The following is a 44,795-nucleotide window of genomic DNA, read 5'->3' as shown; positions in this document are numbered from 1 at the left end:
TTTTCATGGATAAGACCAATCAAATTGTTGAAGATTTAGTTACCCCCCTTTTTGATGCCAACCGCAGGGTCGAAACAGGCGTACCTGCAATTTACGCCCCTTCTTATCAGGGCAATCATTGGGAAAAGCGGCTCGAACTCTCGCAGATGAAATTGAAGTTTGAGACCCTTCGTCGGGATGCTGATGTATTTTTAGTGCATCATGTAAAACATCTTTGGCAACGAGATGCTGTAGCCGCGTTCGACCCTTACCAAGCAAAAGGTAATGATCAAGTCTTTCACGCTCTCGCCCAAATTCGCGCAAACCACCCAAATCTGAAGGTTCGCGTTTTGATGTGTGAGTATGGCCCTGATGTGGATGCCTCCAAAAAGCTAGCTCAGGAATTGGGAGTCCAAGATATGATTGCTTGGATCCCACTCTCTCCGCGGAAAGAAATAATGGTGGCAATTTCCTATGCTGATGCTGTGATTGGTGAGATCGAGCGAAGTTGGCTTACCTATGGCACCGTGATTGAGGCGATGGTGCTTGGCAAACCCGTCATCCACAATAGAGACGACAGTTTTTTCGCGCCTCGGCCACTTTATCCAATGTATCATGCCAAGAAAGCCGAAGATATTGCGGATGCGATTTTGCGCATCGTAGCAAAACCTGATGAAGCGGCGGAGATCGGGGCCGTAGCAAAAAAATGGTATGATGAAGAGACCATCGCCAAACTCGTGAAGCAAATTCTTGACCTTACCCCGAGTAACAAATGATATACGGCACGGTTATAATCGGCAGCAGCCCAGCGATGCTGCTTGAAGCTATACTAAGGGCTCAACAAGGTCATGGCCCAACCATCGTGATTGAAGCCAAAGATCAACTGGGAGGAAATTGGTCTCCGCAGACACGGTTTGGACATCAAATCGACAACGGCCCACATCTATTGTATAATTTCAATTCTGACATGTCGGAGCTTTTCGCTACGCTCACAGAAATTACAGGATGCTCATTCGAAGAGATGGCTCCGCCTCCTCGCAGCGAAAGCCGCCTCAATCCTGCTATGTTGGAATTCTCGTTCGGATTTCATGGTTCCAAGACACGCAAACGGCTACGTGCGATTCGCGCTGTTTTGGCGCGCCATTGGTTGCCTGTGCTTAAACCGCAGAAATACTGGAGACCTCAAGGTGGTTTGAGCAATATTGTCCGCCAATTTCATCTTAAGCTCGAAGCTCTGGGTGTGGAAATTAGAACCTCTGTCGCTGTACAGTCTTTGCGAGAATTGCCAAACGGTACGGTAGAGGTATCTCTCGACAATGGTGAACACATAATCGGAGAAAGCGTGAAGGCAACTGCAGCAAGCTTGCCATTGTTGGCCGGGGTGTCGTCGAGCTTTACACTACCGGAGCTAAAATCCCGTCGCTACGGTCAGGCATACATCTACCTTCGCAATGCTCGAAAAAATGTGTTCTCATTTTTTAGGTGCTTCCATGATCCGCAAATGTTTTTGGCCGCCGAGCTAGGCAGTTCCGCCCAACCGCCACTACCGGAAGGCTGCACAGTATTGTCAGTAAATTTAACCTCTGGCTCACTTGCCGATGAAATCAACAACTCTGAGATCCTTGATTTTCTTCGTAGAAAGAAACTCGTGGAAGGAATAAACGGTTCGCCCGAAATCCACTGCGTCGAATGGGAGGTAATTGACCTCCCGATTGTTACAAATGAAATTACCAATCAATTAAACACAGAGCTTGACTCAATAGAGTTTATTCATTGCCACAATCTTGTGCGCACTCTTTATTCTCGGCTGGAGCTCGCGGGCGCTTTAAATTGACGCATTCGGCCAAACGCTGCCACTATGCAAGCGACCAAACTTTCCCGATGTGGGAAAGCGATCAGGTCTCAAGCTGGTTCTAGAGCGCAATTGAGGTATTGTTGATATGCTCGTGTTTGCTGAAAGCGCACAACACATATTGGTAAGCTTGTTTATTTTCTTGGTGGGTCTATCCATTGCCTTAAAGCAAAAACGGTTTTTTAAGGTTTCACAGAAGCAAGCAATCGCTCTTTATCTATGGCACAGCTTTTTCTGCATAGCTTTTTTCTGGTTTTCACTTGGCGGAAAAGCAGACGCCACAGGCTACTATCTACACTCTCTTGAATACGACTCAGGTTTTCACTTCGGCACCCGTGGTGTGTATTTTGTAGTTTCCTTCTTAAGCCAAAACCTAAGCTTATCTTATGGGAACGTGTGTTTGGTGTTTAACATCTTTGGCTACATCGGCCTGCTGGCATTCGCATCAGCGCTTCGGTCCGTGACCCTGCACAGTCGACCAGACATCAAGAAATTCAGCGCAGTTTTTCCCTATCTTCCAGGATTGAGCTTCTGGAGCTCATCCGTCGGTAAGGACGCACTGACTGGTATGGCAGCCGGACTCGTTACATGGGCTGCTTTAGACCTCCGCCATCGCTTGCCGGCCGTTTTTCTGGGCGCATTCTTGTTTTTCTTTACTCGCCCGCACATGGCTGGAATTTTGCTCTTGTCCTTCTGTCTCGCTTTACTCGTGACATCGCAACTCAGCGTTACTAGAAAATTCATGGTACTACTTATTGTCGTTCCAATCACCGTTTTTGGCGTCCAGCTAGGATTAACTTACGCCGGAATTGGCGATGCGCTGAAATCGAATGCTATCAGCCAATTCCTAGAAGCGCGACAAACGCAAAATCTCGGAGGGGGAAATTCAATTGATATTGCCAGTATGTCTCTTCCTGAACGCTTGCTAAGCTACATGTTTAGACCGTTGTTCTTTGACGCCGCTGGTGCGTTAGGGCTGCTCGTATCCCTTGAAAACATGGCTCTTCTGACTCTATTCGTAGCTGTATCCTTTAGGATGAGACGGACCAAGACTGTACTCGGCAGTTTCGAATTCTATCTCTTCGTGTTTTTCGTGCTTGGCTCTTGGTTAGTTCTGGCGAATACGACCTCAAACCTTGGTATTGCGATCCGTCAAAAGACAATGTTCTTACCTATGTTGATCACCCTACTTTTTTCAATGTGGCATGCTAACCGCAAAACACCCACTTATCTGAGAAGCTAAATTGAAACGTATTCTAATTTTTGCATCTTATGCACCCTCGCTTCAGAATTTTCGCGGGGCACTAATTGAAGAGTTAATCCGGCGAGGATACGAAGTGCACGCAGTTGCACCAAATCTTATCGGCGATAATCGCACTCAGGATTGGCTCGAAAAGCGTGGTGTTGTTTGTCACAATGTCGATTTATCGCGCACCGGTCTCAACCCTATCGCAGACATAAAGACGATCAAGCAACTCCGGTCACTGATGCGAAGTATTCGCCCCGATGTCTTTCTTGGCTACACAATTAAGCCAGTCATTTGGGGGTTATTGGTGGCTCGCATGGTGAGCATACCCCAACGAGTAGCACTGATAACAGGCTTAGGTTACGCTTTTACAGAAAACGCTAGCGGCCTTCGCGGACTGGTTCGGAACGTTGCGCGTTTTCTCTACAACCTTGCTCTAAAATACGCGACTTTAGTATTTTTTCAGAACCCGGATGACAGAGATGATTTTGACAAACTTGGTCTGCTGCCGAACGGTGTTCCAATCAAGTTGACAGCTGGGTCCGGAGTTGACACCGAACATTTTGCTCAACGACCCTTCCCGCCGCCGCCGATGCGTTTCTTACTGATTGCGCGCCTGCTTGGCGACAAAGGCATCCGTGAATTCGTAGCAGCCGCGCATCTTCTTCAACACAAATGGCCCGATGCGGAATTCCATATCGCAGGTGGAACCGATCTGAGTCCAAATGGCATTTCAAAGGAAGAAGTGCTCGAGTGGAATGAGAGACCAAACGTGACATGGCACGGACACTTATCAGATGTTCGAAATGCTATTTCACAATCACATGTATACGTGTTGCCGAGCTATCGTGAAGGGACACCTCGAACTGTTTTGGAGGCGATGTCAATTGGACGCCCAATTATCACAACCGACGCACCTGGTTGTCGTCAGACTGTTGTCACGGGAGAAAACGGATTTCTCGTACCAGTTAAAGATGTCAAGGCGCTTGCCGACGCGATGGAACGCTTTTTGAACAACCCTCAACTAGTTGAAAAGATGGGGCAAAGCTCTCGAAATATGTCTAAACGTGTATTCGACGTGCATCGCGTAAATGCGTCGATCCTGTCTGATATGGAACTGGACTAGCATCGCACTTCTCCGATCATCCCTAAAGATACTTGTCTTCAAAGTTTGCGAGACCGAAGTAATAAAGAAATTACGTTGAGAATGCTGGGTAACTCAGAAGACTATCGTTTTACAGCCATGCCTGTTACGGGTTTTCCAGTTGATGTTCTTGGACCTCAAAAATGATTTCATGCCTTTTAGAAGGTGAGGAGTAGGTTAGTTGATCAAGAGAGTAATAGATGTTCTGGGCGCAGCAATTGGATTGATAATGTTCTCTCCGGTTTTACTTATAGTTTCGTTGCTCATACTCCGAGAGATGGGCTCGCCAATAATGTTTCGCCAGAATAGGCCGGGACGGGAAGGCAAGACATTTCGAATGATCAAATTCCGCACCATGCGCGATGCAATGGACTCAAATGGTCACCCCCTCCCAGATGCGGAGCGACTCACGAAGCTTGGACGTTTCCTGCGATCAAGTTCCCTCGACGAACTGCCAGAGTTGTGGAACGTGATTAAAGGTGACATGAGCCTTGTTGGACCACGTCCGCTCTTGATAGAGTATTTGCCGCTCTACTCTCCAGAGCAGGCTCGTCGGCACGAAGTTCGCCCCGGCATAACCGGATGGGCGCAAGTGAACGGGCGCAATGCTATTTCATGGGACGAAAAATTTGCCCTCGACGTTTGGTACGTCGACAACCGCACCTTCCTGCTGGATTTGAAAATCATCTGGTTGACCATTCGAAAGGTGGTTAAGCGTGAAGACATCTCGGCAGCAGGGGAAGCCACAATGCCGAAGTTTTCGGGGAATGGGTCGTGACTACATTAATCGGTGTTTACGGTGCCGCTGGCTGTGGCCGTGGGATTATGCCGTTATTGCGCATCCAAGTTGCACAGGCTGAATTGGTGTTTATCGACGATGGGCAGGCTCTCGGCCAAATCAACGGCCACAAAATCGTAACCTGGCAAGACTTCCTTGATATTCCTGCGGAGGAAAAAGCTGTTAGCATCGCTATTGCTGCCTCAAAAACGCGCCAACTCCTAGCAGAGAAATGCGCCACGGCAGAGATTCCTCTTATTGAGGCTCGTGCTGCATCTGTTGTGCAAATGGATGACGTCACCATCAAGGATGGAGCGTGCTTATCACCATTCGTAACGCTGACATCCAACATCAGTATAGGTCGATGTTTTCATGCTAATCTCTACTCATATGTCGAACATGATTGCGTGATTGGAGATTTCGTAACATTTGCTCCCGGTGCCAAAGTGAACGGCAACGTCAGTATTGGCGATCACGCTTATATAGGCTCTGGCGCGATTGTTCGCCAGGGCATCACAATCGGTGCCGGCGCAGTTGTCGGCATGGGTGCCGTCGTAACCCGCGATGTCAAACCCGGTGTCACCGTCGTAGGCAACCCAGCCAAACCACTAACCAAGGACTGAAAAATGCGTATCTACCTCTCCCGCCCCCATATGTCTGGCAACGAGGAAAAGCGCGTGGCAGAAGCCTTCGCTTCGAATTTCGTCGCCCCACTCGGTCCGCAATTAGACGCCTTTGAGGCTTCCGTTCGTGAATACCTTAACGCAGATGTTCACTGCGTTGGCCTCTCTTCGGGTTCTGCGGCTCTACACTTATCACTGCGCGCCTCAGAGGTAGGGCCTGGTGACGAAGTGTGGGTTTCCTCTATGACCTTCGCGGGTGGTATCTTCCCTGTAAACTATCTTGGGGCGACCCCGCGATTTTTTGACCTCGACCCCAAAAGTTGGACGCTAGATACGGCTATTATCGCCGAAGAGTTGGCAAATGCTTCAGCTGAAAACCGGCTGCCCAAAGCAATCATACCGACTGATCTTTATGGTCAATCCGTCGATTTGGATTCTCTCGAGAAACTTGCTGCACACTATGGGGTTCGACTGATCGTCGATAGTGCTGAAAGCTTGGGGGCTAGCTTTCAGGAGGGACGCAAGGCTGGGACAGGTGGTGATGCGGCGATCTTATCATTCAACGGAAATAAAATCATCACTTCTTCTGGAGGCGGTATTTTAGTCACCCGCCATAAAGAATGGGCTGACAAAGCGCGCTTTCTTGCAACCCAAGCACGTGATCCAGCACCGCACTATGAACACTCTAGTCTGGGTTACAACTATCGCTTATCAAACATCTGCGCAGCTATCGGCCTCGGGCAAATGGAAGTGCTAGACTCACGCGTGGCCCGTCGTCGCGAAATATTCATACGTTACCAAAATAACCTATCTCAGTCAGGCATCACCTTCATGCCAGAACCCGAAGGCCTGAGATCAACGCGTTGGCTCACTGCGATAACCATTGACCCAACACAGACTGGGGTCACTCGCGAAGACATTCGTAACATGCTCCTCGAACACCAAATCGAGTCTCGGCCGCTGTGGAAACCGATGCACCTCCAGCCTCTTTATGCTGGCACAACTTACCATGGTTCTGGCGTCGATGAGCGACTGTTCACTGACGGTCTCTGCTTACCATCTGGAAGCGACATGACCGACGAGCAACAGGATGAGGTAATTCACCATATAAAGAAAATATTAGAGAAACCTCACTGAAGAAGATTTTGCTACGCCGGCTCAAACCAACGAGCTGGCTTTCGCCCCGCCAGATGGATCACCGCATCCGGCTGAAACTCCCGAAGAGCTGCCTTTACAGCGTCTTTGTCTCGAATATCGCCTTCAACGCGCTGGAACTGCCGGTTGGTCAGCGTCGCGACCCGATCCAGAGCTTTGGGCGAGCTGCTAGAGAAATTATCAAAAACACAAGCATCCCACCCGCGCGACAGGAGCTCTGTGAGAATATGGGAACCGATATACCCGGCTCCGCCGGTGTGGAAGATTTTCATGGGGGGTGTCTATTTCACTTTGGAATCTTGCAGGAAATTTGGGCGTTCATGAAAAGACTATCTCCGCTTTCACAATCCGTCGACAAGTCATCTTTTTCAATCACAAGCGTACACTCAACATTCCAGTTAACCCGCGCGGATGCTAGCTCGCTGCCGACACTACCCCCCTTCACTTCTCAATAATGATTTCACATTTTGCGTTCACGTTTCGCTCTCGAGCAAACTTCTGACAGTGTGCAATCGTGTCGCTATTGTCTTTCCAAATAACCCACGCGGATAACAAGTCCTCTGCATGTTTAGGCTCCCCTGCCCTCATCAAGCCCCATCCGATGTCCCATAGTTTTTGTTCCCTAACCATATTGTAAGGCGCGACCGCGATACTTGGCGGCAATATCGCCAATAGCCCCACCGTGAGTAACACCCCGAGCCCCACACCAATGCCTGTCCACTTTTTAAGCTGCTGCTTTTGCTGATCCGCGCGACGGTCTTTCTCTAGAGCCTCGGTCAACCACCTACGGGTCTCGCGCAAATCATCGACGACACCGCTATGCCGCGCGGACATGGTGCTGAGCGCCTTAGTGAGCGCCCTGTCTATACGGTCTGCGGTTTTCGTTCCGTCCTCAGCCATAGCAGGACTGTCTTTAATGACGGCCAGACTGTCGACAAGCTTGGTGGTGAGCTTGGAGAGACCGCCAATGTCATGGGAATAATCAATCGGCTCGGGGATGTCTGAGACACGCTCCACCACCAGCTCCAGTGCCCGACGCTGCAGGGCCAGCTCGGTGCGCAACTCCTGCATCATGGCCCTCGCCTGTGCTTCGCGATCTTCACTACGCTCGAATGGATCGTTCATAATCTGGTCTTCCTAAATTCACTTGAGTGTTAATTTCAAAACATGCCCACGCAGGTCGACGCATTCTCAAAAGTCCATTGATGGGCCATCCCGAGACATATCTGGCCCGTCCCGCTGCATACTGCGCACGTAGCTTAGATACTGCCTGGGCACGATGCCGAGCAGCAAATCAGACGCGGACATACGCATCATATCTTTTTCCGGTGTTCGCGAGAACGGCTTGAGAGGTTCCAGAGCCTCGGACCCTTTGACCAACCCTGCAGCAATGGCTGACTTTGCCAGTGGATCCTGAGCGATCTCTCGTGACAAATCCCAGATCGCTGTTTCAAAGGCCTTGATCTCAGCACCAGACGGGCGAGAGATCGACTGGAAGTCCTTATCAAGCGTCTTCCAACGCTCAATGAACTTCTCCCCCCTATATAGAGGATCTGCCTCTCTCTGCTGCTGCGCCGCTATCGCACCTTCTAGCAACTCAGCACGCGATCCTTTGTTTGCGGAAAGCACCTTATCCGCGAGGCCACGATCTTCATGCCTAGCTGCACGCAATAGCCGCGCGGCGTCGTCTTGAACCTTCAAAAGAGCTGCTGATGCCTTGGAGAGCTGCGCACGTTGAGCCTCGAGCACCGGTAACTCATCGGCCGCCTGACGCAGGATATGACACCAGGCCTCCGCAAAGCGCTCAAGCGCAGCGTGACGATCCTGCCTTGAAGCGCGGCTGGGTCTTTGCGGCGCCGTTAGGTCAGTACCAGCAGCATGAGTCTGTGCTGGAGATGGTGCAGAACTCTTCGCCGCCCCCACGCGCCAGAGATTGCCAGCTACGGCATAGTCCTCAAGATAATCCAGACTGGTTTCTTTAAGACCGGACCGAGACAACCGCTTACTCAACGCGTCAACGTTCTCAAACACGTCTCGATCCGCAAAAAGCGCCACAGAGTCTTTATGACGTGTCATCGCCACATAGGTCAAATGCCGATCCATTGTTTCTGACGCCAGCACCAACGCATGCTGAACTGTCGCGCCCTGCGCCTTGTGGATCGTGGTGGCATAACCATGATCAAAGGCCCTGTACCGCTCCAGAGGAATGCTGACCGTGGTCGCTGCATCATCAAGCGTAACACGCAAGTGGTTGGCTCCTGCAGCCGAAACCGTGCCAAGCATGCCGTTCTTCACGCCCAGATCGCGATCGTTTTCCAAAAACAGGAAACGGTCGCCCACAACAAACTCCCGCGGTCCTTCACGTGTCTCCACCGCGCAGACCTGTTCTGGGGCATCTGGATCCCCGATCCAACCCCGTATCTGACAGGCCTCTCTGATCACGGAATTGAGATAGGCAACGTCCTTGCGTCGATGCGCCATGACCAGAATGTTCCGAGCTTCTGCCACGTCACGCTTATGCATATAGGCGGACACCAAATCCTGACAGGCGGCGGCGCCACCTCCCTCAACAAAATGCAACGCCCCTGCCTGGTCATAGGCCTTAAGACCTGAGGAAGTGTTATGAGATGCAAAGTCGGCAGAGGCCCATCTCTGCCAATCCTTGCTTTGCCGGCGAATGTCCTCAAGTCCGATCGCACCAATACGCTCATGGATTGCTCTGAAGGCCCCACCCGGCCCAATTGCCTGTAGCTGCTCGCTGTCCCCGACCAGAACAAGCTTGGCACCAGCCTTTGTCACTTCCCCAACAAGCTGCGCCATCTGTCGGGATCCAACCATGCCGGCCTCGTCCAACACAAAGACATCTCCGTGCTCAAGCAGACTGAACCCCCGCTCCCAACTGCGCTGCCATGAGGCAAGGGTACGTGCATCAATCCCCGAGGACTCTGTCAGACCCTGCGCAGCCTTCCCGGCCAGAGCGCCGCCATAGACTTTATGACCGGAACTTTCCCAGGCCTCACGCGCAGCAGCCAGCATCGTGCTCTTGCCAGCCCCCGCATGTCCAATAACCACACTTACAGCCCCAGGCCCCGCCACATGAGAGACCGCGCGCACCTGTTCGTCACTCAAACAGGCATAAGGATCACCGCTACTCCGCTGGAGCTGAAGATTGATCAATGAGACCGCCCGATCCACATGAGCCTCAGACAGCTTGTAGCCCTTACGCGACTGCAAGCTCTGAACACGATCCATCATGGTGGTCTCAAGAGATATGATTGCCTTAGTAGAATAGCGCGGCCGCGACGCTGGATCATCCGCACGGCGACCCTGAACTTCAACCAGAGCTGAGGAAGACATCACCAGCGCACAAAGTTCTTCCAACTCCGCTTTGCTCTCAGTGCAGCGCCACAGGGCACGACGGATATCGCGTTCGGTGAAGACAGACTTCTCACCGGTAATTACAGACAGGATCTTCTCAGGTGACCGCCGTACGACGCCTGAATTCAGAGAGCGTTCTTTGGGAGACAACCGATCACGATGAATAACGCCTCCCTGCCGGGCGACACCTGTTGCATGCACCCCCACATGGCGTGACGGCAGGAGATCAATCCCTCGATCCTTATGAGATCGATGATCAACACGCACGTCGTGCCCTGCCCTTAGAAGGCCCAGGTTGACCACATCCTCCCAATCCCGGCGAATACTGCGAAGCTGGGCATGGGTGGTCTCTTTCCCATGTGCCACCAACCATTTGTTCTCACGCTCGATGTCTGACTTCTCGCCAAAGCCCCAAGGCCCGATCTTGCGGGTCGACATCAACACATGCGCATGGTGGTTCCTTTGATCGGCACGCGCGTCCGGCGCATGGATGGCCGCATCGACCGCCACACCGTAGCGATCAGCTAGCATCTGAGCAAAGCGCGCAACCAGGTCGCTCCGCTCCTCCTCTCCCAGCTCATGAGGGAGAGCCACTTCAAACTCGCGGGCAACACGCGCATCCTTGCGCACCTCTGCGATCTCTGCTGCATTCCAAAGATCTTCCCGTTCGAGCGCAAGCTCACAGCTCACCCCGGACGGCATATAGATCTCGGCACTCACCACCCCACCCTTCTTGGTGAAGTCATGTTCCATGACGACGCGTCGATCGAGCAGCTTCTCTCCAGCACGGTAAGCCGCAGCCGCCACAGCGCTACGCCCACCACTCCGGGATACAATCTTCATGCTGCAGTGATAGATCGCCAAGGCAACAAATCCACAAACCAATACTCACGAAACAGAAAACACAGAAGCAGAGTTGGCACAACTCGTAAGTGCGCATTTACAACTATGCTATCGCACATTTGTAAATGATGGGCCGCACACTGTGTGGCACTCATACCACGCAATATCCAACACCGCTTTATAAATCTATGTTCTCCAAAGATTGCTCATTGCTAAGCAGATAGAGATAGAATTCTAGTATGTAATGGAGATCAGGTTGTGAGGCTCGGCTTCGCGGCGAACTAAACGAACAAATTTTGAATTCAGCCGCGTGTGGAATCGCGTTCGACTTAACCCTTTTGGAGCAGCTATGGCAAAACCCCGTAAGTCCCTTGAAGAGCAAATTGCAGTTCTGGAAGCTCGCAAAAAGAACTTACAAGCACGCCTCAAAAAGAAAGAGCGCGCTCAGGACACCAGACGTAAGATTATACTCGGGGCGCTTATTCTCGACCGGCTGGAAAACCCGCGAGATCCGGAGTTCGCTGCAAGGCTACACAGGTGGCTCCAAGATGAGCTGCCAGGGTTTCTGACGAGGGATGTGGATAGAGAATTGTTTGAGGAGATGTTGGGGTTGGGGGAAGCCTCAGATTAGGGTGGAAACAACCATTCTCAGGACGCTTTGACGACGACGGTGGTCGGTGATTAAACCTACCCGCCCGGCGCTAGAACCTTCACATCGCGCACGGACCGATCTTCCGCCAGTGCGGCGGCCAGAACACGCGGCAAATAATGAGTGCCCACGTAGTCCGCCAAAAATTTCGTCGGGGCCAAAAGCGTCAGAACCCCCTGCCCCAGATCCACAATCACCAGCTGAGCAAACCACGCATCATAGACCGCTGAGTCCTGTTCCCGCAGACGCGCGGCCACGGCACCCCAAAGCCCTTCTTGTGGCTCGGGCGCGGACTCACGACGAAGGGGCACCACGTTGCCTTTGACTTCTGGCTCGGGCGCTCCGGTCAGGCGGGCCGCGAAATCTGGGCCGACGGCCGGCCAATAAGGCATGGTCTCGCCAAGCACAGCCTCAAACATAATCCGGTACTCAGCCACCCTGCCCCGCGCAGCGGGCACGGCGACCTCGATCCAACCGCGCGCGCGCATCTCTGCCATTTCGCGCTTCACGGTGCGATCTGTCACGCCCCACATGCGGGCGAGTTCTTTTTGGCCAACAGCAAACACGCCTTTGCGCCAGTTGAACCTAGCGGTGATGAGTAAAGAAAGCCTTAGGGCCAGCCGAGCTTCGACGGTCTCACCCTGAGACGCCATCACAAGCAAAGCCGTGAGCACGTCGTATTTCGCTGCTCCTGCGCTCGGTCCGTTGAACGCACCTATATTGGCTATGATCCCTGAATGCCCCATGGCACCGCCTGCTCCTGCGCGCGTCTTGATGATGCGTCGATTCGTGATTTGTTATGGCGGAGAATAGCAAAATGATCCTGCTGTGACCATCCGTTCAAACGCTTTCCCCGATCTTGTCGCAATTAGCGTTGGAAAGGCAGCAGCTGTCAAGGATTCGATCCTGAGACCCCAAGTCCCAAACCAAATTTCGAAAGAAAACGGTATGAATATGGTATTGGGGGACATGTACAGCGTCACCCCATCTGGCTCAAATGTCCCCTCAAGATACAGGGAAGGGTCAATCCATGTCCCCCTAAGTTTTGCGCCAATCCCAAGGCTACGCCCCGAATCGCTTTGGGAAATTTCGCCCCCCTGCCCTGCTACAAATCCCTTATTCGATAGCACTAAGACACAGTATCTCTCTTAACCACGGTTTAAGAATAACGAACTCGACAAAATGTGCAAAATGGGCGTAAATGCGAAAAACGCAGAAATTAACGTCCGAGGCCACTATGCTTACCCATACAGACCTGCGCGAACTCCAGACCAAATCGCTCAAACTACAGAGCTGGATCCGCCAGCAAACCTTCTCTCCCGAGAATGAAAAGACTCTGCGCCGCTTCTCGTCTTGGGAAGCGGCCGAGCTGATCTTTGGCATGAACCAGTCGACATTCCGTGGCAAGCTGGCAGCGGACCCGACCTTACCCGCGGGTAAGGTCGAGCCTGAGGGGCGGCAGCGGTGGTTCACTCTGGAAGAGATCAACACGCTGCGCCGTCGCCTGAAGCCGCGCGGCAAGACGCTCCAGCCCAATCGCCCGGGCGCGCGCGCCTTCCGCACCGCCATCGCGAATTTCAAAGGTGGGGCTGGCAAGTCCACGGTTGCTCTCCACATGGCTCATGCGGCGGCGCTTGATGGCTACCGCGTGCTCTGCGTAGACTTTGACCCGCAGGCCACCCTCTCCCATTCGATGGGCCTTAACGATGTTAGCGAGGAACACACGGTCTGGGGCATCATGGCCCGTGACCTGATCCGCGAAACCGAAGCCCAGAACAACGCCCCCAGAGGCGCCGCCAGCGGAACCGCCCTGCCCCAACGCCAGATCCCCTCTTCGATCACTGGCCTTGGGCTGCAAGACCTGCGGATCTCGGATTTCATCCAGCCGACCAACTGGCCGACCATCGACCTGATCCCCTCCTGCGCCAACGCGGCCTTCGTAGAGTTCGCCTCGGCCCAGTATCGCCACCTCAATCCCGAGTGGTCCTTCTTTGCCGCGATGTCGCGCTTCCTCGATCAGTTGCCTGAAGATCAGTGGGACCTGATCTTCTTCGATTGCCCCCCCGCCATCGGCTACCAATCCATGAACGCAGTCTTCGCCGCCGACATGCTCTATATCCCCTCTGGCCCTGGCTATTGGGAATATGACTCGACCACCTCCTTCATCGGCCAGCTCTCAGAAGCGCTCGAAGATCTGGCGCATGGGTTTGAGGGCACCTTATCCGCGGATAAGGCGCAGCTGCCGAAGGTGTTCCATGACATCCGTTTCCTGCTGACCCGCTATGAACCGGGCAACGATCTGCACCGTGCGATGTTTGAAGCCTTTGGTAGGGTTTTCGAAGATACCCTCTGCGAGCACCCGATTGAAATGACGCGGGCGGTTGAACAATCCGGCCGCTTCCTGAGTTCGATCTATGAAATGGACTACCGCGATATGACCCGCGAAACCTGGCGTCGTGCACGCGCAAGTTTCGACCGGGCGTACGCCGAAATGAAGACCACGCTGATGCCGCATTGGGAAAACATGGCGGCCGGGGCAGGGGGCGAAACCTTATCCGCGGATAAGGTCGCCGAAAGAGCAGGGGAAGGAGCTGAGGCATGACCCGCAAACGCAGAATGTTTGAGATCGACATGCCGGTAGAAGTAGGCGTCGAAGCGCCTGCCAAACCCGCAAAGAAATCGTCGGGCCGCAGCCCAATGGCCGCAGCGATCACCGAAAATGCCGAGGCGCTCACCGCCCGGAAATCCGCTGCCGAAGCGATCCGCGAGGAAAACGATGCGCTCGCCCATGAGTTTGTCGCGCTGCGCGAGGCGGGGCATGTGGTGCGTGAAATCCCGCTCGAGGACGTTCACACCTATATGCTCGTGCGCGACCGTATCCCCGGGGAAGATTTCGAACTTGAAAGCCTCGTGACCTCGATCCGCGATCTGGGGCTGTCTAACCCCATCCGCGTCTTTGAGCGGCCTGATGGCACCGGTTATGAGCTGGTACAGGGCTTCCGCCGCCTGAGCGCTTACAAAGCGCTCTCAGGGGCGAAGGAAGGGCAGGGGGGCTATGACAAGATCCCAGCGCTTATCCTGCCCGGAGAAGCCGACATCGCGGGGCTCTATCGTCGCATGGTCGATGAAAACGTCATCCGCACTGACCTGTCCTTCGCAGAGATGGCCCACGCCGCCCAGAACTATGCTGCCGATCCTGCGACAGAGGTCCATGACCTCAGCGCCGCCGTCGCCGCGCTGTTCCAGTCAGCGCCCTATTCCAAGCGCAGCTACATCCGCTCCTTCGCGTTTCTTTTAGAGCGACTGGAGGGCGTGCTGAGCTATCCCACCGAAATCCCCCGCGCCCTCGGCGTGACCCTTGCGCGGGAAATGAAAGAGAACCCCGAGATCGTCGGTCGCATCAAGCAAGACCTGAAAGACTGGGACAACCGCTCGATCAAAGACGAGCTCGACGTATTGCGTCGTCATGCCGGTCTGGGCGATGTAGACAACCTTGCCGACGCTGAAACACCGAGCGTGAAACCGAAAGAGAAGGGCAGGGGGGCAAAGCCCAAAACCACCTTCCACATCCGCTCGAGCGCCGGCCAGGTCAAATGCACCGCCGGGGTAGGGCGCCTTGAAATCAAAGTGGACCGAGACTTCAGCTCAATCGACCGCGCAAGACTTGAAGCCGCGATCGCGTCTCTGGTAGACGGGCTTGGATGACCTTATCCGCGGGTAAGGTTTGGGAAATACTTTAATGAAATCAACGATCTGATTTCCAATAGGGCCGGGCAAAATGAAAATTGTAATGATCGGAGCAGGGTATGTTGGGCTGGTGTCTGGCGTCTGCTTCTCGGACTTTGGGCATGAGGTCGTCTGCGTCGACAAAGACCCGGCAAAGATCGAAAGCCTGACCCGCGGGGAAGTCCCGATCTATGAGCCGGGTCTGCAGGCCTTGATGTCAAAGAACATCGAAGCGGGCCGCCTGAGCTTCACTTTGGACCTCAAAGGCGCCCTTGAAGGCGCTGAGGCGGTGTTCATTGCGGTCGGCACTCCCACCCGCCGCGGCGATGGGCACGCGGACCTCACCTATGTGATGGAGGCGGCACAAGAGGTCGCCCAGCTTGCGCCTGATGGCATTGTTGTCGTGACGAAATCAACCGTGCCAGTCGGAACCAACCGGCAGGTCAAACAGGCCATTCGCAAGGCGAATAAATCCTTGGAATTCGAAGTGGCCTCAAACCCAGAATTCCTGCGCGAAGGCGCGGCGATCAAAGACTTCATGAACCCGGACCGCGTGGTGGTCGGTGTCCAGAACACCCGCGCCGAAGAGGTCATGCGCGAGATCTATCGGCCTTTGTACCTGAGAGAGTTTCCGGTGGTCGTAACCGACCTCGAGAGCGCTGAACTGATCAAATACGCGTCCAATGCGTTCTTGGCGACCAAAGTGACCTTCATCAACGAAATGGCGGCGCTCTGCGAAAAGGTAGGGGCCGACGTCAAAGAAGTCGCACGGGGGATGGGCCTGGATGGCCGCATCGGGAACAAGTTTCTACATGCGGGGCCGGGCTATGGTGGGTCGTGTTTTCCAAAAGACACGAAAGCACTGGCGCGGATCGGTCAGGAAAATGCGGTGCCGATGCAGATCACCGAAACGGTGATCAAGGTGAATGAGGGCGTTAAGCAGCGGATGCTTGATCGGCTATTGGACCTGTGCGACGGATCGTTCAAAGACAAAACAATCGGTGTGCTCGGGGTGACGTTTAAGCCAGAGACTGACGACATGAGGGACGCACCGGCACTCACGATCATTCCCGCGCTGGTAGGGGCAGGGGCGAAAGTTAAAGTCTGCGATCCAGAGGGGCAAAGAGAAGGCGAAAACTTGCTTCCGGGGGTGACTTGGGTCGATGATCCTTATAAAGCTGCTGGGAGTGCGCAACTTCTTGTTCTGTTGACAGAATGGAATGAGTTTCGGGCGCTGAACTTGAAGAAAATTGTGCGCAAAATGTCTGACCCGGTGCTGGCTGATTTTCGTAATGTTTACAGTGCGAAAGAAGCGAAAAAGGCGAAGTTTAGCGTCTATGCTTCTGTCGGACGCGTGGATATGGTATTGTATTAAGGACTAATTTCAGAGAAATCGTTGGTGTCTTTGGAAAATTTTAATGGTGTGAGGTGCCAGAACTGTTAAAGTACACCTTGAGTTGCGAGGGTCTAGGGGTATGACGAATCGGGATGTCGACGCATTTTGCGGCTGTAAGTCGCAGTTATCATTTCACTTTAGGAAGCAGGATTTTCTAGCTTCATTTTTTCTGCTGATTTTTAGTTTTCATTTCTTAGTTTCATCGCGTGTTTTTGGCTGAGCATTCAACCGAGTTTTCGTTTTGTTTTGGCTTTCGATCTACAATGGTTTGGTTCGATGTTTAATGATCTGCTTAATTTCCTGTTTCGTTTGAATAGGGCGACCAAAAGGGTCATCCAAGTTTTGGCCGATGCTCTGATTATCGTGTTGGCTTTTTCTTTTGCGATGGCTTTGCGTTTGGATAGCTTTGCGTTTGCCGCTAATCCCGAGCCTTGGATTGTTCTGGTTTTCGTTTTGCCAGTGACAATTGGTGTTTTCACCAAGCTTGGTCATTACCGCGCCATTGTGCGTTATGTTTCAACGAAGGCTGTCTGGATCGTCGTGGCTGGAGCGGGGATTTCCGCCTTCACGATGGCTATTTCTGCATTGGTTCTCGATCTGCCGATTCCGAGATCAGTATCGTTGATCTACTTTCTTATCCTCGCGCTTCTATCCGGTGGTGCACGCATGACAATGCGCATTTTGCATGCTTCATCTCGCCAAGATCAAAGAAAGAAGGTAGCCATCTACGGGGCTGGTGAAGCTGGTCGTCAGCTTTTGAGGGCACTCTCAAGCAGTCTGGAATATAAACCGGTTCTGTTTATAGACGACAATGAGCGCCTTCAGGGTTTCGAAGTTTCTGGTTTGCCTGTTATGTCGTTTCGAATGGCGTCCCAAGCGCTTGAAGGCTTGGGTGTTAGAGCGATCTTGCTAGCGATGCCAAGCGCATCACGTTCAATTCGTAAGAACATAATAAATCAGCTTGAAAGGTTCCCTGTCGAAGTCAAAACTTTGCCAGGGATGGCTGACCTCATCGAAGGTAAGGCAAGCGTCAACGAATTGCGGAATGTGTCAATTGAGGAACTTCTTGGTCGGGATCCAGTACCGCCTCGACCTGAATTGATGGCTAAAAATATCCGGAACCAGATAGTGTTGGTATCCGGTGCAGGTGGTTCTATTGGTGGAGAACTCTGTCGCCAAATCATCCAGCAACGACCAAAAAAGCTAGTGCTACTCGATGTGTCAGAATTTGCTCTTTATAAAATCCACGAAGAGTTGACAGAATTCTGTCAAAGAGAAGGGTGCGGTGACACTATTATTCTTCCAACCATATGTTCGGTTCAAAACGAATTACGCGTGTCAGAAATTTTGAGCACTCTTAACGTGGACACAATTTACCACGCTGCTGCTTACAAACATGTACCTTTGATCGAGCAGAACATCATAGAGGGTATTCAGAACAACGTCTTTGGCACACGCACGCTTGCCAAGGCAGCTATTCGGTGCGGAGTGAAGTCCTTCACTCTGGTTTCGACTGATAAAGCCGTTCGCCCAACAAATTTTATGGGCGCATCAAAACGGCTTGCTGAGCTTGTTTGCCAATCTTTGGCGACAAACCAGAGCTCGACTGTTTTCTCGATTGTGCGCTTCGGCAATGTGCTCGGCTCATCAGGCTCCGTTATTCCTCGTTTCAGAAAGCAAATTGAGAGCGGCGGCCCGATTACTGTCACCCACAAAGAAATCAACCGTTATTTCATGACGATTCCCGAGGCGGCTCAACTGGTAATTCAAGCGAGTTCGATGGCGCAGGGCGGAGATGTTTTTGTGTTGGATATGGGTGATCCTGTACGGATTGTAGATCTGGCGGACAAGATGGTGCGGCTGCATGGTTTGACGCCTTACTTTGAAGTTGGCGGGGAAACCGGCGATATCTGCATTCAAATCACCGGTTTGCGCCCAGGCGAGAAACTTTTTGAAGAATTGTTGATCGGTGACTCGCCTATGGCAACCAGCCACCCACGTATCATGCGCGCACAAGAGCTACAGCTTTCGCTACAGGATATGACGGAGCTGCTCGAAAGGATAATTGATTTAATCGCCAGAAGTGATCTTGAACAATTGCGGACTCTGTTCTTGGAGACGTCCTTGGGATTTTCACCAACTTCCGATTTTGTTGACGTGGTATTTTCTGAACAGGATCAAATTGGTGAAATGGTGCATTCGAAACCGGATCTGAGGTTGGCAAACTAAGGTTTCGAGTTTAAATTTTCAGTATGATTTAGAAAATTTGCTGTGCTTGGGCGTCGTTTCTGAGCACAAAGGAAGCCTGTTGCTGAAGAGCCGGTCCAAATTTGGAGAGAACTTAACTGCAAGTCATGTGCGCCGCATTATGACCAAGCAAGAGGTGAGCCAAATAGCGCCGAATTTGTACTTTTTCACCATTTGAATATTTGAGGATTGGCGACTTTGTATTGCAAGGAAAAACGTGCGTAAGTATACCATTTAGCGGTACGTGGGCGGGTGTCGCGGTTGCGATTGGCACTTTTCAAAGTGAATTTAAGTTTTTGAGGTGGGGCGATGTCGCAACTTGCTGAGCAAGATGAAGAAATCGATTTGCGCGAGCTATTTACAACGATTTGGTATAATTGGAGGACTGTTGCGTTAGCTACGATATTGTCAGTGGCTTTCGCTGCTCTCTATGCGTTTGAGCTAGCCACACCTGAGTATGCTGCTTCAACCCGATTTGAATTGGTAGAGGCGGACGCAGGCGCAGCGGCGCTGGGACAGGCGGCTGATTTGGCAGGATTGGCCGGGGTTGGCGTACCAGGAGCCATATCAGAAGCGGACACGATTGCCGATCGGGTTCTTTCCAGGCCATTCATTGACTCCATATATGAAGAAGCTGGTTTTGGAACCGATCCTGAGTTTAATGAGGAACTTCAGGAGTCGGGTTTGGTTGAGACTCTCATCGCATTTGTGTTTGGGTTGCAGGACGACAAAGAGGTTTCCAGAAATGACTACTTAAACATGGCTATTGATACATTACGGAAAAAAATGGCCCTGAACATCGGCGAAAATGGGATTAATGAGCTAACGGTTTCACATCCAGATGCGAAAAGGGCTGCCGACGTTGCAAATATCATTGTGTCACAATCGCTTCAGGACATATTCGAGCGAGAGCGGAATGAAACACGTCAAAGCCTAGGGTACTTTGCAGATGAATTGTTGCAAATTCGCCTGGATCTTGACGCAGCGAATGCGGCGGTACGTGATTATGCAATTACCAATAGCTTACAGTCGGCCGGTGAATTGGCCAGAACATCATCCCAACTTGCGGAAGTGAGGCGAGATCTGGATGCCATAGATGAGAGCATTCTGGCGCTCGAGAAAATGGGGATTGGGGATTTTGATGGACTGGAATTTTCTCAAGCCTATCCCATTTCAACAAGCTCGTCTTTTCGGCGTCTGTTAAACTTTTCGGGAGACCCTAGCAATTGGGAAAAACCCTCCTCTGCAGATTTAAAGCGTGCGGTAGACCGCTTGGAGGCTCAGAAGTCTCCGTTAATTAGTAGTTTCAATGCGCTCCAAGCGCGAGCAATGAGTTCGGGAGCAGAGGCCTTGGAGCTAGCTGCTTTGGAGCGTGAGGTCGAAATTCAACAGGCTATCTATTCATCTGTGATAACGCAGTTCGAAGCGCGCTCTTTGCATTCGGGGTATGAACGCGCGAGTGGTCGTATTGTTGAGGCGGCAATCATGCCCCAAAAGCCCGCATCGCCTAAGAAGCCAATGGTTCTAGCGATAGGAGTCGTACTGGGGCTGTTTATTGGCGCGGCGTGGGCTTTGATGGCATCTAAGAAACGTGGGACGCTTTATTCTGACACAGCGATCAAAACTGCTTTCGCATCAAGCGATGTGCGCAAGCGCAAGCGTTCACAACTTGGTGGCGTCGACACAGCTGAGCTGACGCAAAAACAACTGACTGCTGTACAGGATTTACTGGTTTCATTTGCTGAAGAAGAGCAGGTGATTTCTATCATTTCTACTAGACCGAATGATCTGGTATCACGCCTCTCACTTAGTCTCTCCAAAGCATCGGCACGGCTGAGTGAAAAAACTGCAATTTTGGACCTTTCGAATGGGTCTCTTGAAGCATTGACACGCGCCACTGACGGGACTTCTGAAAATTTCACTTCCAAGTATACAATTTACCCAGATATTGATCTGCTTGTTCCTTCAAAAACGGATGTATTTTTGAAAGCTTCAGAGAGAAGCCGCTATCTTTTGAAACTGAAGGAAATTTACGGTCGAGTCCTAATAGTATTGCCCGCGCCACAGAACGGGACCGCAGTTTCTCGAGTGGTCGCGCCGTCTACCGACGCCTCAATTTTTGTTGCTGAGCGGGGGAAAACGAATCTTGGATCTGTTGAAGCTATAAAATCGATCTTTACACGGTCTAAGATGTCAGACCCACTGCTGGTGATCGTCTAAGGAGCAACTATGCGCATTGCTGTTTCTATTTTCTGCCTCATGTCGTTCCTTGCCGGATGCACTGAGGTGTTGCGGCAACCAAACTTTAATTTGGATGAAGTCGAAAATCCGGAAGCTGAAGTCATCTATCAAGTGACGGGATATGATATTACCCCGGCTGTTGTTTCGAGAGCAAACAAAAGTCCATTTATTAGATATGTGAATATAGGTGGAAACGGGGTTGGGCCGGTCCGAAACGTGCCCGAGAGCGCGCTGTTTTCTGGGGCGAAACCTCCATCGAATAAGCGACCAGACTATGTGATCGGCGTCGGCGATACAGTAGTTGTTAATCGCTCAGGATACAGTGTAAATGCTGACGGTATCCGAACGCGTCAGGCCGCTAATAACAGCTATTTGGTGAATGAAGAAGGTGCGGTTGATCTGTTAGAAGGCCGCAGCGTCGTGATTGAAGGCCTCACAATTTCTGAAGCAAAGATGGCAATACGGTCGGCGCTAAGAACGACGATTAGCAGCGAAGCAGCTACATTTTCACCCATTGAGTTCCCTGTCGCTAAGCCCCCCGAATACCGCCTAGGCAATGGTGACATCATTCGCGTTTCTCGTCTTATCGAAACGACGGACAAAGACGGAGTTTTGACTCAGAGTGTCCAGACGAGTAAAAGCGTTATCGGATCGAATGGTGTAGTAAGCGTTTTGCAATTAGGGGAAGTTGAAGCCGCTGGCTTAACTTTATCCGAGGTGCGTGATCGAGTGTTGCAGGAAGCGATTAGAAATGCTGGCGGTATTGATACTGTGGTGGAAATACAGAGCTTTGTTTCTCAAACTGCCCTTGTAACGGGAGACCTTGGGACGCGAGTAATTCAGCTCACAGATCAACCATTAACTTATGACCGCTTGATTGCGCAGTTTAACCCTTCATTTGTTGGTGACAGAGACTATCGGGTTACACTCGAGCGAGCGGGTCAGACCTACCAAATGAGTGCGAAATCCATCGTTATGGGCGGTCACTCGGGACCCTATTACGTTTTTGATGATGACCGTATCATTCTTACAGAGATGCTCCCAACTTCGGATGTCCAGTTGAATGTCACAAACTTCGGAGCTCGCAGTCTTACTTATTTGCGCGTGACGGATAATGATGCCGCTTTGGCGCAGCAGGGTAAGGCTGTGCCTTTTGATTTGCGAGGTATCGACCTAAGAGGTCTTTTGATCGCACAAGGTATAGACGTTACTCAAAATGAAGATTTGCTCATTCGTCTTAACCGAGCCAACAAGACATACAATCTTTCAGCTCAATCCACCGTTTTGAATAATCCTGGCAAGCGCTACTGGCTTGCACCAGACGATCACGTCGTTGTTGAAGACATCGCCTATGTTGGCACCAATGCGTTGTTGGTTGGGGAAATCGGGCTGCCGAGGCAGTTACCAATTAATCAGCACAGCAGAACCACTTTGTCACAAGCGTTATTTGATGGGGGTGCGTTCAGTGCTGCCGAGGCTGACTTCCGGCATGTTTACGTCCTGCGCGGCGAAGGCTTGAAATACGATGCTTATCATTTCGACATAACACAGGTCTTGAATCTCGGTTTAGCGGAAGATTTTGAATTGCGTCCTGGCGATATAATGTTTGTTCGTACTCGACCAATTTCTCGATATACTCGTGCACTCACCGCAGCGTTGACCTTTGTGAATGCAATTGATGTCGGCATCACGAATTCTAGAACCTTTGGGCGATAGATCCGTTGCTCTGTGAGTGGTGGGCTGCAGGCGCGCCGACTTTTACATCGTCTATAGTGATGCAGTTAAGTGCGCATAGAGCACGAGTTGTGAGGTGTCCGTTGCTGAAGATCACTGTCGGTTAGCCACCAAAGTTACAGTTTGTCGGCTCGGTTGCTTGGGAGCTGGTGCAGCGTTCTGGTTGGAGCCATCTTATGTGTACGGTGATCCGATAAAGAGCTCGGAAGAGTCGCTTTACGAATTTTGGTATCTGCAGCTTGCGAGGGTTCCTTCACTGTTAACTCAAACTGCACTTGGCGCGGGCCGAACGAAAACAAACAGCAGTTACCACACCGGTTTGCAACCGGCTGCAGACTGAAGAGAATCCTACCTTCGCAATTCCTTCTTCTTGAGGTTAAAAACTCTTTGAAAGTTGCATGCCGAAACTGACTCCTCGCGACGCTTCGCGCAGGTTGAAATCTTGATATGCAACCACTGCACTTAGTGTGGTGTCGTCCCAAGATTTTGTTGCTCCAACGGTGGCTAAAATCCCCTTTGTGCGCGTGGGGGTAAGGCGGTGCGTTGCGAGGCTCGCCTGATTGATGTCAAACTGACCAATTGACCAACGCAGATCGAAGCTTCTTAATTCATGCTTTCCAAATAGCGTCATCGATGTACCCTCGGTATCAATCGGAGCGCCCAAGGTCGCACCGTAGTGACTGTATCCGCTGGCGTATTGAGTGTTGGTATAGACGGTGTTAGGGCCGCAAAACCCGGCAGGGGTCTGTTTAACGCGTGTATCGACGGCTTCGAGAGTAATGATCGACGGGGAACCCGCGATATTCGTCAAATATTCCAGACCTGCTAGGTAAAAGTAACAAGATGGTAAGTATCCTGCTTCATCTTCACCGATCGCCTGAACATAGCCACGTAGGGGAGTTTCAGGCAGTGTATAGGACACGCCGAAGCCAGCAAGCTGGTTAGAGACAACGCTATTGGCATCAGAAAAGCCGGACAGTATTTTCAGAAAAGTACCGGCACTATTGTCCCGTCCGTCGCCTCCAAATTCCACCATCCGCACGAATTCTACTTCAAGGCCGGGCAAAGGGTTAATATCCAGTCGCATGCCTAGTAATTTTGTGTCTGCGGGCGCGGTATGTTCAGCCAATTGTCCAACTAAGATGTCGCCCGACCATTCTCCAAGCCAAGATAGCCAAGGGCTTTCAAATTCTGATGGCGCACGCGAGACATAAACACCTGGCACGGGACGGGTGTTGTCCGACAATACGAGTGACGTGTAGCGCGAAGGTCCCCAATGCCAGTCCTTAGCCCCAGCGCCGAGGGTCCAAAGACCAAAGTCTCGTTCGACGTAGCTGTCGTCAAACAATACTTGGCTGTCATCGCTATCTATTCCGACACTTAACCGATAACGAAGGTCACCGATGTTGTCTTCATAGGCAAGATTTGCATAGGAATTTTGTTTACCCGCCCCAAAACCATAGTGGTCCTGTTGAGTAAGGAAACCTCCGGAAAGAGCCCCGGTTGCCAGCGAAAATGATCCTTCAGCTTGTGCAAATGCGGGTGTGAGAACGGAGACTGCGAGAACGGAGGTCAATAGGCGGCGCATGGGAACTCTACTTAAAATACTCGCGCACCATAGGATGAAAGATGCGCGCTGAAAAGGTGGGGGTTTGTAGTTAGTTAACCTTTTGCTCCTTGGCCCCGCGCATAGATATCGTCGTACCTAATAATGTCGTCTTCGCCGAAATAGCTTCCTGTTTGAACTTCAATCAACGTGACCGGCAATTTCCCCGGATTTTCAAGACGGTGAACGGCACCCAATGGAACATAAACGGACTCATTTTCACTAATGAGCTTCGTGTCTTCGCCAATGGTCACTTTTGCGGTGCCTGCGACCACAATCCAGTGCTCGGCACGATGGTGATGGCTCTGTAGAGAAAGAGAGGCCCCCGGGTTTACGACAATGCGCTTTACCTGGAACCGGGCACCTGTCACGAGGCTTTCGTACCAACCCCAGGGCCGGTAGTCGCGAGGTAGCATTTCAGCTTGAGCAACACCTTTGGTTTTCAGCTGCTCGACCGCGAGTTTGACTTCTTGGGCGTTGTCTTTGTTTGCGATCAAGACGGCATCTGGCATAGCCACTGCGACGATGTCGTCTAAGCCGATGCCGATAATTTCTTGAGAGGCCGATGTCGCATGAAGCAAAGTGTTTGAGCAGTTTATTGAAGTGGCTGGTCCATTAAGAGCGGTGCCACTCGCGTCTTTTTCAGACTCTCTCCAAACCGCGTGCCAGTCTCCTAGGTCAGACCATTTACCGGCATAAGGAACAACAGACAGATTATCAGCGCGCTCCATCACCGCATAGTCGATTGATATATCATCGCACCGTTCCCAGCTTTCTGAATCAAGCCGGGTGAAAGCGAGATCATACTCAGCTTTTTCCAGAGCGTCTTGAACAGCTTTGAGCGTGTCAGGAGCATGTGCAGCGAAGGCGTCTAATATTGTCGTTGTAGAGAAAAGGAAAATCCCTGCGTTCCAAAGATGTTTTTTGCCTTCATAGAGGTTCTTAGCCTTAATCTGGTCTGGTTTTTCAACGAAGCCTTTCAAGGCTTGAGGGGTTGGGGAAAATGATGAGTCTGGCCGTTCTGTTAGCTCCAGCCAGCCATATCCGGTCTCAGGCCGATCTGGCATGATGCCAAAAGTCACCAGTTGGCCTGACAAAGCGGTATCAACAGCGGCGTGTACAGTGGAACGGAATTTCTCGTGATCCGGGATCACATGATCAGCAGGGGCAACTAGAACGAGACCCCCTTTGTCTTTTGCATCAATAGCAAGTGCGGCAGCACAAACAGCGGCGGCGGTGTTTCTAGCGAATGGCTCGATGAGAACTTGTGAAGGAGCAATCTCAAGAGTTGCGAGTTGCTCTATAACCAAAAAGCGGAAATCGGATCCAGTTACGATAGCTGGAGCAGCAAATCCTGTGCCTGATAACCGACGTGATGACGCTTGGAATAGGCTATCTTCACCGAGAATTTCTGTAAATTGTTTAGGATAAGATTTGCGCGATAGAGGCCATAGGCGTGTCCCTGAACCGCCACACAAAATAACTGGGTGAATTTTTGCCATTTAACTGCTCTTTACTTTTAAACTCTGGACTTGCTTTTGTCGTCTAGTTTGGGTCGGATCACATTCGCTTTAAACGGTATTCCTTCGGGCTTTTCGAAGATTGTTTTTTTCGAACCACGAAACGGAATGCTTTCATCCGCCGGACCCTATAGAACCTTTAGCGCAAGATGGTTTTCTGATCTATTGGAATGATAGTTTCTGAAAACTGCTGACGCTAAGCACTAAAGCCAATTCTGGAACTGCTTTTTGCATCGTTCATTGCTGTCTTTTCTTGCCTACTCACTAAATTGCGGGATGGTTGGCTGTATATATGAACGGACTCCCGGGACACTTCCTGTAAATTCCCCGCCCTGTGAGCGATACCTGAACCGCGGATCCTATTGGGCTTTAGGGTAGGGTGCTTTGCCCATCTCTTCCATCATCCTTTCGCGGAAGACTTCGGCTGGCGTCTTCCATCCGAGGCATTTGCGAGGCGTGTTGTTGAGGCGGTCACAGATCATTTTCAATTCATGATCTGTGACTGCCGTAATGTCGCGCTTCCTCGGCAGCCACCTTCGAGCGCGGCGATTTGTGTTTTCGACGGTGCCTTTCTGCCAAGGTGAAGACGGATCGCAGAACCAGGTTTGTGTTCCGATCTCAGCCTGAAGGTGCGGCCAGCTGACGAACTCCGTGCCGCGGTCGAAAGTGATAGAACGACGCGCGATGAAGGGCAGATCGCGGACAGCTTTCATGGTCTTGCCCATCACCGGCTTTGTGCGTTTGTTTGGGTTCTTGAGCAGAACTGTGAACCGGCTGACACGTTCAGCCAGCGATGTGACGTTCGATTGTCCAAAGTGTTGTTTGAACAAGACAAGATCAGCTTCCCAGTGACCAAACTGCCGGCGGTGCGCCACGTCGTTCGGGCGGAATAGGATGCTGACATCGCGGTCAAACTTTGGCTTTTGGCGCTTTCTGGCATGACGCGGTCGACGGGCCTTGCGGTGCTCGGGCAGATACCGCCAGAGCTCCTGATCCATGCCTTCCTTGGAATAGATGTAGCGATAGATCGTTTCCCTCTAGGGACATTGCCTACAGCAATACCCTGCCGGGCAGCGCCTGGCAGACGCGCAGCTTCGCGCCTTCATAGATCATGCGATTTCCGATCTGCTCCGGCGTCCAGCCTTGCTGGATCCGCGCGATCACGGTCTTGCACAACTCCGGATGCCGGATCAGCTTTCGTTGCACAGATCGACGCTTGTTGGTCTGCAGTTGCGCCGCGTGACCGAAGTAGCCCGCGTATTTCTTCGGGAAGGCATCATCGGCCCAGAAATTGCGTTTGATCTCGCGAAAGATCGTCGATTTATGACGCTTCAGGACACGCGCCATCTCTCTGACGGGCACCTATGCATGCCACCAGCTCTCGATCTTACGACGTTCTTGCAGTGATAGTTGCGTGTAAACAGCTCCCATGCCATGATCTCCTACTAGATAACTCATTGTTTTCTAATAGGAGTCACACTTCACGGTAGCGCGCTCCCAAGCTGTAAGTCTTTGCGCAAAAGAGTTGTTATGTTTATTGAAACCGTGTCATATCATTCGGTGTTATTGGCTTCACTTGCGCGGATGCTACTGTCTTGGGATCAAAGAAAGAAGTTGGCACCATTTGGCTAATTAAAAATTTATTAAATTTAGATAGTTAACAAAAGTGGAGCCCACACTTTCTCCCCTAATCGCACGTCTTTGGAACTCTGAGGCACACGCGTAGTTAAATTCATGGCGCATATTGCAGTTTGAAATGCTAAATCGGCAATGTCTTGGTTGCACCGCTTGTGGACTTTCGTCGCCTGAAGGTGGCGAAGAAAATACGGTATCTAAAAATAGGATCGAAACGCTGAAAGTTTGATTGCTTTTTGCCGAATGGTGGATGTAAAGAATTCAAGCTTTTCAAGGGTGAATAAGTCGCTTGCCGTCTTATTCTATTACGAGGCCAGCTGCATTTTTATGGACGAAGTTGAAGTAGTAGTTATCGGCGCAGGTGTTGTCGGCATGGCGATCGCGCGTGAAGCTTCCATGCGCGGACACGATGTGCTCGTGGTTGATGCACTTTCACACGTCGGTGGTGGCATATCATCCAGAAACAGTGAGGTTATTCACGCTGGAATCTATTATCCGGTGGGCAGTGAAAAAGCACTTCATTGCAAGCGTGGTCGCCAAATGCTCTATGATTACTGCGCAACTAACTCGGTGCCATTTCGAAAAACCGGGAAGCTGATTGTCGCCACATCGTCAGAAGACGAAGGTAAGTTGGCTGGTATTTTGGAGAAAGCATCAGCGAATGGATTGAATGGTGAAGACTCACTGCAACATTTAACTAAGGCTGATGTTCGCAAGCTAGAACCGGAGCTTTATTGTAAATCGGCTCTTTTCTCGCCGTCGACAGGGATCATTGATAGTCACACATACATCAATCAGCTTATGGCTGACGCCTGTTCGCACGGTGCTGATGTATGTTTGGAAACTACCGTTGAACATTTAGACATTGGACCGCCTCATTGCATTACCGGGGTAAGTCGCGGTGAGAGATTTCAGATAGCCACGCAAAACTTGTTTATTGCTGCAGGATTACACTCCGCGTCGCTGTGCCGGAGTGCCGGTATTTCTTCACCAGACGACTACTGGCTTAAAGGCAACTATTTTGTCCTAGACCGTCCGGCGCCATTTAGGCATTTGGTTTATCCTGTTCCGGCAGCAGGTGGACTTGGTGTTCACCTTACATTGGATTTGGCTGGTTCCGCTCGGTTTGGGCCCGATACAGAGCCGGTTTCAGTCGAAGATTATCGTGTGAGTTCAGATCGCGTTGGGGGATTTGAAAGAGCAATCCGGCGTTATTGGCCCGGCTTGCCTGACAATTCACTAACGCCTGGATATTCAGGAATTCGACCGAAATTGCGAACTGTCACTGGAAATGAGGGGGACTTTTGCCTAGACGGGCCAGGTGAGCTGGGAGTTGAAGGGTTGGTGGCACTGAATGGGATTGAGTCGCCTGGGTTAACATCAAGCTTGTCTATTGGCATTGCCGCTTATTCGAAGATATTTGAAGCGTGATGTGTTGTAAGGCGACAGGCATAGGGTAGCTCAACTGATGGCAAATTTTTAAGAAGAAACGCGCTTGTGGAAAAGAACTGTAAAAAACGAATTCTGATTACCGGAACAGCTGGGTTCATCGGGTTTCACCTTGCAAGGCTCCTCTTGAAAGAGGGGTTCCAAGTGCATGGCTACGATGGAATGACAAGCTATTACGATGTAGCCTTGAAACAACGTCGTCATGCGATGCTGTTGCAAAACTCAGCTTTCTCTTCAACAGAAGGCATGCTTGAAGACAATGTAAAGTTCGATGGTGTCGCTGACGAATTCCAGCCAGATATAATCGTACATCTCGCTGCGCAGGCCGGTGTGCGATATAGTCTGGAAAACCCGCGTGCTTACCTTGACTCAAATGTCATTGGAACATTCAACGTCATGGAAGCGGCGCGTAGGCTTGAGGTGGACCATTTGCTTATGGCGTCAACCTCGTCAGTGTATGGCGCTAACACTGAGATGCCGTTTAGCGAAACAGAGAAAGCTGACACGCAGCTTACAATCTACGCAGCCACGAAAAAAGCCAACGAGAGCATGGCGCATTCCTACGCACACCTTTGGAACTTGCCTGTCACCATGTTCCGGTTCTTTACTGTTTACGGCACTTGGGGACGACCCGATCTCGCGCTTTATAAGTTTGTTGCTGCGATGATTGAGGACCGTCCGATCGATATCTATAATCACGGTGACATGTACCGCGATTTTACCTACGTCGATGATCTGGTCCGGGGTATTCGCCTATTATTTGATGCGGTTCCAACGCGTCTTAAGGACGGCAATGTTCCTGAGGGTGACAGCCTTTCACCCGTTGCTCCTTACCGCGTTGTGAATATTGGTAACTCCGAGAAAGTTAAGCTCTTGGACTTCATCGAGGCCATAGAAGATGTGCTCGGGAAAAAAGCTATTCGCAATTATATGCCTATGCAGATGGGCGATGTGCCAGCTACATGGGCAGATGCATCACTTTTACAAAATCTAACGGGCTATCGCCCTCAAACGGATTTCCGCGAAGGAATCTCGCGGTTCGTTGATTGGTATCGAGAATATTATAATGTCTGAGGTTAAATTGCATTCCTTTTCAATTAAATCATCCAAACTCGCTGTAATTGGCCTTGGATATGTCGGACTTCCGCTTGCAGTTGAGTTTGGCAAACATCGGCCAGTGGTTGGCTTTGATATTAATACAAAGCGCATAGAGTCCCTGCGCTTGGGGCAAGATGCAACGCTTGAAGTTTCTGACGACGAGCTGGCTTCAGCCAAAGAACTTAGATTTACTTGTTTACCAAGTGAAATCGCTGACTGTAATGTTTACATCGTTACAGTCCCTACGCCAATCGATGCGCAGAAACGCCCGGATCTGACTCCGTTGATCAAAGCATCAGAAACAATTGGTGAGGTGCTCAAAAAAGGTGACATCGTTGTCTATGAGTCAACTGTCTATCCCGGAGCGACCGAGGAAGAGTGCGTTCCAATTCTTGAGAGGGTTTCGGGTCTTCGTTTCAACGAAGATTTCTACGCTGGCTACAGCCCCGAGCGTATCAATCCAGGCGACAAGACTCACCGTCTGCCGAATATTACCAAGGTTACATCGGGATCAACTCCCGAAGTGGCTGATTTCATTGACCTGTTCTATGGCACGATTATCAAAGCCGGAACTCACAAGGCACCTTCGATCCGCGTTGCCGAAGCCGCCAAGGTTATCGAGAATACCCAACGGGACCTGAATATCGCTCTAATCAACGAATTGGCATTGATCTTCAATAAGATTGGGATTGATACAGAGGCGGTATTACAAGCAGCAGGCACCAAATGGAACTTTCTACCTTTCCGGCCTGGTTTGGTTGGCGGACACTGTATTGGCGTCGATCCATACTATCTCACACATAAGGCTGAGGCGGTAGGTTATCATCCTCAAATCATTTTGGCTGGCCGACGCCTTAATGACGGGATGGGTGCTTATGTCGCTGGGCAGTTGGTTAAAGCGCTGTTGCGGAACCGTATCCAAGTGCAAGATGCCAATGTCTTGGTCATGGGAATGGTGTTTAAAGAGAACTGCCCTGATCTGCGCAATACACGCGTGATAGATGTTGTCACGGAATTGAAGGAATACGACATTAACGTCGATGTGTTCGACCCTTGGATTGATCCAGAAGAAGCCCAACACGAATTCGGAATAACTCCAGTAAGCGAACCCCAACCCAATTCTTATGACGGGATTGTTTTGGCCGTCGCGCATGAAGAATTCAAAGCAATGGGAGAGGCTGCCCTGCGAAACCTCGGGCGGAAAGAGCACGTTATCTATGATTTGAAATATGTTCTGCCCGCTGATCAAAGCGATCTTCGGCTGTAATTGGGAGATCGAAAATGAAACGCTTTGCATTGATCGGTGCCGCTGGCTACATCGCTCCTAGGCATATGGGTGCTATCCGCTCCACACAAAACGACCTTGTCGCAGCCTTGGACCCCAATGACTCCGTAGGCATTATTGATAGCCATTTTCCGGAGGCAGACTTTTTTACCGAGTTTGAACGTTTTGATCGTCATCTCGACAAACTGCGTCGGAATGGGAACGGCGTAGACTATGTTTCGATCTGTTCGCCTAATTATCTCCATGATAGCCATATGCGCTTTGCACTGCGTTCGGGCGCCGATGCTATTTGTGAGAAGCCACTGGTTTTGAATCCCTGGAACATCGATGGCCTTACGGAGATCGAAAAAGATACAGGGCGCAAAGTGAACACGATTTTGCAGTTGCGTGTACACCCCGCGATAACAGAATTGCGTGAACGCATTCTACGTGAACCCAAAGACAAAAAACATGAAGTCGATCTGACCTACATCACTTCTCGTGGTCACTGGTATCTTCAGAGTTGGAAAGGCGCCGAAAAAAAATCCGGGGGTATTGCAACGAATATCGGCGTGCATTTCTTTGATATGCTGCATTTCATCTTTGGCGAACTGCAGGAAAACAAAGTTCACTTAGCCGAAGACACACGAGCCGCGGGTTATCTTGAGTATGAACACGCGCGTGTGCGTTGGTTCCTATCAATAGATATTAATGATGTCCCTAGCTCCGTTCGCGCTGCAGGTCAGCGCACCTTCCGATCAATCACTGTAGATGGTCACGAGATCGAATTCTCCGGAGGGTTCACGGATCTCCATACCCGCAGCTATGAGGAAATACTCGCAGGCCGTGGTTTTGGTCTCGAAGAAAATCGCGTCGCAATCGAAACAGTTTCGCACATCCGTAATGCCGAAGCCCGCTCAGGTGGTGAGCAACATCCATTTGTTTCCAAGGCGAAAAAATGAGCTACCAAGTTCATTCAAGCGCAATCGTCGATGACGGGGCAGAGATCGGCGACGGAAGCCGTGTCTGGCATTTCGTGCATGTGTGTGCCGGTGCTCAGATAGGTAAAGGTGTGTCCCTTGGCCAGAATGTGTTCGTTGGGAACAAGGTCGTAATTGGCGATAAATGTAAGGTTCAAAACAACGTGTCTGTCTACGATAATGTCACCTTGGAAGCAGGGGTGTTCTGTGGCCCTTCCATGACATTTACCAACGTTTATAATCCCCGCTCTTTGATCGAACGCAAAAGCGAATACCGAGATACTTTGGTCAAAACCGGAGCCACGCTCGGAGCAAATTGCACAATCGTTTGCGGAGTTACGATTGGGGCGCATTCTTTTGTGGGTGCGGGTGCCGTCATTAATCGGGATGTTCCCGATTTCGCGCTAATGGTTGGTGTTCCCGCGCGACATGTCGGATGGATGAGTGCCCATGGGGAACAACTCGACTTGCCGTTGACGGGAAATGGAATTGCTACTTGCCAACATACCGGGAAGCGCTACAGGCTTGTCGATGGTGTTGTTAGTTTGGAGGGTGAAGAATGATCCCTATAATTGACTTGGCACATCAGCAATCGCGAGTGAAGCCGCTGGTCGATGCTGGTATCGCCAAGGTTTTGGCGCACGGAAAGTATATTCTGGGTCCCGAAGTCGCTGAATTGGAGGAGGCGCTGGCGGATTTTGTCTCGGTGCCCCATTGTATTACGGTGGCCAATGGTACCGATGCACTGCAGATAGCTCTGATGGCTTTGGGCGTGGGTCCGGGCGACGAAGTTATCACGCCCTCTTTTTCCTACATTGCTACTGCCGAAGCCGTGTCTCTCTTGGGAGCTTCGCCTGTATTCGTAGATATTGATCCAGCTACCCAGCTTATAGAGCCAAGCCATTTAGAAGCTGCGATTACCTCCCGTACAAAGGCAATCATCCCTGTTTCACTTTTCGGGCAAACTCCTAACTTCGCCGCAATAAATTCCGTTGCTTCGCAGCATGGAATATCGGTAATCGAAGATGGCGCGCAAAGCTTTGGGGCCACCTATGACGGAGCACGATCCTGCGGACTTTCTACGATCGGCTGCACCAGCTTTTTTCCATCTAAACCTTTGGGTTGCTACGGCGATGGTGGTGCGATTTTTACTCGCGATGACGAACTTGCAAAGGTCTTGCGCCAAATCGCGCGTCATGGCCAGGATCGCCGTTATCACCACATAAGACTGGGTGTGAATTCTCGTTTGGATTCGATCCAGGCTGCCATCTTGTTGGCTAAACTCACAATTTTGGAAGATGAAATTTCTGAACGCAATGAAGTGGCAAACCGCTATACGTCTGCGTTTGAAGCTTCTGGTCGTGTTACGTCCCCCACTCTCCTAGAGAGCAATACCAGTGCATGGGCACAGTATACCGTCCGAGTTTCTGAACGCGACACGGTGCAAGCAATTTTGAAGGATGCAGGTATTTCAACCGCGGTTCATTATCCGCTACCGCTTTCTTCTCAACCCGCTGTTGCGCAACCTGCAAACGTGCCTGAAAGTGATAAAGCGGCTCGCGAAGTCTTGAGTTTGCCCATTTCTGGCACGCTTTCAGCAAACGATCAAACCTACATTATCGATACGTTGTTGGCCGCCGTTGGCCAGCACAACCCTTAACGGAGTCCTCGAATGGATATTAAAGGAAAAAAATTGATGGTCATCGGCGGCGCTGGCTTAATTGGCTCGCACACTGTCGATAAACTGTTGAACGAGGATGTGGGCGAGATCATTGTCTATGACAATTTTGCTCGAGGCCGCGAAGAAAACTTGGCTAAGGCTCTCAAAGACCCTCGCGTATCTATCCACGACGTGGGTGGTGATATTCTTCAAGCCGATATTTTGAATGCAGCGATGAAAGATCGCGGAATTGACGGTGTTTTCCATTTCGCGGCATTGTGGCTCCTACAATGCCACGAATTCCCTCGCTCAGCGTTTAACACCAACGTTGCTGGTACGTTTAATGTTATGGAAGCCTGCGTAGCGAATGACATTAAACGGTTGGTGTGGTCGTCGTCCGCTTCAGTTTATGGTGATGCCGTGACAGAACCGATGGAAGAGGACCATCCATTCAACAACAAGAACTTCTACGGCGCTACCAAGATCTGTGGCGAGGCAATGCTTCGAGCGTTCTACCACCGCTATGGATTGGAATACATTGGGTTGCGTTACATGAACGTCTATGGCCCACGCCAAGATTATCATGGCGCTTATATTGCCGTAATTATGAAGATGCTGGATGCCATTGATCGGGGCGAAGCGCCAACGATCATGGGCGATGGCTCAGAGGCATTTGATTTTGTTGCAGTGGAAGACTGCGCAATGGCAAATGTTTGTGGCATGAAAGCTGACGCATCAGACGAGTTCTATAACGTAGGCACAGGCAAGCGGACCTCATTGAAGGAGCTGGCTGAGAAATTGCTTAATTTGACTGGCTGCAACAAAGAGATTCAATATGCGCCACGTAGCCAAGCAACGCTTGTGAAAAACCGTATTGGTAGTCCGACTAAAGCAAGTGCTGAGATTTCTTTCACCGCGGGCATCGACCTTGATGAAGGATTGCGCCGTTTGATTGAATGGCGTGATGAGCACAAAGCTGAGGTCCTTGCTCGTCAGAAAGCAGTGGGATTGGTATAATGACTGAGCAGATGGTAGTCCCCATTGCGCGGACGTCTCTTGAACCTCATGAAGTTCAGTCGGTGCTCGGCCCGCTGGAAAGCGGTTGGTTGGTGCAAGGTCCTAATGTAAAGAGTTTTGAAGACAAATGGAGCGCTTTTACCGGCGCACCATACTCTTTGGCGGTCACCTCATGCACGACTGGAATGCATCTTGCAGTAGCTGCTTTAGGGCTTTCACCTGGCGATGAGGTTATAGTTCCAGCTTTCACCTGGATTGCAACGGCAAATGTGATTGAACATCAAGGTGCAAAGCCTGTTTTCTGTGACATCGACCCTCTCACTTTTAACATCGACATGGCTCATGCCGCGACGTTGGTAACAGAACGAACCGTTGGGATAATGCCAGTGCACCTTTTTGGTCTCTCGGCAGATATGACGGCTGTCATGGCATTGGCGGAAAAGCATGGGCTTTGGGTTGTTGAGGACGCTGCGTGCGGTTTTGGTGCGACGTTTGATGGGCAGCATGTTGGGCATTTTGGGAACGCCGGTGCGTTCAGTTTTCATCCACGCAAAGCGATCACCACAGGCGAAGGCGGTATGGTGACAACTGCGGATGAAGCGCTCTCCACGAAGATCCAACAATTGCGCGATCATGGTGCGGTGATGTCTGATTTGCAACGACATCTGGGGCCTAAACCTTACTTGCTCGCTGACCATATTCACGCTGGATACAATCAGAGAATGACTGACATCCAAGGGGCTCTGGGCTCTGCGCAAATGGATAGGGCTTCTGCAATCATTGAGGAAAGGCGCGCAATTGCAGCCGAATTTGATGAAGCATTTTCAAATTTAGACAGTTTGCGTACTCCGCACACCGATGAGCGCTATGGCCACGGCTACCAAAGCTACCCATGCATGGTGACGCTGGAAGGTTCAGTTGAATCCATTAACGCCGCACGCAATGCGTGGATGGAAACACTGCAAACGAAGGGCGTTTCAACCAGACCCGCCACTCATGCAGTGCATATGTTGAGTTTTTATTCTGAGAAGTACAATCTGAAGTCTGAGGATTTTCCCAATGCCCGTGCCGCGAATGATTGTTCGATCTCTTTGCCTTTGTTCCACGGAATGACAGAAGCGGAAAAAACCCATGTGATCAAAACCGTCCTTGAGACGGCACCAACCTGATACCTAGGATCTAGTTTCATGTGCGGTATTGCCGGAATATTGAATTATGGAGGTGCGCCGGTCGCACCTCCAGTACTAAAGGCTATGACTGATGCTATTGAGCACAGGGGGCCAGATGGCGAGGGTCATTGGATCGAAGAAGGGATTGGTCTGGGGCATCGCAGGCTAGCCATCATCGACTTGTCGCCTCTTGGCCATCAGCCCATGCTGAGCCACGATAATCGTTATGTATTAAGCTATAACGGCGAAATTTACAATTTTCGAGAGTTACGTACTGAGCTCGAGGCAATGGGCTATCCCTTCCGATCACAATCAGACAGCGAGGTGCTGCTCACCGCCTGGGGAGCTTGGGGAGTCGGCGCTCTTGAGCGATTGAACGGTATGTTTGCCTTTGCAATTTGGGACAGACGAGAGAAAACGCTCACACTTGCCCGTGACCGTTACGGGATTAAACCGCTGTACATAGCGCAAAGTGCGTCCGGAATTACATTTGCTTCTGAACAAAAAGGCATCCTCGCAAGATCTGGCGTGCCTGTACAAATCGATCGCGAAGCTTTGCTAGAATATTTCACGTTCCAGAACCTTCTAACAGAGCGCACTTTGATCAAAGGCATCACGTTACTGCCTGCTGGTCACTACGCCGTTGTGGATTCTCGCGACGACAAACCTAAGCTTGTTACTACTCAATATTGGGATTTTAACTTTACAAACCCAACTGAGAAAGCTGATCGTCAGGAATACATCGAAGAGCTAGAAAGACTTTTTGAGCAGGCGGTCAACCGTCAGCTGGTCACTGATGTGGAGTTGGGCTGCTATCTTTCTGGGGGTATGGATTCTGGGTCTATTACTGCAATAGCATCGCATTCCTTCAAAGATCTAAAGACCTTCACATGCGGTTTTGACCTGTCGTCTGCCTCGGGGATTGAACTCGCTTTTGATGAAAGGACCGCAGCAGAAGCAATGTCAGCAAAGTTCCGCACCGAGCACTACGAAATGGTGCTCAAAGCCGGCGACATGGAACGCTGCCTACCCCGACTTGCTCACCATCTCGAAGAGCCGAGGGTTGGACAATCTTACCCTAACTTCTATGCTGCACAGCTAGCTTCTAAATTTGTGAAAGTTGTCATGTCTGGGGCTGGGGGCGATGAGCTTTTTGGTGGCTATCCATGGCGATATTACCGTGCTGTTGTTTGCAATGATTTCGACGATTACGTGGATCAGTACTACTCATTCTGGCAAAGGCTTGCAGACAATAAAGACCTGAAGCGCATGTTTGCCCCCATCAAAAATGATGTTTCAGGAGTCTGGACACGCGACATTTTCCGAGACGTCCTAAAGTCACAGCAACACGTACCCGAAACCCCTGAAGATTACATAAATCAGTCGCTGTACTTTGAAGCGAAGACCTTCTTGCATGGTCTCTTTGTAGTCGAAGACAAACTGTCGATGGCGCACTCGCTTGAAACTCGTGTTCCCTTTATGGACAATGATCTGGTCGACTTTGCAATGCGCTGCCCAGTGGACTTGAAGCTTAACAATTTGGCGAACGTTGTCCGCATAAATGAAAATGAACAGGGGGATAAGCGCGCTAAGTACTTTAGAAAAACCAGTGATGGAAAACAAATTCTCCGAGATATGATGGGTAAGTTCATACCCAACGACATCACTAAGGCGGCAAAGCAGGGCTTCTCTTCACCAGACGCAAGCTGGTTCAAAGGTGAAAGCATCGATTTTGTACGTGAACGCCTACTCAGCAAGCGCGCGCCAATCTATGATCTTTTGGACTACAACGCGACAACGGATCTGGTACAGCAACACCTCAATGGACAACAAAATCGGCGTCTTTTGATTTGGTCACTATTGAATGTAAATGAATGGTTGGAGCAGGTGGCGTGAAGATCTCCCTTTCATCTCTCCGTTTGTTTCTCGAAGAACAGAAGGCTTTACTAAAAGTAAAGTACAATCGCACCCTGCCCTTCGGTGACTATATATCAGACCGTTGGGAAAAAGCCTCAAAGCTTGGTTTTGGTGCCGGAACGAGCATTTACGACAGCGCACATGTTTTTGGCGATGTGCATGTTGGGGAAAACACATGGATTGGGCCCTTCACGGTTTTGGACGGTACAGGTGGCGGCCTCAGTATCGGTAGCTACTGCTCTATCTCAGCAGGGGTGCAGATTTATACACATGATACTGTCGACTGGGCGACTTCTGGTGGTAAGGCCGAGCCAACATATGCACGCACAACGATAAAAGATAACTGCTATATAGGACCCAATGCAATTATCGCGAAAGGAGTCACGCTAGGCGAAGGTTCAGTAGTTGGCGCCCAAAGCTTTGTTAATCAAAGCTTCCCGGCGAACTCGCGAATTGTAGGTTCACCAGCAAGATTGTTGCCCAGTAAAAAATAAGAAAGAAGTGCGAATGCCAATAGGTTATGATCTAGATCCTGCAAGACGCGTATGCACACGTTGCATTTATGACGAACGAGTTTCGGCCATTTCGTTCGACGATGCAGGTGTTTGCAACTATTGTCAGCAATTGGACGGGCTGGTCGATCAGTACGGCACTGGTCGCCCAGAGGGCGAAGAAGAATTCGGGCGCATACTGGACACGATCAAGGCGGCCGGTCGCAACAAAAAATATGATTGTATCATCGGTGTTTCTGGAGGCACGGATAGTTCCTATATGGTCCATCAGGCCGTTCACGAGTGGGGCTTACGTCCGCTTGCCGTCCATTACGACAATACGTGGAACTCAGCGATTGCTACACAGAACATTGCACGGGTATTGCTGCCACTTGATGTCGATCTTTACACTCATGTTGTGAATAATGAAGAAGCCGACGACATATTCCGTTCCTTCTTCCGCGCGTCTGTTGCTGAGATTGAGGCGTCAACTGATCTCGCTCTCGCTGAAGTAATGTATCGGGCTGCGAGAAAATATGGCGTTAAGTATGTTTTAGAAGGGCATTCGTTCGTTACTGAAGGCATTACCCCCGTCGGGCGCAACTATTTCGATGGAAAGTACATCGCTTCTATACACAAGAAGTTTGGCACGCAGCCGATCAAGTCCTACCCGTTGATGGATTTCAAACGTTTTCTGTATTGGACTACGGTTGCACGTATACGGAAAATAAGACCGTATTGGTACCTTGACTATAATAAGGAGGACGCCCGTAGCCTGTTGGAAAGGGAATACGATTGGCAATATTACGGTGGTCATCACTTAGAAAACCGGATGACGGCGTTTTTCCACTCTGTATATGCACCTCAGAAATTCAATACTGATTTTCGCAACAACACACTTTCTGCTTTGGTTCGAAACGGCCAGTTAAGCCGTGAAGCCGCATGGGCCGAGTATAATTCCGCGCCTCATGTAGAAAACGAGTTGGTTGAATACTTCCAAAAGCGTCTAGGGCTTTCGCAAAACGAGTATGCCTCAATTATGGCTGAACCCGCAAAATCGTGGTACGAATATCCCACCTATAAGAAGCGCTTTGAGCGCATGCGCCCACTGTTTAAGGTGTTGGCAGATGCAAATTTGGTTCCGCGCTCCTTTTATCTAAAGTATTGCTTCCCCACAAAAATCGAAGGCTGAATATGTCCTCCTCCAATTTGGTCACCATCATCGATTACGGCATGGGCAACATTGGCTCGCTCATCAACATGTTTAAAAGGATTGGCGTACTAAGCGAGGTCGCCTCGGACGTCCGCTCAATCAAGAAAGCAAAGAAGGTTCTTTTACCTGGGGTTGGCGCATTTGGTCCGGCAATGGATAGAATTGACGAACTGGATCTTCGCGAGATTCTCCGAGAAAAAGCACTCAGTGAGAAAGTTCCTTTTATGGGTATCTGCCTTGGGATGCAGCTGCTTACGCGCTCAAGCGAAGAAAGCGACAGCGCGCGGGGGCTTGATCTAATTCCTGCTGAAACCGTCCGATTTCCGCGCCAAAAGGAGTTGAGAGTTCCACATATGGGATGGAACGAAGTGAGCATCGTCAAACCGACCGCTCTAACGAATGATCTACCTCCGGAACCGAGATTTTATTTCGTCCATTCATATTTTGTACGTGCCGATGACGCAGATGACGTAATTCTACGTTGCCGGTATGGCGACGATTTCGACGCCGCAGTCAATCGCGGCAATATTTTTGGGGCGCAGTTTCACCCAGAAAAGAGCCACAAGTTTGGTATGGCACTTCTGCGCAGTTTCGCGGAGATCTAATGTTACGAACACGGATAATCCCAGCTCTTTTACTGCATGGCAAAAGCCTAGTGAAAACCGAACGGTTCGGAAATTACCAATACATCGGTGATCCCGCGAACACCGTGCGGATTTTTAATGAGCTGGAAGTAGATGAGCTCTGCTTTCTGGACATTAAAAGTGCAAGAACCAGATCTGCTCCTGCTTTTGAAGTTTTACGAGACATTGCTACCGAGTGTTTCATGCCCCTTAGTTACGGTGGCGGTATCGACAGCTTGGAAACCGCCAAACGCATTTTTGATACTGGGTTTGAAAAAGTCATCCTAAATACAGCAGCCTATTCGAACCCGGAATTAGTCTCACAGATCGCGCACGTGTATGGTTCTCAGGCCGTGGTGGTGTCCGTTGATGTGAAGCACTCCTTATTTGGAAATGCGTTCCTTACGTCAAATGGCGGTCGAGTGCGCCAAAAGGGAACTGCGAAATCCTGGTGCCAAGAAATGGAACAGCGCGGCGCTGGAGAGATTCTTTTAACGTCCGTTGAGCGCGAAGGAACATGGAGTGGATTTGATTTAGATCTTATCGCTAGCGTGTCTGACGCTGTGAATATTCCTGTCATCGCACATGGCGGGGCATCTAAACTCTCTGATCTAACAGATGCAGTCTGTCAGGCAGGAGCTTCAGCTGTTGCTGTGGGCTCTATGGTGGTGTTTCAGAAAAAAGGTATGGGTGTTCTGGTCAATTTCCCATCCCCCAGCGTCGTCGAAAACCTATTTCCTGAACTACCCGGAACAGCTTAATTATGCACTTCACTTTTGAGTATATTGAGGCCGAATACCGCACGCTTCTTGACATGGGTTACCAATTCGTAACCTGCCAGGACGCGTTTGATCAATTTCGCGCAACGGGTCAGGTTAACGGCGGCAAGTTAACAGTGATAAATCGGGTAGATGTGGATTTTTCCCTGCAACGCGCCGCTCGATTGGCCGCGATCTACAACTCACTAGGGATAAAAGCGACATTCTTTGTTCGACTTCACGCCAAGGAATACAACCCTTTCGATTTTGAAAACTTCCGACATTTGCGCGCCATTCAAAAAGCAGGGCATGAAGTCGGTTATCACTCTGAAATCGTCGACCAAGCAGCAATCTGGAACGAAGATGCTTCAACAGCTTTAATCCGCGATCTTGCTATTATGGAAACGATGTTGGGAGAACCTGTGCGCGGAGCGGCAAGCCATGGTGGGCTGACCGGTCTCAACAATCTGGATTTCTGGGCCGATCACAAAGCTGAAGAATTTGGTTTAAATTACGAGGCCTATCAAGACGGTGTCATGGAAGCTTCGCGCTATATTTCCGATAGCGAATGGGTGCGTTGGAAAGCATATGAAAACGGAGTACGCCTTGACGAAGATCAACGTAGCCCGACCCAACACGCGATAGATGACCGAAGCCCCCTGATTTATCTTCTGGTTCATCCCGACACTTACTTTGATAGGCACATTTATGAAAACTGATTTAGAAACCTTGTCACAAGCCATGTCGGCAAATGGCTGGCATATGGCTTCTGATGCCTTTTCAGCGCTTACGGAATTGGACCACGAAGGACTTTACGAAGAGCTCGCCAAGCAGGGGCGTGATCTAGAAGGGTTCAAATCTCGATTGCGCTATCTGGGAATGACCGGTCTCGATAAGGTGCTCGACTTTGGGTGTGGCTTTGGGCAGTGGTCCCTAGCTCTAGGGGATCTAAATTCGAGTGTTTTCGGTGTGGATAAAGCTGCAAGGCGGCTTGATATAGCCAAGCTGCTCTCATCAAAGACAGAGACCAGCGGAACGGTCGAATTTGGAGAAACACTTGAAGACGTTGGTCTCAGACGCGGCGGTGCTGACGGCGAGCTTGATGCAATTTTTTGCTATAGCGTTTTCATGTTTGTCCCGGGCGACTTTTTCATGTCAGAATTCGCTCGCCTGTTGCGTCCAGGTGGAAAACTGTATGTCATGGTGGACTTACCTGGTTGGCACATGCAACGCCTGACCCGAAGCCTAAATGCTTTACCAGGCATCAGCTATATGGCCGCGAACACCTTAATAGGTCGTGATCGAAACATCGTCTACACACGCCGCAGTCTGGAAAAACGTGTCAAAAAGCACGGGTTCAATATAGTCGATTCCGGTACAGATTATTCAACTTCATTTAAACCAGTGGCTGAAAGAGAACCGCAAGTTGATGCCCTTCGATTACCACAGACATTCATGGGCTTGCCAATGTTACATGAAGTCTGTGCTACAAAGAAGTAACCTGAAATGCGTGTTCTCAGTACTGCACTAGTAGAAAGCATCGTCCAATCTGGCTCAATGATGGCTGCGCGTTTGAGCTTAATTGCTGCCACTTTCGTTATTGGGTACTTTCAGCCGCTTATCGAAGTCACACAATTTGATTTGTTCGCTATTGCTGCAACGTTCGTGGCTTTAGGACTGGGTCTAGGCATGGACTCTGGCCTAAGCCTAATTGCCACTGAAAAAAAGCCAAGTGAGCGAAATCTAATGCTCTGGGTAGCACTCGGTTTTCCTGCTTGCGCGGTCTCCGTTTTAGGTTTGATTTTGTGGTTAGCCCATTTTTGGCTTGAACCTATTTTTCTAACTTGGGAACAGTGGGCGCTCGCGATCACACTTGGCTATTTCCAAGCCAATCTAACCATCGCTTACTCTTTTGATCGATTTTGTGGTTCAGCAATAAAAATCTCCCTCAAGATTTTATTCTTCAACCTTTTGGGTTTCGCCGGAGGCTCCATACTTTTGGCTCAAGGCGGTCAGGCAATTGATTTTATGATAACTTTTACAATTGCCCTTGGACTAGGAAACTTGTGGGTAATCCCCGGCCATCTACGCCGTAATACAGTGCCGCGCCAGGAACGATTGAAAGCAACAAACACCTTTAAAAATTTGATTGGGTTTTCTGTCTGGTACCTCATGAGCAGTCTAACTCTGCTCATGCGGAGACCGATTGAACGTTTCGCAATCCTCTCAGTCAGCTCGCCGGAAATGCTAGGCGGCTACATCATCATTTCACGATTGGCCGAATTAGTTGGTTTAGTAGGCACGGTGTTATCAGCAGGTTTCATGCCGATCATTTTACGCCGCTTTGATGACGCAGAAGATGTGGGCAAAGCGCTAGCGCGCAATTTGTTGAATGGTTATTTTGCGCTTTCGGTCCTGCTGTTATCGGGAGGACTGCTGATGTGGCCCTTATATCTCGAGCAAATACCTTTTCCCGCCGAGTTCCCCACCATGCCGGTCATGTTTGTGCTGATCGCAGCCAACATCTTTATCGGTGCCGCGTCGCTTTCCGGTCAGGGTTTCATTTTGTCGCGAAAAGGCCATTGGGTGGGGATCGCAGGGTTGATCCTCATGACCACGTTTGCTGCTTTTACAATTTTTTTCTTGTTGTTAGGGATCAAAATTTGGTCAGCACCACTGGGTCTCTTGAGCGCCTCAGCAATATACATCCTTCTTGTCGTACAAGGATCCGAGCGTATCGCTCCAATTAACTATACGACGTTAAGGCAAATTGGTTGGATGACGGCCTTGGTGGCAGTCGCCTTCGTTCTTGGACAATATTCAAGCTAAAAGTAAGAAGTGCATATGAAAATCGGCATTCTTGGAAATATGAATAATAACTCTAATAACCTCGCGCAATATCTGCGCGCGGAAGGTGCAGATGCTCATTTGTTGTTCTATGAAAACGAAGCTACGCACTTCACTCCTGATGCGGATGAAGTCACTCAACCAGATTATCCTCAAAGAACCATAAACTGGGGCAGCTATAAGAACTTCATGAACCCAGCCAAAGGTCAGCAGGTGCGAGACGACATAGCCCCATATGATTTGTTGATCGGTACGCGCCTCGCACCAGCCTATCTGGCTCGGTTCACAGATAGAAAACTTGATGGCTTCATGCCGACAGGTGGTGACATTTGGACTGTTCCTCATTTTTCAGGTTTTGCGCCGAAAAACTTGTTAAAATGGGCTTTTGTTTCGCGAGCGCAGCGTAAGGGCATTCGGGAAAGCCGTCGAATTTTCATGGATAAGACCAATCAAATTGTTGAAGATTTAGTTACCCCCCTTTTTGATGCCAACCGCAGGGTCGAAACAGGCGTACCTGCAATTTACGCCCCTTCTTATCAGGGCAATCATTGGGAAAA

Annotated in this window: 37 protein-coding genes and 1 pseudogene; 31 read left to right on the top strand and 7 right to left on the bottom strand. The window is 50.5% G+C overall.

What is annotated here, in order from left to right; translation table 11 throughout:
* The 7 genes from WG622_RS17635 to WG622_RS17605 all read left to right on the top strand — a co-directional run.
* On the top strand, positions 1–755 hold a 755-nt coding region (locus WG622_RS17635; RefSeq protein WP_339404721.1), incomplete at its 5' end, for a glycosyltransferase.
* Positions 752–1,813 (top strand): FAD-dependent oxidoreductase, encoded by a 1,062-nt coding sequence (locus WG622_RS17630; protein ID WP_339404720.1) that lies wholly within the window; start codon positions 752–754, stop codon positions 1,811–1,813. The genes WG622_RS17635 and WG622_RS17630, both read left to right, overlap by 4 nt.
* A 106-nt stretch (positions 1,814–1,919) precedes the next feature.
* Positions 1,920–3,074: a hypothetical protein gene (locus tag WG622_RS17625; protein ID WP_339404719.1), complete on the top strand. Its 1,155-nt coding sequence runs from the start codon at positions 1,920–1,922 to the stop codon at positions 3,072–3,074.
* A gap of 1 nt (position 3,075) precedes the next feature.
* On the top strand, positions 3,076–4,203 hold the full coding sequence (locus tag WG622_RS17620; RefSeq protein ID WP_339404718.1) for a glycosyltransferase family 4 protein: 1,128 nt from the start codon (positions 3,076–3,078) through the stop codon (positions 4,201–4,203).
* Between the two features lie 199 nt (positions 4,204–4,402).
* Positions 4,403–4,999: a sugar transferase gene (locus WG622_RS17615; RefSeq protein WP_339404717.1), complete on the top strand. Its 597-nt coding sequence runs from the start codon at positions 4,403–4,405 to the stop codon at positions 4,997–4,999.
* On the top strand, positions 4,996–5,622 hold the full coding sequence (locus WG622_RS17610; RefSeq protein WP_339404716.1) for an acetyltransferase: 627 nt from the start codon (positions 4,996–4,998) through the stop codon (positions 5,620–5,622). The genes WG622_RS17615 and WG622_RS17610 overlap by 4 nt, the downstream gene beginning before the upstream one ends.
* Before the next feature lie 3 nt (positions 5,623–5,625).
* The gene (locus WG622_RS17605) at positions 5,626–6,759 is read left to right on the top strand and encodes a DegT/DnrJ/EryC1/StrS family aminotransferase (protein WP_339404715.1); all 1,134 of its coding nucleotides are present in this window, start codon (positions 5,626–5,628) and stop codon (positions 6,757–6,759) included.
* 11 nt (positions 6,760–6,770) lie between these two features.
* Here WG622_RS17605 and WG622_RS17600 read toward each other — a convergent pair whose 3' ends face one another.
* The 3 genes from WG622_RS17600 to traA form a co-directional block, all read right to left on the bottom strand.
* Entirely contained in the window at positions 6,771–7,049 is a 279-nt protein-coding gene (locus tag WG622_RS17600) for an NAD-dependent epimerase/dehydratase family protein (RefSeq protein WP_339404714.1), read from the bottom strand.
* A gap of 169 nt (positions 7,050–7,218) precedes the next feature.
* Complete coding sequence (locus WG622_RS17595; RefSeq protein ID WP_339404713.1) at positions 7,219–7,902, bottom strand: DUF6118 family protein; 684 nt, start codon at positions 7,900–7,902, stop codon at positions 7,219–7,221.
* Between the two features lie 66 nt (positions 7,903–7,968).
* Positions 7,969–11,019, bottom strand: coding sequence for a Ti-type conjugative transfer relaxase TraA (gene traA, locus WG622_RS17590; RefSeq protein ID WP_339404712.1), 3,051 nt, complete (start codon positions 11,017–11,019; stop codon positions 7,969–7,971).
* Between the two features lie 328 nt (positions 11,020–11,347).
* On the opposite strand from traA, the gene WG622_RS17585 reads away from it, so the two are divergent.
* Positions 11,348–11,629 carry a mobilization protein gene (locus WG622_RS17585; protein WP_339404711.1) on the top strand — a complete coding sequence of 94 codons (282 nt, stop codon included), beginning with the start codon at positions 11,348–11,350 and terminating at the stop codon, positions 11,627–11,629.
* A 56-nt stretch (positions 11,630–11,685) separates the two neighbouring features.
* Here WG622_RS17585 and WG622_RS17580 read toward each other — a convergent pair whose 3' ends face one another.
* Positions 11,686–12,393 carry a DnaA N-terminal domain-containing protein gene (locus tag WG622_RS17580; RefSeq protein WP_339404710.1) on the bottom strand — a complete coding sequence of 236 codons (708 nt, stop codon included), beginning with the start codon at positions 12,391–12,393 and terminating at the stop codon, positions 11,686–11,688.
* A 491-nt stretch (positions 12,394–12,884) separates the two neighbouring features.
* On the opposite strand from WG622_RS17580, the gene WG622_RS17575 reads away from it, so the two are divergent.
* The 6 genes from WG622_RS17575 (at position 12,885) to WG622_RS17550 (ending at position 22,973) form a co-directional block, all read left to right on the top strand.
* Positions 12,885–14,249 carry an AAA family ATPase gene (locus WG622_RS17575; protein WP_339404709.1) on the top strand — a complete coding sequence of 455 codons (1,365 nt, stop codon included), beginning with the start codon at positions 12,885–12,887 and terminating at the stop codon, positions 14,247–14,249.
* Entirely contained in the window at positions 14,246–15,352 is a 1,107-nt protein-coding gene (locus WG622_RS17570) for a ParB/RepB/Spo0J family partition protein (protein ID WP_339404708.1), read from the top strand. Before WG622_RS17575 ends, WG622_RS17570 begins: the two co-directional genes overlap by 4 nt.
* Before the next feature lie 73 nt (positions 15,353–15,425).
* On the top strand, positions 15,426–16,748 hold the full coding sequence (locus WG622_RS17565) for a UDP-glucose dehydrogenase family protein (protein ID WP_339404707.1): 1,323 nt from the start codon (positions 15,426–15,428) through the stop codon (positions 16,746–16,748).
* A 297-nt stretch (positions 16,749–17,045) separates the two neighbouring features.
* Positions 17,046–18,998: a polysaccharide biosynthesis protein gene (locus WG622_RS17560; RefSeq protein WP_339404706.1), complete on the top strand. Its 1,953-nt coding sequence runs from the start codon at positions 17,046–17,048 to the stop codon at positions 18,996–18,998.
* A gap of 327 nt (positions 18,999–19,325) precedes the next feature.
* Positions 19,326–21,236, top strand: a complete 1,911-nt coding sequence (locus tag WG622_RS17555; protein WP_339404705.1) for a GumC family protein — start codon at positions 19,326–19,328, stop codon at positions 21,234–21,236.
* Positions 21,237–21,245: 9 nt separating this feature from the next.
* On the top strand, positions 21,246–22,973 hold the full coding sequence (locus WG622_RS17550) for a polysaccharide biosynthesis/export family protein (protein WP_339404704.1): 1,728 nt from the start codon (positions 21,246–21,248) through the stop codon (positions 22,971–22,973).
* 394 nt (positions 22,974–23,367) lie between these two features.
* Here WG622_RS17550 and WG622_RS17545 read toward each other — a convergent pair whose 3' ends face one another.
* The 3 genes and pseudogenes from WG622_RS17545 to WG622_RS17535 all read right to left on the bottom strand — a co-directional run bounded on the left by WG622_RS17545 (position 23,368) and on the right by WG622_RS17535 (position 27,548).
* A complete protein-coding gene (locus tag WG622_RS17545) occupies positions 23,368–24,579 on the bottom strand; it encodes a capsule assembly Wzi family protein (RefSeq protein ID WP_339404703.1) in 1,212 nt (403 codons plus the stop codon).
* Positions 24,580–24,653: 74 nt separating this feature from the next.
* Positions 24,654–26,099, bottom strand: coding sequence for a mannose-1-phosphate guanylyltransferase/mannose-6-phosphate isomerase (locus WG622_RS17540; protein WP_339404702.1), 1,446 nt, complete (start codon positions 26,097–26,099; stop codon positions 24,654–24,656).
* A gap of 377 nt (positions 26,100–26,476) precedes the next feature.
* A pseudogene (locus WG622_RS17535) lies at positions 26,477–27,548 on the bottom strand (IS30 family transposase).
* Between the two features lie 531 nt (positions 27,549–28,079).
* Here WG622_RS17535 and WG622_RS17530 point away from each other — a divergent pair.
* From WG622_RS17530 to WG622_RS17450, 17 genes are all read left to right on the top strand, one after another.
* Entirely contained in the window at positions 28,080–29,183 is a 1,104-nt protein-coding gene (locus WG622_RS17530; protein ID WP_339404701.1) for an NAD(P)/FAD-dependent oxidoreductase, read from the top strand.
* A 66-nt stretch (positions 29,184–29,249) separates the two neighbouring features.
* On the top strand, positions 29,250–30,275 hold the full coding sequence (locus WG622_RS17525) for an NAD-dependent epimerase/dehydratase family protein (protein WP_339404700.1): 1,026 nt from the start codon (positions 29,250–29,252) through the stop codon (positions 30,273–30,275).
* Positions 30,268–31,566: a Vi polysaccharide biosynthesis UDP-N-acetylglucosamine C-6 dehydrogenase TviB gene (tviB, locus tag WG622_RS17520; protein ID WP_339404699.1), complete on the top strand. Its 1,299-nt coding sequence runs from the start codon at positions 30,268–30,270 to the stop codon at positions 31,564–31,566. Before WG622_RS17525 ends, tviB begins: the two co-directional genes overlap by 8 nt.
* A gap of 14 nt (positions 31,567–31,580) precedes the next feature.
* A complete protein-coding gene (locus WG622_RS17515) occupies positions 31,581–32,525 on the top strand; it encodes a Gfo/Idh/MocA family oxidoreductase (protein WP_339404698.1) in 945 nt (314 codons plus the stop codon).
* Entirely contained in the window at positions 32,522–33,106 is a 585-nt protein-coding gene (locus tag WG622_RS17510) for an acyltransferase (RefSeq protein ID WP_339404697.1), read from the top strand. The genes WG622_RS17515 and WG622_RS17510 overlap by 4 nt, the downstream gene beginning before the upstream one ends.
* Positions 33,103–34,203 carry a DegT/DnrJ/EryC1/StrS family aminotransferase gene (locus WG622_RS17505; protein WP_339404696.1) on the top strand — a complete coding sequence of 367 codons (1,101 nt, stop codon included), beginning with the start codon at positions 33,103–33,105 and terminating at the stop codon, positions 34,201–34,203. Before WG622_RS17510 ends, WG622_RS17505 begins: the two co-directional genes overlap by 4 nt.
* A 12-nt stretch (positions 34,204–34,215) precedes the next feature.
* Positions 34,216–35,220: an NAD-dependent epimerase/dehydratase family protein gene (locus WG622_RS17500; protein WP_339404695.1), complete on the top strand. Its 1,005-nt coding sequence runs from the start codon at positions 34,216–34,218 to the stop codon at positions 35,218–35,220.
* Complete coding sequence (locus WG622_RS17495) at positions 35,220–36,389, top strand: DegT/DnrJ/EryC1/StrS family aminotransferase (RefSeq protein ID WP_339404694.1); 1,170 nt, start codon at positions 35,220–35,222, stop codon at positions 36,387–36,389. Before WG622_RS17500 ends, WG622_RS17495 begins: the two co-directional genes overlap by 1 nt.
* 18 nt (positions 36,390–36,407) lie before the next feature.
* Complete coding sequence (gene asnB / locus WG622_RS17490) at positions 36,408–38,285, top strand: asparagine synthase (glutamine-hydrolyzing) (RefSeq protein WP_339404693.1); 1,878 nt, start codon at positions 36,408–36,410, stop codon at positions 38,283–38,285.
* Positions 38,282–38,800: an acyltransferase gene (locus WG622_RS17485; protein WP_339404692.1), complete on the top strand. Its 519-nt coding sequence runs from the start codon at positions 38,282–38,284 to the stop codon at positions 38,798–38,800. The genes asnB and WG622_RS17485 overlap by 4 nt, the downstream gene beginning before the upstream one ends.
* Positions 38,801–38,813: 13 nt before the next feature.
* On the top strand, positions 38,814–39,989 hold the full coding sequence (locus WG622_RS17480) for an N-acetyl sugar amidotransferase (protein WP_339404691.1): 1,176 nt from the start codon (positions 38,814–38,816) through the stop codon (positions 39,987–39,989).
* 2 nt (positions 39,990–39,991) lie between these two features.
* Positions 39,992–40,615, top strand: coding sequence for an imidazole glycerol phosphate synthase subunit HisH (hisH, locus tag WG622_RS17475; protein ID WP_339404690.1), 624 nt, complete (start codon positions 39,992–39,994; stop codon positions 40,613–40,615).
* The gene (locus WG622_RS17470) at positions 40,615–41,394 is read left to right on the top strand and encodes an AglZ/HisF2 family acetamidino modification protein (RefSeq protein ID WP_339404689.1); all 780 of its coding nucleotides are present in this window, start codon (positions 40,615–40,617) and stop codon (positions 41,392–41,394) included. The genes hisH and WG622_RS17470 overlap by 1 nt, the downstream gene beginning before the upstream one ends.
* A 2-nt stretch (positions 41,395–41,396) precedes the next feature.
* Complete coding sequence (locus WG622_RS17465; RefSeq protein ID WP_339404688.1) at positions 41,397–42,110, top strand: polysaccharide deacetylase family protein; 714 nt, start codon at positions 41,397–41,399, stop codon at positions 42,108–42,110.
* Positions 42,100–42,891, top strand: coding sequence for a class I SAM-dependent methyltransferase (locus WG622_RS17460; protein ID WP_339404687.1), 792 nt, complete (start codon positions 42,100–42,102; stop codon positions 42,889–42,891). The genes WG622_RS17465 and WG622_RS17460 overlap by 11 nt, the downstream gene beginning before the upstream one ends.
* 6 nt (positions 42,892–42,897) lie before the next feature.
* Entirely contained in the window at positions 42,898–44,220 is a 1,323-nt protein-coding gene (locus WG622_RS17455) for a polysaccharide biosynthesis protein (RefSeq protein ID WP_339404686.1), read from the top strand.
* 15 nt (positions 44,221–44,235) lie between these two features.
* The coding region (locus tag WG622_RS17450) for a hypothetical protein (protein WP_339404685.1) at positions 44,236–44,795 on the top strand (560 nt) is incomplete at its 3' end.

Source organism: Cognatishimia coralii, assembly GCF_037478305.1.
In the GTDB taxonomy this organism is placed as follows: domain Bacteria; phylum Pseudomonadota; class Alphaproteobacteria; order Rhodobacterales; family Rhodobacteraceae; genus Cognatishimia; species Cognatishimia coralii.
Note: the sequence above shows the minus strand (reverse complement) of the source record. Positions and strands in the feature narration are given on the sequence as shown.

Bases quoted from the DNA above. Each gene is read 5' to 3' on its own strand.
- WG622_RS17630 (WP_339404720.1), top strand. From the start codon at position 752: ATGATATACGGCACGGTTATAATCGGCAGCAGCCCAGCGATGCTGCTT.
- WG622_RS17625 (WP_339404719.1), top strand. From the start codon at position 1,920: ATGCTCGTGTTTGCTGAAAGCGCACAACACATATTGGTAAGCTTGTTT.
- WG622_RS17605 (WP_339404715.1), top strand. From the start codon at position 5,626: ATGCGTATCTACCTCTCCCGCCCCCATATGTCTGGCAACGAGGAAAAG.
- WG622_RS17600 (WP_339404714.1), bottom strand. From the start codon at position 7,049: ATGAAAATCTTCCACACCGGCGGAGCCGGGTATATCGGTTCCCATATT.
- WG622_RS17595 (WP_339404713.1), bottom strand. From the start codon at position 7,902: ATGAACGATCCATTCGAGCGTAGTGAAGATCGCGAAGCACAGGCGAGG.
- WG622_RS17585 (WP_339404711.1), top strand. From the start codon at position 11,348: ATGGCAAAACCCCGTAAGTCCCTTGAAGAGCAAATTGCAGTTCTGGAA.
- WG622_RS17580 (WP_339404710.1), bottom strand. From the start codon at position 12,393: ATGGGGCATTCAGGGATCATAGCCAATATAGGTGCGTTCAACGGACCG.
- WG622_RS17575 (WP_339404709.1), top strand. From the start codon at position 12,885: ATGCTTACCCATACAGACCTGCGCGAACTCCAGACCAAATCGCTCAAA.
- WG622_RS17570 (WP_339404708.1), top strand. From the start codon at position 14,246: ATGACCCGCAAACGCAGAATGTTTGAGATCGACATGCCGGTAGAAGTA.
- WG622_RS17565 (WP_339404707.1), top strand. From the start codon at position 15,426: ATGAAAATTGTAATGATCGGAGCAGGGTATGTTGGGCTGGTGTCTGGC.
- WG622_RS17560 (WP_339404706.1), top strand. From the start codon at position 17,046: ATGTTTAATGATCTGCTTAATTTCCTGTTTCGTTTGAATAGGGCGACC.
- WG622_RS17555 (WP_339404705.1), top strand. From the start codon at position 19,326: ATGTCGCAACTTGCTGAGCAAGATGAAGAAATCGATTTGCGCGAGCTA.
- WG622_RS17550 (WP_339404704.1), top strand. From the start codon at position 21,246: ATGCGCATTGCTGTTTCTATTTTCTGCCTCATGTCGTTCCTTGCCGGA.
- WG622_RS17545 (WP_339404703.1), bottom strand. From the start codon at position 24,579: ATGCGCCGCCTATTGACCTCCGTTCTCGCAGTCTCCGTTCTCACACCC.
- WG622_RS17540 (WP_339404702.1), bottom strand. From the start codon at position 26,099: ATGGCAAAAATTCACCCAGTTATTTTGTGTGGCGGTTCAGGGACACGC.
- WG622_RS17530 (WP_339404701.1), top strand. From the start codon at position 28,080: ATGGACGAAGTTGAAGTAGTAGTTATCGGCGCAGGTGTTGTCGGCATG.
- tviB (WP_339404699.1), top strand. From the start codon at position 30,268: ATGTCTGAGGTTAAATTGCATTCCTTTTCAATTAAATCATCCAAACTC.
- WG622_RS17515 (WP_339404698.1), top strand. From the start codon at position 31,581: ATGAAACGCTTTGCATTGATCGGTGCCGCTGGCTACATCGCTCCTAGG.
- WG622_RS17510 (WP_339404697.1), top strand. From the start codon at position 32,522: ATGAGCTACCAAGTTCATTCAAGCGCAATCGTCGATGACGGGGCAGAG.
- WG622_RS17505 (WP_339404696.1), top strand. From the start codon at position 33,103: ATGATCCCTATAATTGACTTGGCACATCAGCAATCGCGAGTGAAGCCG.
- WG622_RS17500 (WP_339404695.1), top strand. From the start codon at position 34,216: ATGGATATTAAAGGAAAAAAATTGATGGTCATCGGCGGCGCTGGCTTA.
- WG622_RS17495 (WP_339404694.1), top strand. From the start codon at position 35,220: ATGACTGAGCAGATGGTAGTCCCCATTGCGCGGACGTCTCTTGAACCT.
- asnB (WP_339404693.1), top strand. From the start codon at position 36,408: ATGTGCGGTATTGCCGGAATATTGAATTATGGAGGTGCGCCGGTCGCA.
- WG622_RS17480 (WP_339404691.1), top strand. From the start codon at position 38,814: ATGCCAATAGGTTATGATCTAGATCCTGCAAGACGCGTATGCACACGT.
- hisH (WP_339404690.1), top strand. From the start codon at position 39,992: ATGTCCTCCTCCAATTTGGTCACCATCATCGATTACGGCATGGGCAAC.
- WG622_RS17470 (WP_339404689.1), top strand. From the start codon at position 40,615: ATGTTACGAACACGGATAATCCCAGCTCTTTTACTGCATGGCAAAAGC.
- WG622_RS17465 (WP_339404688.1), top strand. From the start codon at position 41,397: ATGCACTTCACTTTTGAGTATATTGAGGCCGAATACCGCACGCTTCTT.
- WG622_RS17460 (WP_339404687.1), top strand. From the start codon at position 42,100: ATGAAAACTGATTTAGAAACCTTGTCACAAGCCATGTCGGCAAATGGC.
- WG622_RS17455 (WP_339404686.1), top strand. From the start codon at position 42,898: ATGCGTGTTCTCAGTACTGCACTAGTAGAAAGCATCGTCCAATCTGGC.